Genomic DNA, 54429 nt, shown 5'->3' on the forward strand with positions numbered 1-54429 from the left:
GCCTGCTCGCGACCGGCGCCCTGTTCGCAGCCGCCACATCGGCATGGGCACTGGAGCCATTCAACGCGGAGTACCGCGCCAGCTATATGGGCATGCAGGCCACCGGCAACATGACCCTGGCACGCAACGGTCAGGACCAATGGGAGTACAAGGTGGAAGTTGCCGGCATGGGCGCGCGCCTGACCCAGAGCACCACCTTCGAAGAGCATGGAGACCATTGGCGCCCGCTCAAAAGCGTGGATTCGCAGGCTGGTGAATCCGGCCTCGCCGCGATGCTGGTCAAGAACCGCAGCGTGGAAACCACCTACGACTGGGACGCCAAACAGGCCCGCTGGAGCGGCGACGTGGACAGCGATGAGGCTGGCCCCGTGCAGCTTCGCCCCGGCGATATGGACGGCATGCTGATCAACCTGGCGGTGGCACGTGACGTGGCCGCCGGACAGCCGCTCAACTATCGCCTGGTGGAAGATGGTCGCGTGCGCGGACAGCAGTTCCGTGTCGATGGCACCGAGACCATCAGTGTGGCCGGCAAGCAGCGCGAGGCCACCCGCGTGGTGCGCACCAGCGGTCGCCGCGAAACCATTGCCTGGGTGGTCGAGGACCTGCCGGTACCGGCCCGCATCCTGCAGCGCCGCAACGGCCGCGATCATCTGGACCTGCAGCTGCAGTCGTTCAACTGACGCCGGGGTTGACGGGGTTTGGAGATCTTCAAAAGCAGGTGCCGCTGTTCGTCCACGTCATGGGTCGGCCGGCGCCTGCACACAGGCGGTGACAGGCGTAGCATTGAACCGGGCGCGGCTGCGCCGCCGATCCGGAGCCTCCGATGAACTTTATCAAGACCGCCTTGCTGGGCTTTTCCCTCACACTGGCCACCGCCTGCACCCAGCCTGCCATGGCCGAAGAGAGCCTGCAGCCGGGCGACCGCGCCCCGCTGTTTGAAACGCCTGCGTGGCTGGCGGGCGAAGCATTCCAGTTCGACATGGCCGCTGCGCTGGCGAAGGGACCCGTGGTGCTGTATTTCTTCCCGGCGGCCAACACGCCCGGCTGCAATCTCGAGGCGTCACTGTTCTCGCAGAACATCGACCGCTTTGCAGAGCTGGGCGCCACCGTGATTGGCGTCACCGCCGGCAATACCGACCAGCTGCAGGAGTTTTCCGCGGACAGCTCTACCTGCGCGGGCAAGTTCCCGGTCGCAGCCGACGAGGGTGCGCGCATCGCCGCCGACTACCGGGCCGTGAGCGAAGGCAGCGAATACTCATCGCGTACGTCCTACGCCATCCGCCAGGACGGCACCATTGCCGCGGTGCACTCCGACCGCAATCCCAACCGTCACGTGCAGGCCATGCTGGAGGGCCTGGACGTTGCTGAATGAACAGATACCGCCTGTGGATGTCATCACTTTTTCGTAAGGGATGATCAGCAAAAATAGGCGCATGGTTTCCCCATTCATGGACCTGGAGGTTCAAATGAAAATCCGACTGACTCTGCTTGCCCTGTCGTGCTCGCTGGCCCTGGCCGCCTGTGGCGGCGACGGCACCCCCGCTGACGCCGATCGCACGACGCCGGCGGATACCGCGGCGATGGACACCACCCCGATGGACACCACGCCTGCCGAACCCGTGGGTGAGCCGACCGCAGCCGGTGGCCATGACGACACTGTCGAGGGCGACGCCCTGGATCGGCCCTACACCGAGCAGTCCACCGGCGGTGCCGAGAATGTCGACGAACAGGCTGCCAATTCCGGACCCCAGGTGGCTGATTGCGCCATCACCATCGAAGGCAACGACCGGATGCAGTACAACACCAGCTCGATCGACGTACCGGCCTCGTGCAGCGAGTTCACCATCAACCTCAACCACGTTGGTTCAATGCCGGTCCTGGCGATGGGCCACAACGTGGTGGTGACCAGCGCTGGCGACTTCACCGCCGTTGCCGCCGATGGCCTGGCCGCCGGTGCGGATGCCGACTACGTCAAGCCGGACGACGCGCGCGTGATTGCCGCCACGGAGATGGTTGGCGGTGGCGAGTCCACCTCGGTCACCTTCTCCACGAGCTCGCTCACTGCCGGCTCCGATTACACCTTCTTCTGCTCGTTCCCGGGCCATTCCGCACTGATGCGCGGCACCCTGACGTTCGGCAGCTGATCCCCGTCTGTAGCTGATCGAAACGCCCGGCATCGCCGGGCGTTTTTTTGCTTCCCTGCCGGACCCTGTCGCTTTGGCTCTCCTCAAAATCCTGGGACTGTTCACCCTGACCGCCCTGGCCGAGATCATCGGCTGTTACCTGCCCTGGCTGTGGCTCAAGCAGGGGCGTTCAGCGTGGTTGCTGGTGCCGGCGGCGCTGAGCCTGGCGGCATTCGTCTGGCTGCTGACCCTGCATCCGCAGGCCGCTGGACGCGTCTATGCCGCATATGGCGGGGTGTATATCAGCGTTGCATTGATGTGGCTGTGGGCAGTGGATGCCATCCGGCCCACCGTCACCGATTGGGTCGGCGTGGGTGTGTGCCTGCTCGGCATGTGCATCATCATGCTCGGGGCCAGGCAGGGCTGACGCCTGCCCCGTTATCATTGCCCCATGTCACGTCGCAGGCGCCACCGTTCCTCACCGCGCAGCTGGTTCTGGCTGCTTGCAGGGCTGCTGCTGCTGGGGACGTGGCAGGTGCTGCAGCGCGGAGAAGAGCCTGCACCGGCACTTGCTGGAAGCACGGAGCAGCTGCAACGTCCCGCGCAGGCGCCCCGCGCTCCAGACTTCCTGCCGCTTGAAGCGCATGCCACCCTGGCGTTGATTGATCGCGGCGGACCCTACCCACACCGGCAGGACGGCACTGTGTTCCAGAACCGGGAACGCCTGCTGCCCACCCAACCCCGGGGGCATTACCGCGAATTCACCGTGGAGACGCCCGGCGCCGGCCACCGCGGCGCGCGACGCATCGTCACCGGTGGCGACCCGCCCACCGAGTGGTACTACACGAGCGATCACTACCGCAGCTTCCGCGCGTTCCAGCGCCAGGGGAACCATGAACCCGACTGACCCCGGCAACTGGCTGAAACACAATGCTGCATCTGGCGTGGACTACCCGGCCAGCCACGATGAATGCACGGCGATACAGGATGCCGCTGCCACACTCGGCTACCGCGTGGTGTCTGTGGACCTGGGAACAGTCGATGGCAAGACTGCACTGCTGGAAAAGCTCGCCCGAGCGCTCGATTTTCCGGACTACTTTGGCCACAACTGGGATGCGCTGGACGACGCCCTGGGCGATCTTTCCTGGCAGCAGGCACCCGGCCTGCTGCTGGTGCTGGAAAATGCCGACCGCCTGCAGCGCTGTGCTCCGGGAGACTTCAGCACCCTGCTGGAAATCCTCAAAGAAAGTACCGGCGAACACGCCACAGCCGGCATCCCGTTCCGGGTACTGGTTGTCGGGCAGGAGTTCTAGCTGATCCGCGGCCGTAAGGCCGGTCAGATCCGCGAGATCTGTGCGCCCAGCCCGGACAGCTTGGCTTCGATGTTCTCGTAGCCCCGGTCCAGATGGTAGATGCGGTCGATCACTGTTTCTCCGGAGGCCACCAGGCCCGCCAGGATCAGCGAAGCGGAGGCGCGCAGGTCGGTGGCCATCACCGGAGCGCCACTGAGGGCCCGGACGCCGGTGACCGTAGCCCGGCTGCCTTCGACATGGATGTCGGCACCCAGGCGCATCAACTCGTTGACGTGCATGAAACGGTTTTCGAAGATCCGTTCATCGATGGTGCCGATGCCCTCGGCGATGCAGTTCATGGCCATGAACTGCGCCTGCATGTCGGTGGGGAAGCCCGGATGCGGCTCAGTGACCAGATTGACCGCCTGAGGCTTACGGCCGCGCATGTCGATGGTGATGCGGTCACTCTCGATGACGGGCCGGGCGCCGGCTTCGGCCAGCTTGTCCAGCACGGCAACCATGGTGTCGGCGCGGGTGCCCGTGGCGGTCACGCAGCCAGCGGTCATTGCCGCGGCCACCAGAAAGGTGCCGGCTTCGATCCGGTCCGGCAGCACGGCGTGCCGGCCTCCAGCCAGGCGCTCCACCCCGCGCACCACGATCCGACCGGTTCCGGCGCCTTCGATGTCGGCGCCCAGCGCGATCAGACAATCGGCCAGGTCCACCACCTCCGGCTCGCGCGCGGCGTTGTCGATCACCGTAGTGCCCTTGGCCAGGCTGGCGGCCATCAGGGCGTTCTCGGTGGCGCCCACGCTGACCATGGGAAACTCGATGTGCCCGCCCTTGAGCTGCCTGGCGCGGGCGCGGATGAAGCCGTGTTCGACTTCCACCTCAGCCCCCAGCGCCTGCATGGCGTGGATGTGCAGATCAACCGGACGCGAACCGATCGCGCAGCCGCCGGGCAGGGACACTTCCGCCGCGCCGTGGCGGGCCAGCAATGGACCGAGCACCAGCACCGAGGCGCGCATGGTGCGTACCAGCTCGTACGGGGCCACGTGGCCGGTCGCCGGGCAGGGATCGATCCGGAAACGGGAGTTGGCGACGTCGTGTTCCACGTCCGCACCCAGCTCGCGCAGCAGGCGCGCCGTGGTCAGCACGTCCTGCAGATTGGGAACGTTGTCGATCTGCACCGGCCCATCGGCCAGCAGGCTCGCGCAGAGGATGGGCAAGACGGCGTTCTTGGCACCGGAAATGGCTACTTCGCCGTGAAGCGCAGTGCCACCGAGGATTCGGATTTTTTTCATGGGAGAGTGCAGCCGCGGGCGGACGCTCAGGAGTCGGCGCCCAGGATCAGGAAGCAGCCTGGTCCGGAGTCAGTGTGGTCAGGGCCAGGGCGTGGATTTCACCGGTCTGGATACGGTCGCCCAGCGTGGCGTACACCATGCGATGACGGGCCAGGGGCAATTTGCCACGGAAGGATTCCGACACGACCACCGCTTCGAAATGGACGCCATCGGCGCCCTGTACTTCCACGCGGGCGTCAGGCAAGCCCTTTTCAATCAGTTCACAGATGGTTTGTGCGTCCAACGTGCGCCAGCTCCGGCTCGTGAAGCCCGCCTGAGCAGCAACCCGCGTCGGAGGCGACGGCGGGGTATTCACGGCGGGACATGCGTAAAATGAACAGCTTAGCCTAACGGAAAGCCATCAGCTTGGATATGGTCACCCCTGCAACGCAACCGTCCGCCACCTCCGATTTCGCCGCCAACGGCCGGCGCGTGATTGAAATAGAAATCGATGCGCTGCGGGCAGTCGGTGATCGCCTGGACGGTGCTTTCAGCGATGCCTGCGAACGCATCCTGGCTTGCCAGGGTCGGGTGGTCTGCACCGGCATGGGCAAGTCCGGCCACATCGCGCGCAAGATCGCCGCCACCCTCGCCTCCACCGGCACCCCCGCGTTCTACGTGCATCCGGGCGAAGCCGGACACGGCGATCTCGGCATGATCACCGATGCGGACGTGGTGCTGGCGCTGTCCTATTCCGGCGAATCCGACGAGATCATGATGATGCTGCCGGGCCTGCGCCGCCAGGGCAATGTGCTGATCGCCATGACCGGGCGGCCCGGGTCCTCGCTCGGGCGCGAATCCGACGTGCATCTGGACGTGAGCGTGCCGGCCGAAGCCTGCCCGCTGAGCTTGGCTCCCACTTCCAGCACCACCGCCAGCCTGGCCGTAGGCGACGCGCTGGCCGTGGCCCTGCTGAACGCGCGCGGCTTCACCGCCGACGACTTTGCCCGCTCACACCCCGCCGGCGCGCTGGGCCGGAAGCTGTTGCTGCGCATCGACGACGTGATGCATGGCGGCGATGACGTGCCGCGCGTGGCCGAGGAAGCCACCCTGGCCGAAGCATTGCTCGAAATCAGCCGCAAGCGCCTGGGCCTGACCGCGGTGGTCGACGCCGAAGGTCGCCTGCTCGGCCTGTTCACCGATGGCGACCTGCGCCGCACCCTGGCGGACGAGCGCGTTGATGTGCGCACCACCCGGGTGTCCGAGGTCATGACCCGCACCCCGGTCACCATCGCCAGCGACGCACTGGCCGTCGAGGCCGCCCGGCTGATGGAAACCCACAAGATCAACGGCCTGCTGGTGGTCGACGCCGACGGCCACGTTGTGGGCGCGCTCAACATCCACGACCTGCTGCGTGCGAGAGTGGTGTGATGGACGGACCCCCATCCTTCCCAGCCGAACTGCTGGCCCGCGCCGCGCGCATACGCCTGGCCTGCTTCGATGTGGACGGCACCCTGACCGATGGGCGCCTGTACTTCGACGCCCAGGGCGGCGAGATGAAGGCTTTCCACGTGCACGATGGCCAGGGCCTGGTGCTGCTGCGCAAGGCCGGCATCCGCGTGGCGCTGATCACTGCCCGGGCCAGCGCGGCAGTGGAACGGCGCGCGGCCGAGCTGGGCATCGACGCGTTCTGCGCGGTAGCCGACAAGCTCACCAAGGTAGAGATGCTGTGCAGCGAAGCGGGCATCGGCCTCGACGAAGTGGCTTTCATGGGCGATGACCTGCCTGATCTTGCGCCCATGCGCGCGGTCGGCCTGGCCGCGGCCCCAGCCAACGCCCACGCCTGGACCGCGGCCGAAGCCTGCTGGCGCACCACCGCCCGCGGCGGCGAAGGCGCGGCCCGCGAGCTGTGCGACCTGCTGCTCACCGCACAGGGCGCGGTGGAAGGCCTGCTGCAAGCCCGCGTTGACGGGCGGCGGGCATGAACTGGCGCGGCGTGACGGCGGGGGTGCTGGTGGTGGCGGCGATCCTTTCCGGCTGGTCGGCCTGGCGCCAGCGCGCCGAGCCGGTGGTCCAGACCATTGATCCGCTGCGCTCGGATTACGTGCTGACCGATTTCGAACTCACCGCCCTGAGCAGCGAAGGCAGCGAGGCCTTCACCCTTCGCGCACCGCGGCTGGAACAGCATCCCGAAGACCGCACGATCAGCATCCAGACCCCGCTGTTCCTGGTGCCCGACTCCCACGGCGCACACTGGGAAATCCGCTCGCAGAACGCACTGATCACCGCCGATCACGACGAGATCATGCTGCGCGAGGATGTCCAGGCCGACGGCACCGACAACAACGGCAGCCCGGTCACCATGAACACCGAGCAGCTGAATGTATTCCCCGAGAAGCGCACCGCAAGCAGCCAGGAACTGGTGACCGTGCAACAGCCCGGTTCTACAATCCAGGGCCGCGGGCTGGACGTGGATCTGTCCAGCAAGCGCTATGTGCTCCATTCCGAGGTAGAGACCCGCTATGTCCCGACGCGCCGCTAGTGCCCTGCTGCTTACCGCCGCCCTGCTGGCGGCCGCGTCCGCGCACGGGCGCCAGTCCGATCGCGACCAGCCGATGGATATCCACTCCGGCCACCAGGTAGGCGGGCTGAATGATGGCGAGCCCATCATCATGTCCCGCGGCGTGGTGATCACCCAGGGCACCCTGGAGATCAAGTCCGATCGCGCCGAAGTGACCCTGCGCGGCGGCGAAGTGGATCGGGTGGTGTTGACCGGCAGCCCGGCCACCATGTTCCAGGAAACCGATGAGGGCGAGCCGCTCAACGCCCATGCCGGCCGCATTGTCTACGACATGCGCAACGACACGCTCACCATGACCGACAATGCCCTGGTGGAGCAGCCGCGCGGTGACATGCGGGGCGAGCGCATCGTCTACAACCTGCAGACCGAACGCGTGGAAGCCGGCGGCGAAGGCGCCGGACGCGTGCACATGCGCATCCAGCCGCGCAGCCAGCGCCAGGACAGCAACTGATGCTGGCCGCGGAGGGCTTGCGCAAGCGTTACCGTTCGCGCGAGGTGGTCAGCGACTTCGGCCTGACCCTGGAAGCCGGCGAAGTGGTGGGGCTGCTGGGTCCCAACGGCGCCGGCAAGACCACATGCTTCTACATGATCGTCGGTCTGGTGACTGCTGATGCCGGGCGCATCGTGCTGGACGGGCGCGACATCACCGACGAGCCCATGTACCGCCGCGCCCGCCTTGGCGTGGGCTACCTGCCGCAGGAACCTTCTGTGTTCCGCAAGCTGTCGGTGGCCGACAACATCCGCCTGGTACTGGAGCTGCGCGACAACCTCCGCCGCAAGGAACGCGAAGCCGAGCTGACCAACCTGCTGGAAGAACTCCAGATCACCCACGTGGCCGACCAGGCCGGTGCGAGCCTGTCCGGCGGCGAGCGGCGGCGCGTGGAAATTGCCCGCGCACTGGCCGCCCAGCCGCGCATGATCCTGCTCGATGAACCGTTCGCGGGCGTCGACCCGATCTCGGTCGGCGACATCCAGCGCATCATCCGCCACCTCAAGAACCGCGGCATCGGCGTGCTCATCACCGACCACAACGTGCGCGAGACCTTGGGCATCTGCGACCGTGCGTATATCCTCAATGAAGGCAGCGTACTCGCGCAGGGGGCTCCGGACGCGCTGCTGGCCAATCCTGATGTGCGCAGGGTGTACCTGGGGGACTCGTTCCGCCTGTAACGCTGCGCAGGCGGGATGAACTGATTGTCCGGATCCGGCCAGCCCGGACGTTGCATCATGGGGAACAATGAAGCAGCGCCTGCAGACATCGTTGGGACAACAGCTGGTGCTCACGCCGCAGCTCATGCAGGCATTGCACCTGCTACAGCTGTCGGCGCTGGATCTGGAAGCCGAGGTCAGCGCGGCGGTCGAGAGCAACCCGTTGCTGGAATGGGAGGAGGACGCCTCGCCAACGACGGACCCCACACCGGAAGCCGACGCTCCGCTTGCGACGGATGGCGAATCGGCGGTCGCCGACAGCGAGGACTGGGGCGGTGGGGAAAGCTGGCAGGGCTCCGGCGGTGGCGGCAGCTTCGATGACGACCGGGATCCCGCAGACCGGGCAGCCGATCCGGACACCCTGCGCGAACACCTCGCCTGGCAGCTGAATCTTTCCCAGCTATCCCCGCATGACCGATTGATCGGCGAAGCGATCATCGATGCCATCGAGGACGATGGCTATCTGCGCTGCGGCTTTGACGACATCCTCGCGGCCCTGGCTCCCCAGGTCACCTGCACGCACGAAGAGATCCAGGCAGTGCTATCCCGGATCCAGCACATGGATCCGATCGGCGTGGGCGCCCGCGACCTGCGCGAATGCCTGCTGCTGCAGCTGGCCGTGCTGGACCGTTCGACCCCGGGCCTCGAGCTTGCGGTGCGCATCGTGGAGGAGCTTCTGGAAACGCTGCCGCGACTGGGTGAAGACCGCCTGGCCGAGTCGCTGGGCTGCCCGCGCGATGAGGCGGATGTGGCCCTGCAGCTGCTGCGCTCCCTGAACCCCCATCCGGGCAGCTGCATGGGGGCCCTGCCGCATGAGACCTATGTGGCACCGGACTGCACCATCAGTCGCCACGAGGGCGTGTGGAAGGTCAGCCTGGTGGACGGCCCGGCCAGCCGGGTCACCATTCACCGCGGCTACGAAGGCATGATCGGCCAGACCAGCGAGGCCGACGGAGCTTACCTGCGGGGCCGCCTGCAGGAGGCGCGGTGGTTGCTGCGCAGCCTGCAGCAGCGCGGCGAGACCCTGCTCAAGGTGGCCAATTGCCTGGTGCGCCAGCAGTCGGGTTTCCTTGAGTTCGGCCCGCAGGCGCTGCGGCCCCTGACCCTGCGTGAAGTGGCCGCCGAAATCGGGATGCATGAGTCCACGGTGTCGCGCGCCGTTGCCGGGAAGTACGCGCGCACCCCACGCGGCACGCTGCCGCTGCGCGACTTCTTCGCCTCGGGCGTCAGCACGGACAGTGGCGGCCAGGCCTCCAGCATCGCCATCCAGCAGATGATCCTGCACCTGGTCGAGGCCGAGAACCCCGGCAAGCCACTGTCCGACGCCCGGCTGGCCGAGGCACTGAAGGCCGAAGGCGTCATGGTGGCCCGGCGCACGGTCAGCAAGTATCGCGAAGCGCTGAGCATCCCGTCCTCCCACGATCGAGTCCGCCTGGGCTGAACTGCTGTCCGGTTCCGTGGTCAAACACGGTGCAAGCCCTGCGCTTGCCTGTCCGCAGCGTTGGGTTACTCTGTCAATACGCGCTGCGTACACCCGATCCCTGATGCATAGGAGAGTTGCCGATGCGAATTGATACCCACGGGCACCAGATCGAAGTCACCCCCGCACTGCGCGATTACGTCGAAACCAAGCTCAAGCGTCTGTCGCGCCACTTCGACGACCCGTTCGAGATCCGTACCCAGCTGAGCATCGACAAGCCAAAGCACAAGGCCGAGGCCACCGTGACCCTGCCGGGCCGCACGCTGCACGCGGACGCCACCGGCGTGGACATGTACGCCGCCATCGATGTACTGGCCGACAAGCTCGACCGCCTGCTGGTCAAGCACAAGGGCAAGATGGGCGATCATCATCGCGGTGAGAACCCGATCCGCGACGGCAGCTTCGGCTGAGCCCCGCTGCCGGACGATTGCCGCTCGCGACCCGCAAGGAACAGCCAATGACCGAGGTATCCGGCTCTTCACTGCTGATCGTCAGCGGCATGTCCGGCAGCGGCAAGTCGGTAGTGCTCAAGACCCTCGAGGATCTGGGCTATTACTGCACCGACAATCTGCCCGCCGACCTGCTGCCGGACTTCGTGCGCAGCGTGGGCCAGGACGAGGGGCGGGCCCGCAAGCTGGCGGTCGGGATCGACGTGCGCAACCGCCAAGACGACTTGGCCAACATCCCACGGTGGCTGTCGGCCGTCGCCAGTCTGGGATTCGATCCCCGGCTGGTGTTCCTTGAGACCGGCGACCAGCAGCTGCTCAAGCGTTACGCGGATACCCGGCGCCGCCACCCGCTGAGCCACCTGGGGCTGTCGCTCCACGACGCCATCGCCCTGGAGCGCCAGGTGCTGCGCCCGCTGCGGACGCTGGCCGACGTGGTGATCGACACCACCAAGCTCAATGTCCACCAACTGCGGCGGAGCATCATCGCCGAGCTTGACCTGTCAGTGGAGCGCTCGTTCTCGCTGCTGTTCCAATCCTTCGCGTACCGCCATGGGGTGCCGGCCGATGCGGACTTCGTGTTCGATGCCCGCGGCCTGCCCAATCCCCATTGGGAGCCGGAACTGCGACCCCTATCCGGCCGCGACGAGGCGGTCGCCGACTACTTCGCATCCAGCCCGGACGTGCAGGAGTACTTCCGCCAGGTAGCGACGTTCCTCGACCACTGGCTGCCGAAGATGCGCTCGGATACCCGGGCCTATTGCACCGTTGCCTTCGGCTGCAGCGGGGGCCGGCATCGTTCGGTCTACCTGGCCGAACGCATGGCCACGCATGCACGTGGCCAGGGCTGGGAAGACGTCACCACCTTCCACCGACAACTGGACTAGGGGAGCGGGCGGGTTAGTGCCCGCCCTGCCCGATCCGGTCGAGTTCAAGCTGGTCGGCGAAGCTCAACTCTTCCAGCGCCTGACGCAGGCGCCGGCCGTTCTCCACGCCAAGCTCGTGGGTGCGGGCGTGGATCCACTCGTCCGCCGGCTCCTTGCCATCCTCGCGGATGCGCTGGGCGTATTCCGGGGCCATGGCCTGCATGGCTTCCTGCACGCTCTGCTGCATCCGGTCGTATTCCCGATGCAGGAGCTCCCTGTCCTGCTCGGTAATAGCGTCGCCGTCACGCAGGCCGGTGATCGCTTCGATCCACTGCTGGCGATGCTGCCAGGCGTCACCTGCATCCGTCATGGATCAGGCACCAAGGCCTTGGCGGAAGCCATCCGCGAAGGTGGTGAGCATCTGCTCCCCCAGGTTGCCCGCGTCGGTATCCGGCAGGTCGATGCCGGCGAGTGCGTCTGAAATAACCGGCAGCAGAGTCTCGTGGAACGCGCTTTCAAAAGCGTAGACAGCCGCCTCGACGATCGGGCCGGCAAAGGCCTGAACCAGTGCCCCAGAACCCGGCAGCACCTGGTTGGCTGCAGCCGACAGGGCGGTGGTCAACAGGCTTGGAGCCAGGTCCACCAGGCGATCAAGCAGGTTACCGGCGAAATTGCCGGCAAAGTTGGAAATCGTGTTGCCTATTGAACCCAGCATGGCCATCTCCTTGGTGGCTTGGTTTCAGTGTCTGCACCTCGGGCCTGAAGTTGCGGCCGGCGCCTTCGATGAGACACTTCTTGTTCGATAGCGATCGTGCATCAGCCGTGGCTGCCCGCGTAAGCTGGGGCAGACCCTAGACACCGCCGGTGCCGACCCCTCCGCTGCTCTGGTAATTTGTCCCGATGGCCGTTGGTATCCTGCTTATCACCCAGCCCGGCATCGGTGCCGCCCTGCTCGTCGCCGCCGCTGCCCAGCGCAATCTGCCGCTGGCATGCGCGGCATTTGAAGTGCCTCCAGGCGCCGACCCCGCTACCCTGCTGCCGGCGGCCAGCGCAGCCCTGCGCAAAGTGGACGGTGGCAATGGGGTACTTCTGCTGTCCGACATGCAGGGATCCAGCGCCGCCACCCTGGCAGCGAGGCTGGCGCACCTGGGCACACCGACGCGGAGGGTGTCCGGCCTCAGCCTGCCAATGCTGCTGCGGGTGCTGGACTACGCGGAACAACCGCTCGACGAAATGCCGGCCATCGCCGCGGCCGGCGGCCGTAACGGAGTCATCCTCGACGGCGAAGGCTGAGCTGACGCTCTGTGCGCGTGCAGAATTGCGCCAAGCAGGGATAATGTGCGCACGAATGCATGACCTGTCGCGCCTGCAAGTGGCGATGGAACCACCCCAGAGGTCGCCGTCCACGGCGCGACTGCACCGACTCCTGAACGTCCGGCCCCGCGATCCATGGTCCGGTTTCCGGAATCAGACAGCCGCCCGGGCAGTGCCCGCCAGCCGCGACTTTCCACCCCATGGCCGAAGCCGCCCGCCACGACAAGACCGCGCGCCAGCTGCGCCTGCTCTCCGATGCGCTCGACAGCGGTCGGCTGGGGCCGGTGCGGCGGATGGTCAACACCCTCGCCCCAGCCGAGATCGGCAACCTGCTCGAATCACTGCCGCTGGACAAGCGCATGGTGGTGTGGGGCCTGGTGGACGCGGAAGACGACGGCGAGGTGCTGGTCCACGTAGGTGACGAGGTCCGCGAAAGCCTGATCGCGGACATGGACCCGGACGAAATCGTCGCCGCGGTCGAAGACCTGGACATCGACGACCTGGCCGACCTGGTCGAAGACCTGCCCGAAGCGGTCACCGAGCAGATCCTGCGCTCGATGGACCGCGAGAACCGCGAGCGCCTGGAGCAGGCGCTGTCCTACGACGAAGACACCGCCGGCCGGCTGATGAACCCCGACGTGGTCACCGTGCGCGCCGACACGACGGTGGACGTGGTGCTGCGTTTCCTGCGCCTGCGCGGCGAGCTGCCCGAGCACACCGACCACCTGTACGTGGTCAACCGCCGCCACCAGCTGATGGGCTGGGTAGCACTGCAGGACCTGGTGACCCGCGATCCGGCCACGCCGATCAACGAGTTGATCGACGAGGAACTGGACTCGCTGCACGTGGACGAATCGGCCCAGGAAGTGGCGCGCCAGTTCTCCGATCATGACTGGGTCTCGGCCCCGGTGGTCGATGACGGCAACGTGCTGCGCGGGCGCATCACCATTGACGACGTGGTCGACATCATCCGCGAGCAGGCCGAGCACCAGGCGCTCAGCGCCGCCGGCTTGGACGAGGATGAGGACCTGTTCTCCCCTGTCCCACGCGCCGTGCGCGGCCGCGTGGTGTGGCTGTGTATCAACCTGATGACTGCCTTCATGGCGGCGATCGTCATCGGCCAGTTCGAGGCCACGATCGAGGAGATCGTGGCCCTGGCGGTGCTGATGCCGGTGGTCGCCGGAATTGGCGGCAACGCCGCGGTGCAGGTGCTGACCCTGATGGTGCGTGGCCTTGCCCTGGGCCAGGTGGGCGCAAGCAACGCCAGGATCCTGCTGTGGAAGGAAGTCCGGGTGGCACTGATCAACGGGCTGCTGATCGGCAGCCTGGTAGGCATCATCGCCCTGGTCTGGTTCCACGACTGGCTGCTGTCGCTGGTGATCACCATCGCGCTGGTGATCAACTTCAGCTCCGCGGCGCTGGCCGGGGTGCTTGTGCCACTGCTGTTGCGGCGCATGCGGGTCGATCCCGCCGTGGCCGGCACCGTGGTGGTCACGGCGGTGACCGACGTGATGGGCTTCTTCAGCTTCCTTGGCCTGGCAACGCTGATCCTGTTGAACTGAGGCTGGATCCAGGCAGCCCCAGCCCGGGCGCAAGTCGCGTTCAGCGCAAGTGCCAGCTCCCATCGGGATGAATGCGCAGGCACGCTCCGGCCACGGGACATGTGGCCACGATGTGCACCTCCGCCGGATCCAGGCCCAAACGCCAAGCGATGCCATGCGCACCCATGGCATAGAAGCGCTGCTGGTCACCAACCTCCACGGCGAGAGGCGGCTCGGGCGCCGAACGCTCCAGCTCCCTTAGCATTGCTTCCGCCCAGTGTGCCCTTCCGATCAAGCCGGGATGGTCAAGCTGCAGCGTACCTGCCACGGCCATCAGTGACGAAACGCCAAGCAGGCCAGCCGCCAGAACCACTGCCTTCCGACCCTGCAAGCAGCGCGCCAACACGACCGTGGGCAGAATGGCCGCAACCGCTGCGTAGTAGTCGTAGCTGTTCCAGGCCAACGGAAAGTAAGGGGCATAGGCCAATAGCACATACGCCGGCAGCCACCCCCACTGCGCTCCCGTCAGTCGCCCGCCGCCGGGCGACCGCACCGCCAGAACCCACGCGAATACCATCGGGATGGCGACAGCTGCGGCCCAGATCGCACCGCGGACCAGTTCACCCATGGCCACCATCCGCAATGCCTCGCGCGGCACGTTGAGAAGCCACGCCGTCAGCACGGCCCCGTTGCGCAAAAATCCTGTACCGAATACAAACCCGTATTCGGGGGCCTTGCTCTCAGTCACCTGGTGGCGCAGCACAAGCCACATCAGCACGACGGCCAGGCATACCGCCCACGTGACCACTTCCCCCCGGTGCACGCGCAAGCCCGCAAACAGCGTGGTCACCCCCATCAGCAGCAGCGTCATTACCGCCGATTCCTTGCTGAGCAATGCAACGACGAGCAGCAAAGGGACGACAGCCAGCAGCAGCACCCGCAGCCGGTGCTCGACCACGCTGGCGGCCACCCATGCAGCCAACGCCAGCGCAGTCGATGCCACCAGGATCGGACTGTTGGCTGCAGCCACCCAATGCACCGGCAACAGTCCGATCGCGAGCACTGCATAGACCGAGAATGAGAGCCAGGCGATGGCGATTGGCTGGTCCCATGCACAGGCCCGCGCCAGTGATCGTCCAAACAGGCCCACGCACGCAGCGGCAAACAAGTGCAGGAGAAGATTCACCCCATGGGCAAAAAGAGCATTCGCGCCCAGGTTCCTTTCGACCACACGCCAGAAGGCCTCCTGGGAGAGCGGTCGCCAGAACTGTAATGGCTGTTCCGGCCAAAAAGTCCTGATCCAGGGTTGACCGGTTTCATTGGCCACCCGGGCAGCGTGCAGGTACACGTAGTCATCGCCCCAGAAGGGAGTCCCAAGCGCCGGCAGCCACAGCAAAGCGGCAAACGTGGACAGGAACAAGGCGACCGCCAGATCCCGCCGCGCAGCGTGACTCATGCCAGCAGCGCCTCCAGCACCGCCATGCGGACGGGAACGCCGTTGGCCACCTGACGCAGGATCAGTGACTGGGGGCCGTCAGCGACCTCGTCGTCGATCTCCACGCCTCGGTTCATCGGTCCGGGATGCATCACCACGGCGTCGGGCGCGGCGCGGCGCAGGCGCGCGGCGGTCAGGCCCCAGTCGCGATGGTATTCCTCCAGCGGGCCGACCAGCCCTTCTTCCATACGCTCGCGCTGCAGTCGCAACATCATGACCGCGTCCACGCCTTGGATCGCAGCGTCCAGATTGTCATCCACGATGCAGCCGTCCAGGGTGGCATCGTCCGGCAACAGGGTCGCCGGACCGGACACACGGATCTGGCCGGTTCCCAGGATACGCAGGGCCTGCAGGCCCGAGCGGGCCACGCGGGAGTGCTTCACGTCTCCCACCATCAGCACTTTCAGCCGGGAAAAGTCGCCCCCCTTGGCCTGGCGCAGGCTGAGCATGTCCAGCAGCCCCTGGGTGGGATGCGCGCTGCGGCCGTCGCCGGCATTGATAATGGCGGTATCCGGCCGCGCGGCCTCGGCCAAGGCCGCGGCCGCGCCCTCCTCCCGGTCACGCAGGACGAACCCGCGCACGCCCATCGCCTCGATCGTGCGCAAGGTGTCGATGGCCGACTCGCCCTTGGTGGTCGAGGACGTCGACGCGTCGAAATCGAGTACGTCCGCGCCCAGGCGCTGGGCCGCCCGCTGGAAGCTGAGCCGGGTGCGGGTCGAGGGCTCGAAGAACAGCGTGCACATCGCCTGGCCCGACAAGGCATCCGGCGCCGGACCCTGGCCGTCGATGATGGCCTGGGCGCGGTCCAGCAGGTTCCACAGGACCTCGGCAGGCAGGCCATCGAGGGTCAGCAGATGGCGCAGGCGGCCGGTGGCATCAAGCTGGGAAGTCATAGAAAAACCGTGCGGGGTCGGACGTGAGCTGATTCTACGGGAGCGGCACCGCGTCTTCGGGCGCTTCCATCCAGCGCTGGACGATGATCGCCGCTGCCTCAGCATCCTGCCTGGCACCGTCGCGGCGCCGGCGCCGTCCCTCGGCCCGGTCCGCGGCAAAGCGCCGCGCGGCTTCGCGCGAGCTGGAGCGCTCATCCACCAGCAGCACGGGCACCCGGTAACGTTCGCGCAGCTGGCGGGCAAAGCGCTGCGCGCGCTTGCGGGCCGGCTGGTCGCCATCGTCCAGGGTGATTGGATCACCAACGATCAACGCCTGTGGAAGCCACTCGGCCCGCAGGCGATCGATGTGCACCCAGTCAGGCGCGCCAGAATGGACATCGACCACCGCCAGCGCGCGACCGCCCATTCCGAAGCTGCTGCCCACGGCCACGCCGATGCGGCGGCTGCCGACGTCAAAGCCGAGCACCGTGGCGACGCTGGCCGGGTCCAGGCCGGTCATGCCCGCCCCATGTAGCCGGCCATCTGCAGCATGTCCACGCCAATGCGCCCCGCCGCGGCCTGCCAGCGCGATTCCAGCGGCATCGCAAACAACAGCTCGGCATCGGCCGGGGCCGTCAGCCAGGTGTTCTCGGCCAGCTCCTGCTCAAGCTGCCCCGCTCCCCAGCCGGCGCACCCAAGTGCCACCAGCACGCGCTCCGGGCCTTCGCCGCGGGCGATCGCATCGAGCACATCGCGCGACGTGGTCACGTGCAGGCCCGACTGCACCTGCATGCTCGATTCCCAGCGCCGCTCGCCGTCGTGCAACACGAATCCGCGCTCGGGATGCACGGGCCCGCCTGCCAGCACCGGCTGCCCGCTCACCAGGGGGTTTTCGCACCCGATATCCATCTGCGCGAACACATCGCCCAGGGTGTACTCGGAGACGCGGTTGACGATCACGCCCATCGCCCCATCGGGGTCGTGCTGACAGATCAGGGTGACCGAACGGGCGAAGTTCGGATCGGCCAATACCGGCAGCGCGATCAGCAGCTGGCCGGCGAGCGGTGTGGCTTCAACAGACATGCGCCCATTCTAACGGCATGGCGGAAGAGCCCGGCTTGAGGCCGGGCGCCCGGTATCTGCAGGGTCAATCCAGGCCGAACTGGATCTCGTCCGGGGTGGCTACCCGCACATCCACCACTTCAAGCTCCGCGCGGAAGGCCCGCCCGGCCAGCGGGTGGTTGCCGTCCACGGTCACCGTGTCGCCCTCGACTGCGACCACTTTTACTTCCAGCGGCCCATTGGCAGTCTGCGCGTTGAGCTTGGCGCCCACCTCGGGTGTCACGCCGTCGCTGATGATGCTGAGCGGGTGACTTTGCACCAGCGATTCAAAGCGCGGACCGAAGCCCTTTTCCGGCGGCACCGTCACCTCCAGCCGGTCTCCCGTGCCGCGGCCCTCCAGCGCCTCCTCCAGGCCTTTGGCAATGCTGTCGGTACCGTGCATGTACACCAGCGGATCATGGCCACGGGTGGTGGTGATCTGGCTGCCGTCCTCATCGGTGAGGGTGAAATGCACGGTGGCGATGCGGCGGTAGGCGATTTCCATACGAAGAGCATTCCAGGACTGGCAGGGCTGCCGATCTTCGCGTGCGGGCGCATGGTACGCAACTGCCGGAGCCAGCCAGTCCTCCCGGAAACAGGAAAGCCGGGCAATGCCCGGCTTTCGCTGGTGAAACGCGGGAAGGTAAAACTCAGCCTTCGGCCGCCTTCAGGCGACGCTCCACTTCGGCCCAGTCGATCACCTCGAAGAACGCGGAGATGTAGTCCGGGCGACGGTTCTGGAACTTCAGGTAGTAAGCGTGCTCCCACACGTCCAGGCCCAGGATCGGGGTGTTGCCGGAGCCGATGCCCTTCATCAGCGGGCTGTCCTGGTTGGCGGTGTCCTCGACGGCCAGCTTGCCTTCCGCGTCAACGGTCAGCCACGCCCAGCCGCTGCCGAAACGGCCCTTGGCCGCGTTGGCGAACTTTTCCTTGAACGCGTCGAAACCGCCCAGGTCGCGCTCGATGCGCTCGCCCACGACGCCTTCCGGCTTGCCGCCGCCCTTGGGCGACATCACCGTCCAGAACAGCGAGTGGTTGGCATGGCCGCCACCGTTGTTGCGCACGGCGTTGCGGATCGATTCGGGCAGTGAGCCGACGCCGGCCACCAGCTCTTCGATCGCCTTGCCCTCATGGCCGCTGTCTTTCAGCGCGGCATTGAGGTTGGTGACGTAGGTGTTGTGGTGCTTGCTGTGATGGATTTCCATCGTCTGCGCGTCGATGTGCGGCTCGAGCGCGTCATAGGCGTAGGGAAGATCGGGGAGGGAATAGGTCATGGGATCTCCGTGCAAAGTGGCAGGACCCCCATTGTCGCCTCCGGGGAGTAAAAAAGGGATCAACCGGGCGCAACGCAACATCCTGCCGCGCCGAAAACACCGCAAGCGGCGGGGCGACGGGGCTCAGTTGGCCTCCGCCACCTCCACCCCGTCCAGACCCTGGCTCAGGGTGCGCGCGTCGCCGCCCTGGGCAAGCTTGATCCGCAGCCGCACCTCGTTGGCCGAGTCGGCATGGCGCAGGGCGTCCTCGTAGGAGATCTCGCCGGCCTGGTAGAGCTCGAACAGGCTCTGGTCGAAGGTCTTCATGCCCAGGTTGGTGGATTCCTTCATCACGTCCTTGAGCTTGTGGATCTCGCCGTCACGGATGTAGTCCTGCACCAGCGGCGTGCCGAGCATGATTTCCATCGCCACGCGCCGGCTCTTACCGTCTGGCGTGGGGATCAGCTGCTGGGCCACCACACCCTTGAGGTTGAGCGACAGGTCCATCAACAGCTGGCCGCGGCGGTCCTCGGGGAAGAAGTTGATGATCCGGTCCATCGCTTGGTTGGCGTTGTTGGCGTGCAGGGTGCACAGCACCAGGTGTCCGGTTTCGGCGAAAGCGATGGCATGGTCCATGCCCTCGCGTGTGCGCACCTCGCCGATCATGATCACGTCCGGCGCCTGGCGCAGGGTGTTCTTGAGCGCGTTCTCCCAGCTGTCGGTGTCGATGCCGACTTCGCGCTGGGTGATGATGCAGCCATCGTGCTTGTGCACGAATTCGATCGGATCCTCGATGGTGATGATGTGGCCGGTCGAATTCTGGTTGCGATAACCGATTATCGACGCCATCGACGTGGATTTACCGGTGCCGGTGGCGCCAACGAAGATGATGATCCCGCGCTTGGTCATCGCCAGGGTCTTGACGATCGGCGGCAAGTTCAGCTCCTCGATGGTCGGGATCCGGGTTTCGATCCGGCGCAGCACCATGCCCACCTGGTTGCGCTGGTAGAAGCAGCTCACCCGGAAACGCCCCACCCCGGACACGCCGATGGCGAAGTTGCACTCGTGGGTTTTTTCAAACTCCTCGCGCTGCGCCGGCGTCATCACGTTGAGCACCAGGTCGCGCGACTGCTGTGGCGTGAGCGGGTTCTGGGTGATGGGCGAAATCTTGCCGTGGACCTTGATCGATGGCGGCATGCCGGCGGTGATGAACAGGTCCGACGCCTTCTGGTGCGCCATCAGCTTGAGGAACGAGGTGAAATCGATACTGCTCATGGTGCGCTCCGGTTACTCGAACAGCCGTTTGTCCCTGGCGTAATCACGCGCTTGGGCACGGGTGACCATGCCGCGCTTGACCAGGTCCTGCAGATGCTGATCGAGGGTCATCATGCCCAGCGATTGGCCGGTCTGGATAGCCGAGTACATCTGCGCCACCTTGTCCTCGCGGATCAGGTTGCGGATGGCCGGGGTGCCCACCATGATCTCCCACGCCGCAGTACGCCCACCGCCGACCTTCTTCAGCAGCGCCTGGCTGATCACGGCGCGCAGGGATTCGGACAGCATCGAGCGCACCATCGGCTTCTCGCCGGCGGGGAACACGTCGATGATGCGGTCGATGGTCTTGGCTGCGCTGGAGGTATGCAGGGTGGCGAACACCAGGTGGCCGGTCTCGGCCGCGGTCAGCGCCAGGCGGATGGTTTCCACATCGCGCATTTCGCCGACCAGGATGTAATCCGGGTCTTCGCGCAGCGCCGAACGCAGGGCTTCGTTGAAACCGTGGGTATCGCGGTGCACTTCGCGCTGGTTGATCAGGCACTTCTGCGCGGTGTGCACGAACTCGATCGGGTCCTCGATGGTGAGGAGGTGCCCGTACTCGGTCTTGTTGATGTGATCGACCATTGCCGCCAGCGTGGTCGACTTGCCCGAGCCGGTCGGCCCGGTCACCAGGATCAGGCCCTGCGGCTGGTCGATCAGCTGGCGGAACACCGCCGGCGTGCCCAGGTCTTCCAGGGTCAACACCTCGGAGGGAACCGTACGGAACACCGCTCCCGCGCCGCGGTTCTGGTTGAAGGCGTTGACGCGGAAGCGCGCCAGGCCGGGGATCTCGAACGAGAAGTCGACCTCGAGGAATTCCTCGTAGTCGCGGCGCTGCTTGTCCGACATGATGTCGTAGACCAGCGCGTGCACCTGCTTGTGATCCAGCGCCGGAATGTTGATCCGGCGTACGTCACCATCAACCCGGATCATCGGCGGGAGTCCCGCGGACAGATGAAGGTCGGAGGCCTTGTTCTTGACCGAGAAGGCCAACAGTTCGGCGATATCCATGCGTGTCCCCTGCGCAGCAGCTGTAGTGATGCGGGCCCGGGCTGCCCCAGGCAGGCCCAAGCGTACTCCCCGGCCGCAGTATAGCGTCCTACCCGCGTCACAGATCCAGCCCCGCCCCTGTTTAAACGCCGCCCTCCCGGCGCACCGGCCACCCACCCCCGTAGGAGTGCGCCATGCGCGCGAAGCCGCGTGACACCTGGCAGGACAACGGGGCGTCGGCTGGCTGGCCGCTGCCGAAGCCACCCGGGCCGAAAGGATTCACGCGGCTTCGCGCGCATGGCGCGCTCCTACAATGGGGGGGCCCATGCACTTCGGAAGGACCGATCCATGACTGCCCAATCCCCTGACTTCGCCACGCCCACTACCATCGCCTTCATTGGCGGGGGCAACATGGCCCGCAGCCTGATCGGCGGCCTGATCGCCAGTGGCACCGATCCCGGTTCGATCAGGGTTGCGGCGCCCAGCGAATCCACCCGACGGGGGTTGGAGGCGGACTTCGGCGTGGCCACCTTCCCAAGCGCAATCGATGCGGTACAGGGCGCGCAGGTGTGGATGTTCGCGGTCAAGCCGCAGGTGATGCGCGGAGTCTGCGAAGAGCTGCAGGCCGCTGCCCGGGCCGCCCGGCCGGTGGCGGTGTCGGTGGCCGCCGGCATTACCTCGGCGCAGATCGAGCGCTGGCTTGGCGGCGACGTGGCGGTGGTGCGATCGATGCCCAACACCCCCTCCCTGCTCGGCGCCGGCGTCACCGGTCTGTACGCCAACGCGAACGTGGACGCCGAAGGCCGCCGGCGCGCCGATGCGGTGCTGGCCACCGCCGGGGTCACCGTCTGGATCGACGATGAGGAAAAGATGGACGCCGTCACCGCCGCGTCCGGCAGCGCCCCGGCCTACATCTTCCTGCTGGCCGAGGCGATGGAGGACGCCGCAATCGCCCAGGGCCTGCCCGCCGATGCCGCCCGCACCCTGGTGCTGCAGACCATTCTGGGCGCCGCCCGCATGCTGACCGAAACCGACGAGTCCCCGGCCGAACTCCGTCGCCGCGTCACCTCTCCCGGCGGCACCACCCACGCCGCCATCGAAGCGTTTGAACACGGCGGCCTGCGCGACCTCGTCGCCCACGCGATGAACCGCGCCACCGAGCGCGGCGGCGAACTGTCCGCTGCCAACGACTGATGTCCGTTCACGCCGCGGCTTCCACCCTGTTGCTCTGCCTGCTGCTGGCTGCCTGCGGATCCGACACGGCGACGGGCGCTCAGCCGCAGGTGGAAGCGACGGCGGAAGAACTCCTGGGCCACGACATGCTGATCCAGGCCAGCGTGGCGCATACCGGATCCCTGCCGGAAGCCATCGCTGCCAGATACGGCGTGCGGCGGGAGCGCCACGGTTTCATGCTGGTGGTCAGGCTGACCGCTCCGGACGGGGGCGAACTGGCATTGCCGCCGTCCCGCATCACCGCCAGCGTGCGCGACCTGCGCGGGGTCGAGCAGGCAGTGTCCCTCGAGAGGGCTGCCCCGCCTTCCGCCGCGGAGTACGTTGGCACCTTCCAGATACAGCCGCCGGACACGCTGACACTGCAGGTGGATGTGGTTTCCGCGGAAGGCCAGACCTCCACGCTGCGTTTCAGCAGGGAAATAATGCCGGCCCAGCGCTGATCGGATCAACGGGCCGGGATGGCGGTTCGGGCAGCTGCAGCGCTTCTATCGCTGGACTTCTATCGCTGGTTGACGCCCCAGGCGTGGATGATCCGGGCCAGCTCACGTACACCGTCGGTCAGCGCCGCCGGCCCCGGCTGCAGGATCAGCGGGGATTTGATCTCGTGCAGCTCGCCGTCGCGTACCGCGGGGATCGCGTCCCATCCGGGGCGCGCCGCGACCTTCTCCGGGCGAAATTTCTTGCCGCACCAGGAGCCCAGGATGATATCCGGCGCCCTGCGCACCACTTCCTCCGGATCCGCCAGGATCCGGCCGCGCGCCAGCGGCTCAAGCGCACGCTCGGGAAAGATGTCGTCGCCCCCGGCGATCCCGACCAGCTCGGAGACCCAGCGGATACCGGTGATCAGCGGGTCATCCCATTCTTCGAAATACACCTTCGGCCGGCGCGGCAGCATCGCCGCCTCACGTTCAATGGCCTCGAGGCCCTGCTGCAGCCCGTCGGCATACACATTGGCGCGCTCCGCCACTCCGACCATCGCCCCCAGGCGGCGGATGTAATCGATGATCTCCGCCACGCTGCGGTGGTTCGCGATCCAGACCTCCACCCCGCTGCGTATCAGCTCGGCGGCGATATCGGCCTGGATATCGGAAAAGCCAATCGCGAGATCGGGTTTCAGCTTGAGGATCTCGCCCACCTTGGCGCTGGTGAAGGCGCTGACCTTCGGCTTCTCCTTCCGCGCCCGGGGCGGGCGCACGGTGAAGCCGCTGATGCCGACGATCCGGTCCTGCTCGCCCAGCGCATACAGCGTCTCGGTGGGCTCCTCGGTCAGGCAGACAATGCGCCGGGGCCCGACGGGGCGGCTCATGGAAACAGCATCCGGCGCGTCCAGACGCCATCTGTGCCGCGCTCGTAAAGTTGACGTTCGTGCAGCCGGTATTGCGCGCCGTACCAGAACTCGATCCTGGCCGGATGCACACGGAAGCCGCCCCAGCGTGGCGGGCGCGGCACCGCGCGGCCTTCAAATTCCTGCTCCCGCGCGGCCATCCGCCGCTCAAAGGTCTCTTGGGAGTCCAGCGTTTCCGATTGCTCCGACGCCCAGGCGCCCAACTGGCTGCCACGTGCGCGTGAGGCGAAGTAAGCGTCGGCCTCTGCATCGTCAACGATCGACACCTCGCCTTCGATCCGCACCTGCACGCCCGCGCGCACCCGTGGCCAGTGGAACAACAGCGCAGCGCGCGGGTTGTCCTGCAGCGCGCGGCCCTTGCGGCCATCCAGGTGGGTGTAGAACACGAAGCCGCGCGCGTCGTGCGCCTTCAGCAACACCATGCGCGCGGTCGGCAGGCCATTGGCCTCGGCGCTGGCCACCACCATGGCCGTGCGGTCGGGCTCGCCAGCCGTCTCGGCCTCGCTGAACAACAGGCCGAATGTGGCCAGGGCTTCCAGGTACAGGGCGTTGTCATCCATTCGGCTATTGTGGCGCGATGGCCCCGCCCATGCACCCGAGCCACGTTCACGCCTTCGACCGGGATTTCGTCACGCGCGTCCTGGATGACGCGCTGGCGCACGGAGCCCGGGTCTATGGCATCAGCGGCCTGCAGGGCAGCGGCAAATCCACCCTGGCCGCCCAGCTGGCAGGCGCCGCGGCCGACCGCGGCCTGCGCCTGGCCAGCGTCTCGATCGATGACTTCTATCTTGATCTGGATGAGCGGCAGCACCTGGCCCGGCAGGTACACCCGCTGCTGGCCACGCGCGGGCCACCCGGCACCCACGACATCAGCTTTGCCGCAGGCACTCTGGACGCACTGCGGCGCAGGGGCACCGTCCGCCTGCCACGTTTCGACAAAGCGAGCGATCGACGCCTGCCCTGCGAACAATGGCCGACACTGGGCCAGGCCGATCTGGTGGTGCTGGAAGGCTGGTTCCTGGCCACGCCTCCCGAAGCGGAGGAAGCGCTGGCCACGCCAATCAATACGCTGGAGCGCGACGAGGATCCGGACGGACGCTGGCGCCGCTGGTGCAACCAGGCGCTGGCCTGCGACTATCCGTCGCTGTGGCGCAGAATCGACCGCCTGCTGTTCCTGCAGCCGCCCGGGTTCGAGGTGGTACCGGATTGGCGCTGGCAGCAGGAGCAGACACTGAGCCAAGCCGATCCGCAGCGGCGCGGGATGGATCGCGCAGCACTCGAACGTTTCGTCCACCACTTCGAACGCGTCAGCCGGCAGGCACTGCGCACCCTGCCTGCGATCGCCGACCTGACGGTGCGGCTGGATGCACGCCGCCGCCCCGCCTGGCCGGAATGATCACCCGCGCTTAGCTACTCAACCACAAAGGTGATGCGCAGGTTGACCCGCCATTCGGTGATGTCGCCGCCTTCACCGCAGACTGCCTTCACCTCGTTCACCCATGCACCCTGGATCCCCTTGACCGACTCACTGGCCTTGGCCAGGCCACGCTTGACGGCATCTTCAACGCTGGTGGGCGAAGACGCGCTCAGCTCGATGACTTTCGCAACGGACATGATCGACTCCCTCTGGGTTGCCAACCGGCCGGACGACCGGAATGATCAAGCATGCCCGTCCATCTGTAAGCCCGGCGCGAAAGCTGAGGCGCAGCGAGCTCCGGCGCTGGGCGCTGTTAGCATCGCTGCATGAACCCGGCTTCCAACCTCATCCTGGTCGGCCCGATGGGCGCAGGAAAATCCTCGATCGGCCGCTGCCTGGCGCGCGGTTTCGGCCTGGAGTTCGTGGACCTGGACCGTGAGATCGAGCACCGTACCGGCGCCAGCGTGCGCATGATCTTCGACTGCGAGGGAGAATCTGGCTTCCGGGTGCGCGAGCACGCCGCGCTTGTCGATGTGCTCGCTGGCTCGGGCCGGGTGTTGGCCACCGGCGGCGGGTCGGTCCTCGATGGGCGCAACCGCTCGCTGATGCGCGAGCGCGGCTACGTGGTGTACCTGATGGTCAGCGTGGCGGGCCAGCTGCAGCGCCTGGGGCGGGACCGCAGCCGGCCGCTGCTGGCCAGCGGGGACCGGAAGGCGGTGCTGCAACGGCTGGCCGGCGAACGCGGAGCGCTGTACCGGGAAGTGGCCGATCTGGAATTCGACACCGGCAGCGCAGCCGCCGGCACTGCCGCGGCGCGGCTTGCGGGCCTGCTTGAACAGCACTGGCAGCGCAGGGCCGCAGCTTCTGACGCACCACGGGGATCCAGGTCTGCATGAACGTACCCACCCACACGGTCCAGGTCGCAGGCGCGGCCCCCTATTCCATCCATATCGCCGCGGGCCTGCTGGCCGATGGCCCGGCCTTGGCTGGACATCTGCGCGGGAGGCAGGTGCTGCTGGTCAGCGACGATGTGGTGGCCCCGCTGTACGCGGACCGGGTTGAGGCCGCTCTTGGCGACGCACTGCCGGGACTTTCCGTAGCCCGTCTGATCCTGCCATCGGGCGAAGCTTCCAAGACCCTGGAGTCCTTCAGCCTGGTGATTGATGCCCTGGCCGCGCAGGGCGCGCGCCGCGACGCCTGCGTGTTCGCCCTGGGCGGCGGTGTGATCGGCGACCTGGCGGGCTTCGCGGCTGCATGCTGGATGCGCGGCATCGACTGCGTGCAGCTGCCCACCAGCCTGCTGGCGATGGTCGACTCCTCCGTCGGCGGCAAGACCGCCGTCGACTTGCCGCAGGGCAAGAACCTGGTTGGCGCTTTCCACCCGCCGCGTGCGGTGCTGGCCGATACGTCCACCCTGGCCACCCTGCCCCCGCGCGAACTGCGCGCAGGTCTGGCCGAAGTGGTGAAGTACGGCGCCATTGTCGATGCCCCCTTCCTGAATTGGCTCCAGGGCCACGCCGCCGCGCTGATGGCTGGGGATCAGGCATTGCTTGCCGAGGCCATTGCCCGCAGCTGCGCGCACAAGGCCGCAATCGTTGAGCGCGATCCTTTCGAGCAGGGGGAACGCGCCCTGCTCAACTTCGGCCACACCTTCGCCCACGCCATCGAGACCGCCCAGGGCTACGGCGGCCTCAATCACGGTGAGGCGGTGGCGGTGGGAATGGTCCTGGCTGCGCGGCTGTCGGAACGCCTCGGCCTGGCCCCAGCCGCCGATAGCGAACGCCTGCTCGCGCTGCTGCAACGGTTCGGGCTTCCGACAGCCGTGCCGCCCGACCTGGAGCCGGAGCGACTGCTGGCGCTGATGCGCCTGGACAAGAAGGCGCAGAGCAGCGGGCTGCGCTTCATCGTCTGGGAAGGTGCGGGGCGCGCGCGGATCCAGGGTGACGTGCCCGAGCAGGCCGTGCTCGCCACCCTGCGCGAACCGGACCACTGAGGCTGTCAGAGCGGCCGCGTTGGCGTCTGTAACGGCCGCAAGCCTTACAATTGACAGATGCGCCTGCTCCTGCAACAACGCCCCGAGGGCACCGAATCTCCAAGGTTCGTGCAGCTGATGCTGCAGCCGGACCTGCTTGGAGCCTGGACCCTGGTGCGCGAAACCGGCCAGATCGGCGGTCGCAGCACCGTCCGCCGCCAGCAGTTCCTCAATCAGGGCGAAGCGGTCGCGGCGCTGGAACAGGCCCGCGACCAGCAGCTCAAGCGCGGTTATCAGCTCATGTTCGCGCGCGGCGCGGACACCCCACGCGGCTGAGCATCGCATCATTCCAGAGGCCAGAACCTTGTCCCAGACCCCACAGAACGATCGTTTCCTCCGCGCACTGCGCCGTGAACCCGTGGACCGCACCCCGGTCTGGCTGATGCGCCAGGCGGGCCGCTACCTGCCCGAGTACCGCGCCACCCGCGCCCAGGCCGGCAGCTTCATGGCCCTGGCGACGAACCCGGAGCTGGCCTGCGAAGTCACCCTGCAGCCGCTGCGCCGCTTCCCCCTGGATGCGGCCATCCTGTTTTCCGACATCCTCACCATTCCCGACGCCATGGGCCTGGGCCTGTATTTCGTGGACGGGGAAGGTCCCAAGTTCGAGCGGCCACTGCGCGACGCGGCATCCATCGCCAAGCTCGGCGTGCCCGACATGGAAAGCGACCTGGGCTATGTGATGGAAGCGATCCGGGTGATCCGCCGCGAGCTCGACGGCAAGGTCCCGCTGATCGGCTTCTCCGGCAGCCCCTGGACCCTGGCCTGCTACATGGTCGAAGGCAGCGGCAGCAAGAACTTCGCCATCATCAAGGCCATGGCCCACAACGATCCGAAGGCACTGCACGCGCTGCTGGAGGTCACCACACAGGCTGTGATCCAGTACCTGGCCGCCCAGCGGGCCGCCGGCGCCCAGGCGCTGCAGGTATTCGACACCTGGGGCGGGATCCTGTCACCGCGCATGTACCGCGAATTCTCCCTGCCCTACCTCACCCGCATCGCGCACGAGCTGGATCGGGGCGAAGGAGCCGACCGCACCCCGCTGATCGTGTTCGGCCGGGGCAATGCGGCCTATCTGGGCGAACTGGCCGATACCGGCGCCGAAGGCGTTGGCGTGGACTGGCTGATCGACCTGGGTGACGCGGCGCGGATCACCGGCGGCAAGGTGGCGCTGCAGGGCAACCTCGACCCCGCCACGCTGTACGGATCGCCCGACGCCGTGCGTGCGGAAGTCCGCCGCGCGCTGGACAGCTACCGTGACGGCAACGGCGGCTCGCGCGAAGGCCACGTATTCAACCTCGGTCACGGCATGTCACCGGACATGAATCCGGATCACGTGGCGGTGCTGGTCGACGAAGTACACAGCTACAGCGCCCGCTGAGCGGGTCCGTGCCGGCCTTGGGCCGCTACCAGTGAACAGGGCGGGTCAGCGTTTTGCGCTGGCCCGCCTTTTTTCTGGTCGCTGAAGGAGGGTCCTTCCCGTCAATCGGCGGACGGCTCCACTCCTGCCAGCGCTCCGGCCAGGATCGTGCCGGTCACGGGCTTGCGTACGAACCGGTCAAAACCGGCTTCCATCGCCTGTGCTTCGACTTCGCCGTCCGCGCGGGCGGTCAATGCAATCAGGGTCCCGGCAAACCCCTGGGCACGAAGCTGACGGGCCAGCGCAAAGCCGTCCAGGCCGGGCAGGTCCAGATCCAGCATCGCGGCGTCCGGAGTGTTTGCCGCCAGCGCAGCGAGCGCGGCCAGGCCATGGGCGGCATGGGTGACCGAATGGCCCTGGCCGCGCAGCAGGCCGCCGATGACCTCGGCCACCGTCGGGTCGTCTTCCACCAGCAGCAGCGCAAGCGGTGACGTCTGCGAACTGGGCGTCGTGGCCGTCACCGAGCTGACCGGACGGGTTGCCGGCAGCGGCAACTCCACGTCAAACCGGGTGCCTCGGCCCAACCCGCTGTCCACCATGATCCGGCCGCCCATGCCCGCGGACAGCTCCTGGCAGATCGCCAGGCCCAGTCCGCTGCCGCCATAGCGGGCAGTGTGTTGCGGGCCTTCGGCCTGTTCGAAGCGCCGGAACAGGCGCTCGCGCTGGTCCGCGTTGAGTCCCGGTCCGGTATCGATCACCACGAATCGCACCATGTCATCGTCACCGCGCTCGGCGCGCAGTTCGACGTGACCGCGCTCGGTGAACTTGACCGCGTTGCCCAGCAGGTTAAGCAGGATCTGGCGCACCCGCACCACGTCTCCGAGCACCCATTGCGGAAGGTCATCAGCGATCCGCTGGCGGAATTCGAGCCCGCGCTCCTCCGCGATCGGGGCAGTGAGCCCGGCGGCTTCCTGCAGCAGTTTGCGCAAGTCGAAGGGCTGACGCTCCAGATGCAGCTTCCCGGCCTCGATCCGGGCCAGGTCCAGGGCATCGTCCAGCAGCCGCAGCAGGTGGTCGCCGGCCGTGCGGATGGATTCGGTGTACCGGCGCTGCCGGCTCTCGAGCTCTGTCCCCAGCAGCAGTTCGCTCATGCCGAGCACGCCGGTCATCGGGGTACGCACCTCGTGGCCCAGCGTGGCCAGGAAGCGTGACTTGGCCAGCGACGCCTGCTCGGCGAGATCGCGCTTCTGCTCGGCCAGCTGCCAGGCATGGCGACGCTTGAGGCGCTGGCGGTACGCATGCGCCAGCCACCAGACCAGGGCCAGCGCGCACAGTGCGAACAGCAGCATCGCCCCCGATGTACGCCACCACGGCGGGGTCACCCGGAAGTGCAGGGTGCGCACTTCCGACCACAATCCGTCGGCGTTGCGGGCCGCCACCTCCAGCCGCCAATCGCCGACCGGCAACTGCGAGAACACGCGCTCCCCCACCGCGCCAGCGTCCACCCAGCCATCGTCATAGCCCACCAGGCGGAACCGGTACAGATTGGCCGAGGGATTGCGGAATGACAGCAGTCGCGCCACCACCCGCAGATCCCGGTCACTGTGCCGGAGCTCGAACGGGCCATCCGGTACGAACGCGGGCTGGCCCCGCACCTGGGCCGTGGAAATCACCAGGTTCGGAGTACGCCCGACCCGTTCCAGCAAGGTCGGATCAAATACCACCAGCCCGTCCGGGGTGCCTGCAAGGATCAGCCCGCTGTGCGGGTCCCGCGCCGGCGAGTGCCGCACGTCCTGGCTGGGCAGGCCGTCACCTACCGCCCAGGTCCGCACCGTTCCGGTTTCCGGATTCACCCGGATCAGGCCGCGCGTGCTGCCCAACCACAGCGACCCGTCATCGGCAACAGCCATCCCGTTGAAAGCCACCATCGGCATGCCGTCCTGCGCCGACAGGGAAAGTGCCTGTTGCAACTGGACGCCGTCCCAACGCCACCCGTCCAGCCGCCCCACACCGCTGGCCCACACCGTATCTCCGTCCACGGCCACTGCCTCGGCAATCGTCCCATCTGACCCGGGCACCGGCTCCCAGCCGCTGCCGTCCTCGGTCAGGCGGCGCAGGCCGCGGCTTGTTCCCAACCAGGGACGGGCATCGGGTCCGACCACCAGATAGTAGATACTCTCGCCCTCATCCAGCCCGGACCCGTCACCCGTGGCGAAAGCATCCACCACGCGCCCATCCAGTTCGCGCAGCTGCAGGTGGGAGTGGCCGATGAGCAGCCACAGCCGTTCATCCACCTCGATGAATCCACGTGGCTCCAGCCGGCTCGACATTGAATCCTGCGCCTGCTCGACACCCCAGCGCTGTACCGCCCGGGTGGCCGGATCGATGCGTGCCAGGCCCGCCGGGTAGCCCACCCAGACGTGGCCGCGGCTGTCCTCGAACACCTGGGTGAGAACGACGCCCTGACCGACATCTTCCATCAGCCGCTCCACCCTGCCGGTGGTGGGCTCGAAGCGATCCAGCACGCCGCTGCTGCCCACCAGCCACATGCCCCCACGTCTGGCCGGGGCCATTCCGCGCACCGCGGCGTTGCCCAGCGTCTGCGGATCGCCGATGCGACGCGAATGGATGACGAACCTGCGCCATGCGGCAGGCACGTACCAAAGCGCATGACTGCCGCTGATCAGCCAGACGCCGCCTTCCCGATCCTCATGCGCCCCGGCCCAGTAGGGACGCACTTCGTCGCGCGTCGCATCGCTGTACAGGGCAACAACGCCCACCGGCCCGCCTGCGCCGTCGGCAAACCCGAGGCCGGCGCGGATGTCCAGCCAGAAGTTGCCGCGGCTGTCCTGCAGCAACACCTCGATCACGTTGCGCTCGACGTCCTTTCCCCAGGCCACCTGCTCGACCGTGCCGTCAGGGCGGCGCACGGCCAGGCCCGCGGCGGTTCCGACCCACATCGTTCCGTCGCTGCCGAAGGACAGGCCATTGACCCTCTCATCAGGCAGGGCGGACCTGGGCAAGCGCTCAAAGTCCGTTCCGGTCCAGCGCGCGACCCCGTTGCGCGTGCCCACCCACACCGATCCGTCGGGCGCGATGCGGACCGCATTGACCGCCTCGGAAGGCAGGCTGCGCTCATCACCTTCCACGGGCACGAATCGCTCGACCCGGCCTTCCACATCACGCCGGTACAGTCCACCGCCGGCGGTGCCGAACCACACGCTGTCGTCGGCATCCACGGCGACCGACCACACCTGCTTGCCTTCGATATCGGCAGCCCCGACCCCCGCAGGGACCGAGAAGCTGTCGCTGAGCGGGTCGTAACGGATGAGCCCGGCCAGGGCGCTCCCCAGCCAGATCACTCCGCTGGAATCGATGTCGATCGACCACAGCAAGGCGTCAGGCAGGCCGTCTTCCATCCTCCATACCTGGAACCCGGTGCCGTCGTAGCGGGCCAGTCCGTCGACCGTGCTCAACCACAGATATCCGGCCTTGTCCTCGACCATGCCGGAGACGCGATTGCTGGGCAGCCCATCGGCCACGGACAGCTGCCTGGGCCGCGGCAGCTCGGAGGCACCGTGGGCGGATGGCACCACCAGCATCGCCAGCATCAGCGACGCCAGCAGCCACCTCTTGATCGTCATCATCATCCGGCCCCCCCTGGCCGCCCCCTGTTCATTGCGCGCGCCAAGGGTAGCGCGCCCCCGGTGTGGCAGACATCTTTCACGGGTCAGGCCGACACGCTGTCACCGACACGCCGTCATGCCGATGCGCCTGGTCCAGCACCTTCCCGATCCGTGCGGCCAGCACGGCACCGCTGACCGGCTTGCGCAGGAAAGCATCAAATCCCGCTTCGTGCACGACCTGCTCCACCGCGCCATCGGCGCGGGCGGTGATGGCTACCAGCGGTCCGCGCCAGCCCTGGGCACGCAGCTGGCGTGCAAGCGCGATGCCGTCGATCCCGGGCAGGTCCAGGTCAAGCAGCGCCAGCGCGTAATCCTGGCGCCGCACTTCGGTCAGTGCCGCCAGGCCATGGGCCACATGGGTCGGCACATAGCCGTGGGCTGCCAGCAGAGCGGAAATGACTTCAGCCACGGTGGGATCGTCCTCGACCAGCAGCACCCGGACGCCCGCGGCCGGCGCCTGCAACGGCGGCGCCTGGTCCACGCATGCCGGTGGCGGAGCCTCGGCGGTTGGCAGCGGCAGCGTCACCACGAAGCTCGAGCCCGTCCCCGGCGTGCTGTCCACGGTGATTTCCCCACCCATCTCCGCGGCCAGCTCCTGGCTGATCGCCAGTCCCAGTCCACTGCCGCCATAACGCGATGCGGTGTGCGCGCCCTCGGCCTGTTCAAAGCGCTGGAACAGGCGCTTGCGCTGCTCCTCGTTCAATCCCGGCCCGGTATCGGACACGGTGAAGCGGACACCTCCCGCTTCCGCCGACTGCATCGCCAACTCCACCCGGCCCACCTCGGTGAACTTGATCGCGTTGCCCACCAGGTTCAACAGGATCTGGCGGATCCGCACCTCGTCCCCAAGCAAACCCGGCGGAACGTCCGCGGCCACCAGCGCCCTGTAATCCAGTCCGCGCTGCCGGGCCAGTGGCGCCATCAGCGCGCCCACTTCCTCCACCAGCGCGCGCGGATTGAACGGCTGAAGGTCAAGTTCCAGCCTGCCCGCTTCGATCCGCGCAAGGTCCAGCGCATCGTTGACCAGGCGCATCAGGTGCCCGCCGGCCCGGTGGATCGCCTCGGTGTATCCACGCTGGCGCGTATCCAGCCGGGTCTTGAGCAGCAGCTCGCTCATTCCCAGCACGCCGGTCATGGGCGTTCGCACCTCGTGCCCCAGCGTGGCCAGGAACCGGGTCTTGGCGTCAGACGCCTGCCGGGCCAGCTCGTGCTCATGTTTCGTCCGCTGCCACGCCATCCGTCGTCGCACCCTCAGGCGCACCGTATGCACCGCCCAGCCGCCGAGCAGCAGGGCCGCGATCACGTAGGCGCCCCGGGCCTGTCGCGTCCACCACCAGGGGGCAGCGACCTCCAGCATGAAGCTGGTCGGTTCGGACCAGGGGCTCAACGGGGTCCTGCCCATCACCTCCAGCCGATAGCGGCCCGGATCGAGCGCCGGGAACACGCGCTCGCCGGCGGCCCCGGCCTCCACCCAACCGCTGTCGTAGCCATGCAGGAAAAACCGGTAGCGGTTGTAGCGGGCGGAATTGAATCCGGCCACGCGCGCATGCACCCGCATTTCATGATCGCGGTAGCCCAGCCGCAATGGCTGGTCCAGTTCGAGCTGCCGTACGCCATCGCGTCCGCGCACCTCGATCGCCTTGATGGCCAGGTCCGGCATGGTGTCATCCGGCCGCACCTGATCCGGATCGAAGATCACCAGCCCGGCCCCGGTGGCAAAGTGGATGCGGCCATCAGCGGGGCCCGGCACCGGGGCGGTGGTCATATCCTGTGCCGGCAAACCGTGACTGACGCCGAACACGTGCACCATCCGCCGCTCCGGCTCCACCCGCACCAGCCCGCGGGCACTGCTGAGCCAGACCACGCCCTCCACATCCACCGTCAGGCCGCCAAAGGCGAGGTCCGGCATGCCGTCCTCCGGCCCCAGCCGCGACTCCAGCACCAGCTTGGCGCCGTCCCAACGGTAGGACTCCAGCACGCCGGACCTGGTGAGCCATACCCGGCCCCGCCCTTGCAGGGTAAAGGCTCCCGTGGACCGATCCGGCGCCCCCGGCACGGGCTCGAAACCGCGCGTGCCCGAGTTCCACATCAACAGGCCCTGTTCTCCCGAGACCCACAGCCCTCCATCGGGGGCCCGCTCGGCATGTTCCAGCCGCAGGCCCGGTGCCAATCCACGTCCATCGCCAGGCAAAACCGTTTCCTGCAGCGTGCCGTCGCGGTCCCGCGCCTGCAGGCCGTGGTAGGCGGACACGTTCCACATCAGCCCTCCAGTGGCCTGCACCACGGCCTGGCACTCATCGGAAGGCGCTGGATCCAGCGCGTCATCGGCCTGCCATAAGCGCATCAGGCCGGTCCCGGGCTCGTACCGGGCCAGTCCCCCGTGGAAACAGAGCCACACGTTGCCCGCATCATCTTCAAGCAGGCGGTCGGGCACATAGTCACCTTCCGCGTGGAAAACACGCTCCACCGCACCGGTCGCCGGGTCCAGCCGTTCAAGAACGCCGCTGTTTCCAACCAGCCACATGGATCCGTCCGCTGACGGCGCGACCGCGGTCACGTCCACATTGGCCAGCGATTGCGGAGCATCATCCTCGCCGTGCAGCAGCACTTGGAACTGGCGCCAGGTAGGCGGCAGGTACCACAGCCCGGAATCCACGCTGCCCAGCCACAGCCCACCCTCGTGATCTTCGTACGCCGTCGACCAGTCCGGGGTCACTACACCCTGGTGCAGGTCGCTGTAAGTGCGGACCGGGCTGATCCACGAATCGCCGGCCACGGCCAGGCCGCCGCTGGCGTCGATCCAGTACATCCCGCTGCGGTCGTGCAGCAGCATCTGGTAGAGCCGCCCGGTAGCTACGTGCTCGGACCACGGCGGCGCACCCGAAAGTCCGCCACCCGGCTCCAGCACGCCCAAGCCCTGCGGCAGACCAACCCAGACGCGTCCGTCCGCCGCCGGCGTCACCCCCAGCAGCGTCGCTCCGGGCGGCACTCCGGGCACCGCCTCGAAACCCCGACCGGTCCAGCGCACCAGCCCGTCCCGGGTCCCCACCCAGAGCGTTCCCTCGTCATCGGTGACCAGAATCGGCACGCCGGTTGACGGCAGGCTGCGCGGGTCATCGGCATCGGGCAGGAAGCGGCGCACGCCGCCGCCCGGATCGAGCCGGTACAGCCCTGAAGTCGCGGTGCCGAACCAGATCGCGCCATCCGGGGTACCAGTGACGCTCCAGATGATGTCGCTCTCCAGCTCCGGCACGCTATCGCTGGTGTAATGGCGGAAGTCATTACGGGCCCGGTCCAGTACCGCCAAGCCGCCGCTGGTGGCGACCCAGAGCCGGCTCCGCGCATCCACGTACAGGCCGGATATCTCGTTGTCCGGCAGACCGTCTTCCTTGCGCCAGACCCGGAAGGTGACGCCGTCATAGCGCGCCAGGCCGTCCCCCGTACCGATCCAGAGATGCCCGCTGTGGTCCTCGGCCAGCGCCCGCACCCCGTTGGAAGGCAGGCCGTCCGCCACCGTAAGCTGACGTAATCTCGGATTTCCGGCCGGACTGGCGCTGCCACTCCCCGGGGCGAGCGCCATGACAAGCAGCCCGATGATCGCTACCTTGCGCAACATGCTCCCTGCATCCCCTCACCTTCCGGTGTCCCGGCATCCTCGCAACGTCGCGCGGGCTGTGCAAGCCGGAGGCTGGGCGCAAATACTCCCGACGCTATTGGCGTTCGCACTCTGCACGCTGCTCGGCGCCGCCGGGAATGCAGCCGGACAAGTGCGCACCTACGCACTGGATCCGGTGCACACGCGGGTGATGGTGGCGGTCGATCACGCGGGTTTCTCGCGTGCCCTGGCCACCGTTTCCGGCAGCACCGGCACCCTGCGGTTTGATCCGGACGACTGGGAGAGCGCGCGCCTGGAGGCCCGGGTCCCGCTGCAGCGGCTGGACCTTGGTAATGCGGACTGGAACCGCGCCGCCCTGGCATCGGGGCTGCTGGATGCGGGGACACACCCGGAGGCGGTATTCACCTCCCGCAGCGTGGAACCGCTCAGCGACACCCGGGCACGTATCCACGGCGAGCTGACCCTGCGCGGCGTGACGCGGCCGGTCACCCTTGAGGCCACGTTGAACGCGCTCAAGCGCCACCCGATGCCGCCGTTCCGGCGCACCGCCGGATTCTCCGCAGTGGGCATGCTCAGCCGCGCCGACTTCGGCATCAGCGCCTGGCCGGGCGTGATCGGCGACCTGGTCGAGCTGCGGATCGAAGTGGAAGCGGTGCACGCACCGGACGCCACCTTTACCGAAGAAGAGGCATTGCCATGAGTCTGAAAAACACCCGCGAACGATGGGGCGGCGTGAGTCAGGCACTCCACTGGCTGGTGGCCCTTCTGATCCTGCTTCAGGGTCCGCTGGGCATAGTGATGGCTTCCCTGCCCAACAGTCCCGACAAGATCCGCCTTTACGCGCTGCACAAGTCGATCGGCCTGACCATCCTTGCCCTGGCGACGTTGCGGCTGTGCTGGCGTCTGTATGCCGGCGCCCCGGCAGCGCTGGCAGACGTGCCGGGCTGGCAGCAGGCAGCCGCTCGGCTCTCACACCGGTTGCTGTACGCGCTGCTGTTCGCGATCCCGCTCAGCGGCTGGCTGTTCAATTCGGCCGCCGGTTTTCCGATGCAGTGGTTCGGCCTGTTCAACCTGCCTGCCATTGCCAGCGCGGATCCGGCGCTGCGCGAATTTGCCGGCAACCTGCACCTGTGGCTGTTCTGGCTGCTGGTTGCGGTCACCCTGGTGCACGCGGCTGCGGCCCTCCATCATCACCTCATCGCAGGTCATCCCACGTTGGCGCGCATGCTTCCGCGTGGCTGGCTGCATTCCCCCGACCCGCTCGACGAGAAAAATCCGAATGCGTAGCTCCATGCTGCTGATCGCCCTGGCGCTGTGCGCCCTTCCGGCGGCCGCTACCGACTGGGCCCAAGCCCCAGGATCGAGCCTGGTGTTTGCCGGCACCTACCAGGGCGAAGTTTTCAATGGCCACTTCCCGGGTTTCCAGACCCGGCTGCGCTTTGATCCCGCCGACCCGGCGGCGGGCCGGCTGGAAGTGGACATCCCCATGTCGGGCGTGACCACCGGCAATCCCGATTACGACGGGGAGATGCGCGGCCCCGCCTTCTTCGACATCAAGCGCTATGCGCGGGCCCGCTACATTGCCGAAGGGTTCCGTGCGCTTGAGGACGGACGCTACGCGGCCGATGGCAGGCTTGAACTGCGCGGCACCAGCCAGCCGGTCACCCTCACCTTTACCTGGCAGGACGGCGAGCATCCGACGCTCTCCGGCCGGGCCACGGTGGAGCGCCTGGCTTTCGGCATCGGCGACGGCATGTGGGCGGATACCTCGGTAATCCCTGCGGAAATCGCCATCAGCACCCGCGTGGTATTCCGCCCAGCCCGCTGATCGCCAGCCAGCCCAGGCCGCCGCGCGGGTGAAATCCCGCCGCGCTACCGCCCGGCTGCAATGAATGCCCTGACGGCGTCTGCGTCGAACGGCCAATCAAGTTCCCGCCCGTCAGGGCCGCTGCGCAGCACCGGCACCCGGATCCCGTACCGCGCCTCGAGCGCCGGATCATCATCGATCCACACGGTTTCGAAATCCGGCGCGCGCGCCTGCGCCAGCACATGCAGCGCCTCATCGCACAGGGGACACTCATCACGCTGGTACAGGACCAGGACTGGAACGGACTGCTGCATCGGGCCACCGGAAATAGCCTGCGGGGCCGCGTAGAATAGCCGCATGGCAGTCAGCACATTCGACCTTTACAAGATCGGCGTCGGGCCGAGTTCCTCCCATACCGTCGGGCCGATGCGTGCAGCCGCGCGCTTCGTCGACCGCTGGCTGGTCCAGGCCGGCCGGCTGGATGACGTGGCCCGCGTGCGCGCCGAGGTATTCGGCTCGCTGGCCCTCACCGGCCGCGGCCACGGGACCGACAAGGCGGTCATGATGGGCCTGGAAGGCCACATGCCGAACCTGATCGACCCGGACATCATCACCCCGGCAACCGAGCGGATCCGCAGCGAGTCCCGGATCCAGCTGGCAGGTCGCCACGAGATCGCGTTCGAGGAAAAGCGCGACCTGCTGATGAACAAGCGGCAGAAGCTGCCTTACCACACCAACGGCATGCGCTTTGCTGCCTATGACGCCCAGGGCAACGAGATTGCCAGCCGCGATTACTACTCGGTCGGCGGCGGTTTCGTGGTCAACCAGGACGAAGCGGCCGAAGACCGCATCGTTGCCGACACCACCGCGGTGCCGCACCCGTTCTCCAGCGGTGACGAGCTGCTGGCGCGGGCCCGGGAAACCGGGCTGTCGATTGCACAGATGATGTTCGAGAACGAGCAGTGCTGGCGCACTGAAGACGAGATCCGCGACGGTCTGCGCGAACTGTGGGCTGCCATGCAGTCGTGCGTGCAGCGCGGAATCCAGCAGGGCGGCACCCTGCCCGGCGGCCTCAATGTCACCCGCCGCGCCTCGGCCATGTACGCCGAACTCTCGGCCCGTCCCGAGGCCGCACTGCGCGACCCGCTGACCACGCTGGACTGGGTCAACCTGTACGCGCTGGCGGTCAACGAGGAAAACGCCGCCGGTGGACGCGTGGTGACCGCTCCCACCAACGGCGCGGCCGGGATCATCCCCGCGGTGCTGCACTACTACGACCGCTTCTGCCCCGGCGCGAACGAACAGGGCGTGTTCGACTTCCTGCTCACCGCCGCCGCGGTTGGCATCCTCTACAAGGAAAACGCCTCCATCTCCGGCGCTGAGGTCGGCTGCCAGGGAGAGGTGGGCGTGGCCTGTTCAATGGCTGCCGCCGGGCTGACCGCAGCGCTGGGCGGCACCCCGATCCAGATCGAGAACGCGGCCGAGATCGGCATGGAGCACAACCTCGGCCTGACCTGCGACCCGATCGGCGGCCTGGTGCAGATCCCGTGCATCGAGCGCAACGCCATGGGGTCGGTCAAGGCGATCAACGCCTCGCGCATTGCCTTCCGCGGCGACGGCACGCACAAGGTCAGCCTGGACAAGGTGATCAAGACCATGCGCGAGACCGGGCTGGACATGAAGGACAAGTACAAGGAAACCTCGCGCGGCGGACTGGCGGTCAACGTCATCGAGTGCTGACCGCGCGGATGTTCCGGTGCGGTTCGCCGATCAGGACGGGCGACGCACGATCCGCAACACATCATCCAGCAGCGCGGCCGCGGTGACCGCGCCACCGGCGCCCGGCCCCCGGATCACCAACGGCTGGTCGCGATAGCGGCAGCTGGTGATCGCCACAAGGTTGTCGGTGCCCCCGCCAGCACACAGCGGATGGCTGGCGGGCAGTTCGCGCAATCCCACCGTCGCTCCTTCCGCATCCACCCGACCAATGAAGCGCAGTTTCGCGTCCGCGCTGTGCGCTGCACGCAGCATTGTGGCCAACGACTCGTCCAGGGTGGGCAGCAGGCCATCCACCTCCGGCCCCGTCGCCGCAACCAGCGCATCGGACAACAGGGACTCAACCCGTACCTCGTGCGCCTGCAGCGGCAATCCGGCCGCGCGCGCCAGGATCAACAGCTTGCGGCGCACGTCCTCTCCGGACAGATCCAAGCGCGGATCAGGCTCGGTGTAGCCGCCGTCCCGCGCCTCGCGCACCAGCTGCGAGAACGGGCGCGTACCGTCGTAGCGGTCAAACAGCCAGGCCAACGACCCCGACAGCACGCCTTCCACGGCGTGGATCCGGTCGCCCCCGGCCGCCAGTTCGCGGATGGAACGCAGCACCGGCAGCCCCGCGCCGACTGTTGCGCTGTCCCCGTAGGCGGCCCCATAGCCGCTGCGGGCGGCAGCAATTGCCTGCGCCCGGGCCAGGTCCGCCCCTGCGCCCAGCTTGTTGGCCGTAACCACGTGCACGCCACGCGCCAGCCATTCGGCATGCCAGCCGGCGACGACATCACTGGCGGTGGCATCCACCATCACGTCGCCCGGCCGCAGGCTTTCCGCCTCCACCCACGGCGCCCATCCTCCCGTACCCGCAGGCGCGGCCCGGATGTCTTCCAGCGCCTGCAGCGGATCCTCACCACCTGGAACCAGCGCGCGCGAATTGCACAGCCAGGCGATGTCCGGCAACGGGACGCCCTGGTGTCGCAGCCGGTCCCAGCGGGCAACAAGCGCAGCGCCCACGGTTCCCGTACCAAGCAATGCCAGCCGCGGCGCCGGGGCCGGATGGCGCCTGGCGCGGCCCGTCCGCGCCAGCGGGACCACCGCGCCCCAGCCCGGATCGCAGTCGATCCCCGCCCGTACCGCACAGGTGGCAGGAGCCTGGACGGCGGGCCGGCCGGCAACATCGTGATCAACGCGGCTCATGCGGCGCGCTCCTGTGCGGACAGCGCTGCGCGCAGGATCGCATCAACCCTTGCATGCTCCTTCAGGAACGCGTCGTGGCCGTAGGACGAGCGCAATATGCGCAGCCGTCCAGGCACCGCCAGGCCCTCCACCAGCGCCACCGAATCCTCCAGCGGTGCCAGCCAGTCTCCCTCCACCGCCACCACGGTGGTCGGCACCGTGATGGCCGACGGGTCCACACGGTGCAGATCGATTGATTCGGACAGGCGCAGCCATGCCGTCACCGACGTGCGCGACACGAAGCGGGCGCCGGCGGCATCCAGATAGTCTTCGGCGGCCACCCGCACCCGGCCATTGATGATCTCCGGCGGGGCATCGAAGCGCTTGGCGAATTCTTCCGGGGTGCGGTAGCTCAACATCGCGAACTGGCGCGCCAGCCCCAGCCCCTGCGCATCTGAACACTGCAACTCACCCAGCCCCACCGCACGGCGCTGCAGCGCGCGCCACGCCGCGGCATAGGGGTGGGCGCGATGGGCGCCACTCACCGCCACCAGCTGCTGTAACCGGTCCGCGTGCCGCGCAGCGAACTGCAGCCCCACCAGCGCCCCGTAGGAGTAGCCGACGAAGGCTTGCACACGCCCGATCCCCAGCCCGGCAAGCAGCGCGGCGGCGGCGTCTGCCTGGTCGGCCGTGTCGATCGGCGCGTCCAGCCGGCCGTCGGCGCCAACGAAATCAAACGCGAGGATCCGGCAGCGCGCCGGGTCCAGCGCGCGATCTGCTCCAACCAGGCCGTCCAGCCAGCCGCGTTCGGGGAAGGCGGCGCTGGCGGCCACGTGGCGATGCGCGGAAATGCCGCCAGCCACCAGCACCACCGGCGCATCCACCGCCCCCTGGCTCTCCCAGGCCACGGTCAGCCGGCGGCGGCCCGCGTGCCGCATCTGCAGCTCCACTGTCAGCTCGCCGCGCGCCGCTGGAACGGGCGCACCGGCAGCCGTGCCGGGTGATGTGAATGGAATATTGGGAACAGCAACCGCAGTTTCGAACAGGCTCATGACGCATCCGCCTCGGAGGGAAAGAGGCCATCGATGCATGCGGGAAGCCGGGAAGGATGTCGCCACTGGCGCGGTCACGCGCGGTGCCCTCGACAGCCATCTTCCGGTGGACGCAACAGGTCCCCGCAGGACTTGGCACCTTTCCCCTTGGTGCGCACGGCGCCCCGCAAGGTGGTTGCCCCGGCATCAAAGGGCCTGTCCCTCCGCCGGTCTCGATGGATGCAGGCATCCTGCCGGGCACGAGCCAACCTGTCAATCCCTTCATCGCGATAGAGCGATGAACTACGCCGGATGTCGAAGCCATTCCGAAACCAGCGGGGCTTCGCCATAATCCGGCAATGACGAACCCCCGCATCCTGCTCGCGCTGCTGGCCAGCGCCTTCGCCGCATCCTGCGCCACCCTCCCCGAGCCCTCCAATCGCGCCTCGGCCCACCCGGTCAGCGGCCATGCGGCGGTTAGCGTTGAGGTGACGGAGAGCTTTGTCAGCGCAGCTTCGCCGGATGACGAGCTGGACTCACTGGCTACGTGGACCGCCCCGGACGGGCAGGTGCTGGTGATCGCCACCGCCAAGTCCAGCCATCGCCTGGCGGTGTACGACGGCGCCACTGGCGAACGCCTGCGGGAAGCCGGCGGCAAGGGCAGCGCACCGGGACAGTTCAACCGGCCCAACGGCATCATCGTCTACGCCGACCTGGTGTTTGTCACCGAACGCGATGCGCCGCGGGTGCAGGTGCTGGCATTGCCCGGCCTGGAGCCAGTCGGCAGCTTCGGTGAGGACATTTTGCGCAGCCCATACGGGATCTGGCTGCATGAAACCGCGCCGGGCGAACTGGAGGTCTATGTGACCGACAGCTTCATGTACGGCAAAGACTTCAGCGAGGTGCCGCCGCTGCACGAACTGGACCAGCGAGTGCGCCGCTTCCGCCTGCAACTGGCCGACGGCGGCGGTATCGACGCCTCCTACCTGGGTTCGTTCGGTGACACCAGCCAGGCCGGCGCGCTGCGCATTGTTGAATCACTCTGGGGCGATCCGGCCCATGACCGGTTGCTGGTGGCCGATGAGGACCGGCGCCATGTCTCCACCCTGCGCGAATACACCCTGGACGGCCGCTACACCGGCAGGAGCATGCCGGGCAGCTTCGCCGGCGAAGCCGAAGGGGTGGTGCTGTGGGACTGCAGCCCGGACGAAGGCTACTGGATCGCGGTGGATCAGCTGGTGCCGTACTCCCTGTTCCACGTCCATGACCGCGTCAACCTGGACCATCGCGGCAGTTTCCGCGGCCGGATCACCGCCAATACGGACGGCATCGCCCTGCATCTTGCGCCGACGGCGCGGTTTCCCGCCGGGGTGATGTATGCGGTCCACGATGACCGTTCGGTCAGCGCGTTCGACCTGGGCCACGTGGTCCAGGCCCTGGACCTGGACCACGCCTGCCTGCACTGACCCATGTCCTGCCACGCCATCGTCCGGGCCTGCGCAACCGGCCTTCTGTTACTGCTGGTTGCGGCCGGTGCAACCGCCCAGGAGATACGTGGGCAGGAGCCGTCCCGCATCGCACGCCTGCATCTGGAGTCCGCTGAAGGCGGCCTGCTGGCCTGGGCCGAGAACCTGCTGGCCGGACCGATCGAGGTGATGCTGCATGGCGACGGCCATCCCTCCATGGCACACCCCGCCCTGCCCGCCCGGGCGACGGTGCCGGCGTACGGGCGGGTCCTGGTGTCGCGGATCGGAGCGGCCGGTGCCGCGGGCGCGCGCTTCCGGCTGGAAGCGGTGCCCGGTCATCCAAGCACCCGTCCCCGGGACGTGGAATATGCCTGGCCCCTGGCCAGCGTGCCGCTGCGCATCACCCAGGGCTGGGGCGGCGGATTCAGCCACGCAGACGCCGGCAACCGGCACGCAGTGGATTTCGCCACGCCGGTAGGCATCCCGGTGCTGGCAGCGCGCGACGGCACGGTGATGCAGGTCGAGTCGGGTTTCTCCGCCGCCACCCTGGATCCACACTTGGACGGACTCGCCAACCAGGTACGCATCCTCCACGAGGACGGCACCATGGCCCTGTACGCGCACCTGGATGCCAATGGCGTCTTCGTACGCCCCGGGCAGCGGGTCCGCCGCGGCCAGCGCCTGGGCCTGTCCGGCAATACCGGTTTCAGCGCCGGCCCGCACCTGCACTTCGTGGTCCAGGTCAACCGTGGCATGCGCCTGGAGTCCATCCCGTTCCGCATGTTCGGGCCCGGTGGCGTCCTGCGGTTCCACGATCCCGGCCCCGGCGCGGAATAACCGCGGCCAGTCCCGGCGGGACCGCAGCTAAGCCACGGATCTGGGCGCGTCCTGCTCCAGCATTGCCTGCCATTGCGGCAGTCGATCGCGCACGCCCACGGACTGCAGGTAAGCCTCGTCCACCGACTCATCCGAGACCAGAGCCGCTGCAACGTGCACTGCCCCGGCTACCCAGAACCCCGCCGCGCGCAGGCGCCGCGGCTCCCGATGGAAAGCCACCGCTTCGACGATCGGCATCGGCAGGCCCCACAGGCCCAGCAGATACGCTCCCGCGGCCGGATATTCCGGTGCTGCGGCGCCCTCCTCCGGCGGTGGCAGCAGGCGCCCGATCTCGGCCAGCAACCCGGCCGTGGCGGCCAGCTCTGCACTGGGACCTGCCAGCAGCCGGGCCGCCAGGCGAGAAGTGCGCAATGCGCGCTCTTGCATTGCCTCCCGCTCAACCGCTGACAGGCCCCCGGCACTCCCAAACGCCTCGGTGGCCAGCACCACCTGGTGCACGGTCTGCAGCCCAAGACGGGTCACCGCCGAACGGATGTCGATAATTTCGCGCCCTGCCGAGAAGTAGGCGGAGTTGCACAGTCTGAGCACGCGCGCGGCCAGCGCCGGATCCTGCGACAGCTCGTCGGCGATCCGGGTCAATGCCACGTCCGGATCTCGCATCAACCGTGCCAACTGGAAGTACATGCGCGGGGCCGCAGGCAACGAATCCACGGAACCTACGTACTGTTTGATTTGCTTGTTGTCCAGCAGTTCGCGCAGTTCACTGATGCCTTCCACAGCATCGATCAGCTCGTTGGCGTCCAACGGCTTCCGCAGCACCCGGTGGGCGCCCTCCAACAGGTCCATCCCTCCTGCTTCCTGTCCCTGCTCCAGCAGCAGGACGCGTACTGCCTCCGGATAGCGCTGGCGTAGCGTGGCCAGATCGCGCCTCCAACCCGCATCAGGTGCCAGGCCACTCACCAGCACGTCCACGTCCGGGAAGACGCCAGCCACACCTGGGGCTGCAATGGTGTCCACGCTCCAAGCCAGGCCGAACTCGGCGAGCGACTGCTTCAACCCCGTCGCCGCAGCCGGATCCGAACCAATGATGACTATCCGCACCGTTTGTTTCTCCAAATGTCACGGGGGGTGACGCCCACCACCTGTAAACATTAGCGGCTACGGACCGCCCGTCTTGATAGGCAGGACAATGACCCGGATCACAATTCGCGAACGTCTATAATCGCGCCCTTCCTTTCTGTATCCAGGCGCGGGCGCGCCGACCCCATGTCCGAAGTCTCCAAACAGGCGCAACGCCGCCGCACATTCGCGATCATTTCGCACCCCGACGCCGGCAAGACCACCTTGACCGAAAAGCTGCTGCTGTTCGGCGGCGCGATCCAGATGGCTGGTGCGGTCAAGGGGCGCAAGGCGGCCCGCCACGCCACCAGCGACTGGATGAAGCTGGAGCAGGAGCGTGGCATTTCGGTGACCAGCTCGGTCATGCAGTTTCCTTACCAGGACCACGTGGTCAACCTGCTCGATACCCCCGGGCACGCCGACTTCGGCGAGGACACCTACCGCGTGCTGACCGCGGTGGATTCGGCGCTGATGGTGATCGACGTGGCCCGCGGCGTGGAGGAGCGCACCATCAAGCTGATGGAGGTGTGCCGCATGCGCGACACGCCGATCATGACCTTCATCAACAAGCTCGACCGCGAAGGCCGCGAGCCGATCGAGCTGCTGGACGAAGTGGAAGATGTGCTGGGGATCCAGTGTGCCCCGGTGACCTGGCCGATCGGCATGGGCACGCGCCTGAAGGGCGTGGTGCACCTGCTCAGCGGCGAAGTGCACCTGTACGAAAGCGGGCGCAAGTTCACCCGCCAGGACTCCACCATCCTGCCTTCGATCGATGACCCGGAGCTGGAGAAACGGATCGGCGCCCAGGCGCTGGCCGAGCTGCGCGACGAGCTGGAGCTGGTGCAGGGCGCCAGCCATTCCTTCGATCTGGAGGAATACCGGGCCGCCCGCCAGACGCCGGTGTTTTTCGGTTCGGCGGTGAACAACTTCGGCGTGCAGCCGCTGCTGGACTTCTTCGTCCGCCATGCCCCGTCGCCGCAGCCCCGCCCCACCACCGGCCGCGAAGTGGAGCCGGCGGAAAGCCAGCTCACCGGCTTCGTGTTCAAGATCCAGGCCAACATGGATCCGCAACACCGCGACCGGGTTGCGTTCATGCGCGTGTGTTCAGGCCGCTTCCATGCCGGCATGAAGACGTTCCACGTGCGCAGCGGCAAGGACATGAAGCTGGCCAACGCGCTGACCTTCATGGCCAGCGACCGCGAGATCGCCGCCGAAGCCTATCCGGGCGATGTGATCGGCATCCACAACCACGGCACCATCTCGATCGGCGACACCTTTACCGAAGGCGAGGCGCTGTCGTTCACCGGCATTCCCAGCTTCGCGCCGGAACTGTTCCGCCGCGCCCGACTGCGTGATCCGCTTCGGCTCAAGCAGCTGCAAAAGGGCCTGGCCCAGCTGTCGGAAGAAGGCGCCACCCAGTTCTTCCGCCCGCTGATGGGCAACGACCTGATCCTGGGCGCGGTGGGCGTGCTGCAGTTCGACGTGGCCGCCTACCGGCTCAAGGCCGAGTACGGCGTGGACGCGATCTTTGAACAGGTCGGCGTGGTGACCACCCGCTGGGTGCACTGCGACGACGAGCGCAAGCTGGAGGAGTTCCGCGACAGGAACGCCGTCAACCTGGGCATCGATGCAGCCGGCGAGCTGGTCTACCTGGCACCCTCACGGGTCAACCTGCAGCTGGCCCAGGAGCGCTGGCCGGACATCAGCTTCGACGCCACCCGCGAACACGCCCACGTCCCCGCGGAATGATCGCAGGTCCGACGATGATCACCGCCCCCATGTCCCCACGTCAGCAGCGTGAGGAATTCGCCAGCGCCCTGACCCATGGCATCGCCGCGACTGCGGCCGTGATCGCCGGCACTGTGCTGATCAGCCTCGCCGCAATTCACGGCGATGGCTGGCAACTGGGCGCGGCCATCGTTTTTTCCGCCAGCCTGCTGCTGCTCTACTTGGCCTCCACGCTCTACCACTCGTTCCGGCAGCCGGTACTCAAGCGGCGGCTGAAGGTGTTTGACCACTGCGCGATCTACCTGCTGATCGCCGGCACCTATACCCCCTTCACCCTGATCGGGCTGCGCGGACCGTGGGGCTGGGGGCTGTTTGCAACCATCTGGACGCTGGCCCTGGCCGGAGTGGTGTTCAAGCTGTTTTTCACCGGGCGTTTCAAGCGCCTGTCCACCCTGATCTACGTGGCCATGGGCTGGATGGTGCTGGTGGCGATCAAGCCGGTGATGGAAGCGCTGGACGGCTGGACCCTGGGCTGGATGGTCGCCGGCGGGCTGTTCTACACCCTGGGCACGGTGTTCTACCACCGCGAGTCCATCCCCTACTCCCACGCGATCTGGCACCTGTTCTGCATTGGCGGCAGCCTTTGCCACTACGTGGCCGTGATGGCCCAGGTGGTCACACCGCTATAAACCCGCGCCGTAATGAAGCGGCGCAGTATGATCGGACTTCATCGCACTGCATGAATGTGGACCCCATGAACGCCTTCCGCCTGCTGATCCCCGCCTGCCTGCTGCTGGCCGCCTGCCAGGCACAGACGCCCCCGCCCGCCGCATCAGTGGAGCCCGCCCCCGATCCCGCCCGGGAAGCCGCACTGGCCGCAGATGGCGACATCGTAGCCAGCTACGCCTGCGCGGAAGGCAACCAGGTGGAACTGGTCCGCGAAGGACGCGTAGCCCGCCTCGCGCTCAGCGACGGGCGCATCATCCGGCTGGGTGAGATGGCTGGCAGCCAGCCGCGCACCTGGTCCGACGTGGGACTGCGCTTCATCATCGATGGCGATTTCGTCGAGCTGAGCCAGTCCAACGGCGAGCGCAACCTGGCCTGCGAACCCGCCGGATAACGCCCGGCGGCGCTGAACCGCCGACAACACATTCACTCCGGTTATACCGGCCCGCGCGGATGGTGGTGGCGTTTCCACACCGATCCCGCCATGCCCGCACCCTCCCGCCACCGGCAGCAGGCGGCCCTTGCCGCCATCGCCCGCCATCCTTGGCGCACCGCGCTCGCCGCGGTCGCGATAGCGTTGGTGGTACTGGCGCTGGTGTGGGATTGGAACTGGTTCAAGGGTCCGCTTGAGCGCGCGGTGGAGGCGCGCACCGGCCGCAGCTTCGATATTGGCGGCGATCTGGATGTGGATGTCGGCAGCACGGTCACAATCAGCGCCGGCGCCCTGCGGCTGGGCAATGCGGAATGGTCAGCCGAACCGGAGATGGCCCGCGCCGATCGCGCCCTGATCCGCCTGCACCTGCCCTCGCTGCTGCGGCGGCAGACGCGGATCCCCGCGATCGAACTGGTCAACCCGCGGCTGCGCCTGGAACTCGGCGCGCAAGGCGGCAACTGGAACCTGTTCGAGTCATCGGGGGATGGCACACCGGCCCGCATCGAAAGGCTGTGGATCGAAGGCGGCGAGCTGCTGTTCCTGCACCCGGCCGATGACACCCGCATCGAGGTGTCCCTGGAAAGCCAGGAATCGGCGCGCGCCGAGACCGCCCCGCCGGTGGCAATCGCAGGCAGCGGCCAGTGGCGTGGCAATGACTTCAGCCTTGAAGGGCGCATCGCCTCGTTGCTGGATCTGCAGCAGCAGGAGACACAGCCCGGTTACGGAATCGATCTGGAGGCCGAAGCCGGCCGTACCCGGGCCCATGCCCGCGGCGTGTTGTTCAATCCTTTCCAGCTGCAGCGCTTCGATCTGCAGATGGCACTGTCGGGCGCCAACCTGGCCGATCTGTATCCGCTGCTGGGCGTGGCCCTGCCCGACACCCCGCCGTACACCCTGGATGGCCGCCTTGGCCGCGATGCAAACATGTGGACATATCGCGAATTCAGCGGCGAGGTAGGCGACAGTGACCTGGCCGGCGAAGTCGCCGTCACGGTGGGCGGAGACCGTCCGCATTTCTCGGCGGACCTGGTGTCGGAGATGCTTGATTTCGATGACCTGGCGGGGTTGGTCGGCGCGGCCCCGGACAGCGGTCCGGACGACACCACCAATCCCGAGCTCCAGGCCCGCGCCGAGCAGCGCGCAGCCGCTGGCAAAGTATTGCCGGATACACCCTATGAACTGGACAAGCTGCGGGCAATGGACGCCGACGTGCGTCTGCGCGCCAGCCGCATTGAATCCCCCGTGTTGCCATTGGACGAGATGGACGCGCACCTCGTCCTGGAAGACGGCCTGCTCACCCTGCAGCCGCTCACCTTTGGCATGGCCGGCGGCAGGATCGACTCCGGCATACGCATGGATGCGCGCGGGGAAACCATCCAGACCCGGTTGGATGCGAGCGTCAGCGGCATGGAGCTGGAGCAGCTGTTCCCGACCCCGGAAATTGCCCGTGACGCGCTGGGATCCATCGGCGGGGAGATTTCGCTCACCGGCACCGGCAACTCGGTGGCCCGCATGCTCGGCAGCGCCGACGGCAACGTGGCGCTGGGCATGGGCAGCGGCCAGATCAGCAACCTGATCCTGGAGCTGGCCGGGATCGACATCTTCGAAGCATTGCGCTTCCTCATCACCGGCGATCGCCTGGTGCCGGTACGCTGCGCGTTCGCCGATTTTGCGGTGCAGGATGGCGTCATGCAGGCCCGGGCACTGGCTTTCGACACCACCGATACGCTGATCGTTGGCGAGGGCAGCATCGATCTTGGCGAGGAAACCCTGGATCTGGAGCTGCGTCCGCGGCCCAAGGACCGCAGCCTGCTCAGCCTGCGCTCACCGCTGGTCATCGATGGCACGTTCGCCGACCCGGGCTTCCGTCCCGACATGGGGCGGCTGGGCATACGCGGCGCGATCGCCCTGGCCCTGACCAGCATCGCCCCGCCCGCCGCCCTGCTGGCCACGCTGGAACTGGGCCCGGGCGAAGACGCCGGCTGCGGCGGCGAATACGCGGAATAACCGGCCGTACAGGCCCGGCGATCCGCGATCAGCCGGAGATGTAGCTGTGCAGCTGCTCCAGCTCGATCTGCTGATCCTCGATCACCGCCTTGACCAGATCGCCGATCGACACCAGACCCAGCACCGTACCGCCGGCATCGACCACCGGCAGGTGGCGGATACGCTGGCGGGTCACGATTTCCATGCAGTGCGGCACGTGGTCATCCAGACCCACCGTGGTCACTTCGCGGGTCATGATTTCCCGCACCGGCGTGGTTTTGGATGACAGGCCTTCCAGCACCACCTTTCGTGCGTAGTCACGCTCCGAAAGCATCCCTTCCAGGGCGCCTGCACGCATTACCAGCAAGGAGCCGACCCGCTTCTGCGCCATGAGCCTGATCGCATCGATAACCGCCGCGTCGGGATCGATGGCAAACACTTCATGCCCCTTCACCTCCAGCAGATGCCTGACCGTTCGCATCGTGCACTCCTCCGGTTGACTGGGTTGCGCCCCACTGTACCCGTTCCGCGGGAAGCCATGCATCAACCAGATACAGGGGCCGCTGCTTGGACTCCAGGTACAGCCTGCCCAGGTACTCGCCGATCATCCCCAGGGCGATCAGCTGGGTTCCGCCAAGAAACAGGATCACCGCCATCATCGTCGGCCAGCCGGCCACCGCATCCCCGTGGAGCAGCGCTTTGAAAATGATCCACACCCCGTAGCCGAAGGCCACCAGTGCAGTAACCAGTCCCACATACGTGGCCGCCCGCAGCGGCGCCGTGGAGAAGCTGGTCAACCCCTCCAAGGCGAAGTTCCACAGCCGCCAGATGCTGTATTTGCTGCGCCCTGCCGATCGCGACTGGCGCTCATAGGGAACGGCGATGCTGTTGAAGCCCACCCAGCCAAACAGCCCCTTCATGAAGCGGTGCCGCTCGCGCAGCTGCCGCAGCGCCGCCAAGGCGCGCGGTGACAGCAAGCGGAAATCGCCGGTATCCACCGGGATCGGCGTCTTCGACAGCCGCTGCATCACCCGGTAGAAGCCGTGCGCGGAGGCGCGTTTGAACCAGCCCTCGCCCTCGCGCACGGTGCGGGTGCCGTAGACGTCGTCATAGCCTTCCTGCCAGCGGGCGACGAACTCGGGCGCCATTTCCGGCGGATCCTGGCCATCGGCATCCAGGATCAGCGCCGCGCCCTCCTCCACCAGGTCCAGGCCGGCGGTCAGCGCCGCCTCCTTGCCGAAATTGCGCGACAACCGCAGCAGCGATACGCGCCGGTCACCGGATGCAATGCCCTGCAGCACCCTCCAGGTGCCATCGCTGCTGCCATCGTCCACGTACAGCACCCGACCGTGCACGCCATGCTCGCGCAGCAGCACATCCAGCATCGCGGCAATGCGCGGATGCAGCTGGGGCAGCGCCTCGGCCTCGTTCCAGGCCGCCACTACCATCGTCAACAGGTTCTTCGTCATGCCGCCATCCTAAACCGGCCGCTGCAGGCCCGGCACGATGCGTTGCCGTGGCCTGCTCAGCGCAGCTGTTCGAGATAGGCCTCGCCACCGATCTGACCCATCTGCCGCTGGATCTGGCCGGTACGCCGCTGCACGTAGGGGCCCGGGCTGGCCGCACTGTAACGCCCCGGATTGGGCAGGACGGCAGCCAGACGGGCGGCTTCCGCGCTCGAAAGCGCATCAGCGTCCTTGCCGAAGAACTCACGCGCCGCGGCCTGGGCGCCATAGACGCCGTCGCCGAATTCCGCCACGTTCACGTACATCTCCAGGATCCGCTGCTTGGGCCACAGCAATTCCATCAGCACCGTGTACCAGGCCTCCAGCCCCTTGCGCACCCAGCTGCGCCCACTCCACAGGAAAACGTTCTTTGCGGTCTGCTGGCTGATGGTGCTGGCTCCGCGCAGCCGCCCGCCGCGGGCACGCTCCTCGCGCGCCCGCTCGATCGCGTCCAGATCAAAGCCGCGATGGGCCGCGAAGTTCTGGTCCTCGGCCGCAATCATCGCCAGCGGCAGTGCCGGTGCTATCCATTCGAGATTGCGCCACTCACGGCGCAGGCGGAAATCGCGGTTGCCGTCCACCCAGGCCTGCACCTGATGCTCCACCATCACCATCGATACCGGCGGATCGACGAACCGCAGCACCAGCACCTGCAGCATGCTGAAGAGGGCAAGCGCCAGCGGGGCCAGCACCAGCCACCGCAGCCAGCGGCGTCCACGCCGACGCGCCCTCACTCCCGTCCTCCCGGCTTGTGCATCACCTCACCTGGCCCCATCTTCATCCGTCCGGCATTCATGGCCTCCATTATGGAATGGCCATCGTCACTTGCCAGCCACCTGCCCGCACACACCATATAGATATGAATACAGCCGCCGCCGACAGCGACCGCCTCACCCGATTCCTCCTGCCGCAGGCCGATGTACGCGGCGTGCGCGTCCACCTGCGCGATACCTGGGCCACCATCCGATCCCACGATGAGCACCTGCCTGGTGCCAGTGCCCTGCTGGGCCAGGCGGTGGCGGCCTCGGCGCTGTTCACCGCCCACGCCAAGATCGATGGCCGGCTGTCGGTACAGCTCAGCGGCCGCCAGCAGATCCGCACCCTGTTTGCCGAATGCACCTCTGCGGGCACCCTGCGCGGCATCCTGCGCGTGGCCGACTCCGAACAGCCGCTGCCGGACGATCTGCGCGACGCCGCGAGCGGCGCTACGCTGGCCATCACGATTGAAGGCCCTGGCATCGGCTCGCGCGAGCCCACCCGCTACCAGGGCCTGGTCGAGCTGTCGCAACCCACCCTGTCCGCGGCGTTCGAATCGTATTTCCGCCAGTCCGAGCAGCTCCCTACCCGGATCCTGCTGGCTGCCGATGGTCAGGCGGCCGCAGGTTTGATGCTGCAGCAGCTGCCCGGCTCGGATGGCGATGCCGACGGCTTCAATCGCGCCAGCGCCCTGCTCGAAACCCTGTCCCCGGCGGAACTGCTGGCTTGGGACAATGACACCCTGCTGCACCGCCTGTTCCACGAGGAAGCACCCGAGCTGATGGGCGAGCGAGCGCTGCGCTTCGGCTGCTCCTGCTCATACGAACGAGTGTCCGGCATGCTGCAGTCGCTGGGCGAAGCCGAAGCACAGGCGGCAGTGATCGACGGCCATGCCAGCGTCCGCTGTGAGTTCTGCGCCCAGACATACCGGTTCGAACCGGCGGATATTGACGCTTTGTTCACGGACGCGCGGGCATCAATGGAAGGCCCGGAGCGGCTGCAATGACGTTCCGGGCAGTGCTCGGGGATTGTTAAAGAAACATAAACACGATAAAGTCGGAGGCCCTCGCCAAGGAACTTCCGACTCCGCCGAAGGGTCGACTGTTCACGATGACACTGCGCCCTGCCAAGCTCGTGCTTTCAGCCCTGCTCGCCCTGGGCGCAGCAGCGGGCGCGCACGCCCAGGGCAGGGACGCGGGCGACCAGGCGGTTCTTCCGGTGTGGAACAACAGCGGCCAGATCGAAGCCCTGCTGGTGCTGGAACCCACCGATGAAGGTGCCAGGGCCGGAACCCGCTGGCGCTTTGGCGGCAACAGCCTGGACGCCATGTTCGGACTGGAATCCGGTGATTCGCTGGCCCTGCTGTGCAATCACCAGGGCGGCCTTGCCGCCCAGCTTGGCAACCTGGCCCACAACTGCTCGCTCGCATCGCTTGACGATGACGCGCCTGCCGGCCAGCGCAGCACCGCAACCGCCTCGTTCAACACCAGCTCCAGCCAGGTTGGCATCACCGTGGGTGACACCCAGGGCACCTTGCCCGCATGGCTGGCTCCGGGCGGCCGCGGCGCGGCGGGCCAGGTGGATGGCAACGACCTCACTGTGTTCGCCCAGAAGAACATCAGCGACCAGGGTTTTGTGTCCATTGCCGGCACCGTGGCCAAGGCACGCCTGATCCCCTATGCCCAGGCCCCCGTTGGCCTGACCGACCGCTGGGACAGCAAGAGCCTGAGCGTGGGCGGTGGCTACGGCAACTTCGGCGCCAGCGTCATCGGCCAGGTGATCGACACCCCGGGCCGTGAGCGCTTCGAAGGCGTTGGCCTCGGCCTGACCTGGCGTACTCCGTGGAGCGGCCAGCTCACCGTCGGCGCCGAAAACGTGATCACCCGGGGCAAGAACCCCTTCTCGCCGCGCGGCGAGAACGGCGAGGACGAGGGCACCATTCCCTACGTCCGCTACGAGCAGGACCTCTGAAATCTCCTGCTGTGCCGTGGCGGTTTACCGAAAACCGCACGATTTGTTAACGACACTTTAATTTCTCTCCAATGGGGGCTACTATCGGCCTCGGCCTTGCCGACTTTGGCATCTGTGTTGATGTCATCGGTGGGGTTCCCATGGGATTACCCAAGACACACTTGGAGAGAGAGATGACTTTGAAGACCACCAAGCTGCGCGACGCGATTACTTTCGCGCTCGTTGCCGGCGCAACCGCCGTCACCGGCACGGGCGTTGCATTCGCCCAGGACTCCGGTACG

At 67.3% G+C, this 54429-nt stretch carries 60 protein-coding genes and 1 riboswitch (2 of these 61 running past the window's edge); of the genes, 36 read left to right on the forward strand and 24 right to left on the reverse strand.

Features of this window, described 5'->3' with window-relative positions:
- From ACW7G3_RS12000 to ACW7G3_RS12025, 6 genes are all read left to right on the forward strand, one after another.
- Positions 1 to 680, forward strand: the 3' portion of a protein-coding gene (locus ACW7G3_RS12000) for a DUF3108 domain-containing protein (protein WP_456982987.1). 46 nt of this gene lie to the left of the window's left edge; only the last 680 of its 726 coding nucleotides appear in the window; the start codon falls outside the window, past its left edge; its stop codon occupies positions 678 to 680.
- A gap of 143 nt (positions 681 to 823) precedes the next feature.
- Complete coding sequence (locus ACW7G3_RS12005; protein WP_456982988.1) at positions 824 to 1372, forward strand: peroxiredoxin; 549 nt, start codon at positions 824 to 826, stop codon at positions 1370 to 1372.
- Between the two features lie 94 nt (positions 1373 to 1466).
- A complete protein-coding gene (gene azu, locus ACW7G3_RS12010; RefSeq protein WP_456982989.1) occupies positions 1467 to 2144 on the forward strand; it encodes an azurin in 678 nt (225 codons plus the stop codon).
- A gap of 73 nt (positions 2145 to 2217) precedes the next feature.
- Positions 2218 to 2550 carry a YnfA family protein gene (locus ACW7G3_RS12015; RefSeq protein ID WP_456982991.1) on the forward strand — a complete coding sequence of 111 codons (333 nt, stop codon included), beginning with the start codon at positions 2218 to 2220 and terminating at the stop codon, positions 2548 to 2550.
- A gap of 24 nt (positions 2551 to 2574) precedes the next feature.
- Positions 2575 to 3030 (forward strand): ribonuclease domain-containing protein, encoded by a 456-nt coding sequence (locus tag ACW7G3_RS12020; protein ID WP_456982993.1) that lies wholly within the window; start codon positions 2575 to 2577, stop codon positions 3028 to 3030.
- Positions 3017 to 3436 carry a barstar family protein gene (locus ACW7G3_RS12025; RefSeq protein WP_456982995.1) on the forward strand — a complete coding sequence of 140 codons (420 nt, stop codon included), beginning with the start codon at positions 3017 to 3019 and terminating at the stop codon, positions 3434 to 3436. Before ACW7G3_RS12020 ends, ACW7G3_RS12025 begins: the two co-directional genes overlap by 14 nt.
- Before the next feature lie 23 nt (positions 3437 to 3459).
- Here the strand turns inward: ACW7G3_RS12025 and murA are convergent, their stop codons facing one another.
- Positions 3460 to 4716, reverse strand: coding sequence for a UDP-N-acetylglucosamine 1-carboxyvinyltransferase (gene murA, locus ACW7G3_RS12030; protein ID WP_456982997.1), 1257 nt, complete (start codon positions 4714 to 4716; stop codon positions 3460 to 3462).
- 46 nt (positions 4717 to 4762) lie between these two features.
- Positions 4763 to 4999: a BolA family protein gene (locus ACW7G3_RS12035; RefSeq protein WP_456975001.1), complete on the reverse strand. Its 237-nt coding sequence runs from the start codon at positions 4997 to 4999 to the stop codon at positions 4763 to 4765.
- 128 nt (positions 5000 to 5127) lie between these two features.
- Between ACW7G3_RS12035 and ACW7G3_RS12040 the strand changes: the two genes are divergently transcribed.
- From ACW7G3_RS12040 to rapZ, 8 genes are all read left to right on the forward strand, one after another.
- Positions 5128 to 6126, forward strand: coding sequence for a KpsF/GutQ family sugar-phosphate isomerase (locus tag ACW7G3_RS12040; RefSeq protein WP_456983143.1), 999 nt, complete (start codon positions 5128 to 5130; stop codon positions 6124 to 6126).
- A complete protein-coding gene (locus ACW7G3_RS12045) occupies positions 6126 to 6680 on the forward strand; it encodes a KdsC family phosphatase (RefSeq protein ID WP_456982998.1) in 555 nt (184 codons plus the stop codon). The genes ACW7G3_RS12040 and ACW7G3_RS12045 overlap by 1 nt, the downstream gene beginning before the upstream one ends.
- Positions 6677 to 7237, forward strand: a complete 561-nt coding sequence (lptC, locus tag ACW7G3_RS12050; protein ID WP_456975005.1) for an LPS export ABC transporter periplasmic protein LptC — start codon at positions 6677 to 6679, stop codon at positions 7235 to 7237. Before ACW7G3_RS12045 ends, lptC begins: the two co-directional genes overlap by 4 nt.
- The gene (lptA, locus tag ACW7G3_RS12055) at positions 7218 to 7727 is read left to right on the forward strand and encodes a lipopolysaccharide transport periplasmic protein LptA (protein ID WP_456975007.1); all 510 of its coding nucleotides are present in this window, start codon (positions 7218 to 7220) and stop codon (positions 7725 to 7727) included. Before lptC ends, lptA begins: the two co-directional genes overlap by 20 nt.
- Positions 7727 to 8446, forward strand: a complete 720-nt coding sequence (lptB, locus tag ACW7G3_RS12060; protein WP_456982999.1) for an LPS export ABC transporter ATP-binding protein — start codon at positions 7727 to 7729, stop codon at positions 8444 to 8446. The genes lptA and lptB overlap by 1 nt, the downstream gene beginning before the upstream one ends.
- Before the next feature lie 67 nt (positions 8447 to 8513).
- Positions 8514 to 9926 carry an RNA polymerase factor sigma-54 gene (locus ACW7G3_RS12065; RefSeq protein WP_456983001.1) on the forward strand — a complete coding sequence of 471 codons (1413 nt, stop codon included), beginning with the start codon at positions 8514 to 8516 and terminating at the stop codon, positions 9924 to 9926.
- Positions 9927 to 10048: 122 nt separating this feature from the next.
- Positions 10049 to 10375 (forward strand): ribosome hibernation-promoting factor, HPF/YfiA family, encoded by a 327-nt coding sequence (hpf, locus tag ACW7G3_RS12070; RefSeq protein ID WP_456975013.1) that lies wholly within the window; start codon positions 10049 to 10051, stop codon positions 10373 to 10375.
- Between the two features lie 47 nt (positions 10376 to 10422).
- Entirely contained in the window at positions 10423 to 11298 is an 876-nt protein-coding gene (gene rapZ, locus ACW7G3_RS12075; RefSeq protein WP_456983003.1) for an RNase adapter RapZ, read from the forward strand.
- 13 nt (positions 11299 to 11311) lie between these two features.
- On the opposite strand, the gene ACW7G3_RS12080 is transcribed toward rapZ, so the two are convergent.
- Both ACW7G3_RS12080 and ACW7G3_RS12085 read right to left on the reverse strand, forming a co-directional pair.
- Entirely contained in the window at positions 11312 to 11647 is a 336-nt protein-coding gene (locus ACW7G3_RS12080) for a hypothetical protein (RefSeq protein WP_456975017.1), read from the reverse strand.
- Between the two features lie 3 nt (positions 11648 to 11650).
- On the reverse strand, positions 11651 to 11992 hold the full coding sequence (locus ACW7G3_RS12085) for a hypothetical protein (protein WP_456983004.1): 342 nt from the start codon (positions 11990 to 11992) through the stop codon (positions 11651 to 11653).
- Between the two features lie 185 nt (positions 11993 to 12177).
- On the opposite strand from ACW7G3_RS12085, the gene ACW7G3_RS12090 reads away from it, so the two are divergent.
- Positions 12178 to 12570 (forward strand): PTS sugar transporter subunit IIA, encoded by a 393-nt coding sequence (locus ACW7G3_RS12090; RefSeq protein ID WP_456983005.1) that lies wholly within the window; start codon positions 12178 to 12180, stop codon positions 12568 to 12570.
- A gap of 221 nt (positions 12571 to 12791) precedes the next feature.
- Entirely contained in the window at positions 12792 to 14153 is a 1362-nt protein-coding gene (gene mgtE, locus ACW7G3_RS12095) for a magnesium transporter (RefSeq protein WP_456975023.1), read from the forward strand.
- A gap of 40 nt (positions 14154 to 14193) precedes the next feature.
- On the opposite strand, the gene ACW7G3_RS12100 is transcribed toward mgtE, so the two are convergent.
- The 8 genes from ACW7G3_RS12100 to ACW7G3_RS12135 all read right to left on the reverse strand — a co-directional run bounded on the left by ACW7G3_RS12100 (position 14194) and on the right by ACW7G3_RS12135 (position 21178).
- On the reverse strand, positions 14194 to 15588 hold the full coding sequence (locus ACW7G3_RS12100; RefSeq protein ID WP_456983007.1) for a hypothetical protein: 1395 nt from the start codon (positions 15586 to 15588) through the stop codon (positions 14194 to 14196).
- A complete protein-coding gene (locus ACW7G3_RS12105; protein WP_456983009.1) occupies positions 15585 to 16520 on the reverse strand; it encodes an aspartate carbamoyltransferase catalytic subunit in 936 nt (311 codons plus the stop codon). Before ACW7G3_RS12105 ends, ACW7G3_RS12100 begins: the two co-directional genes overlap by 4 nt.
- A 34-nt stretch (positions 16521 to 16554) precedes the next feature.
- On the reverse strand, positions 16555 to 17019 hold the full coding sequence (gene ruvX, locus ACW7G3_RS12110; protein WP_456983010.1) for a Holliday junction resolvase RuvX: 465 nt from the start codon (positions 17017 to 17019) through the stop codon (positions 16555 to 16557).
- A complete protein-coding gene (locus ACW7G3_RS12115) occupies positions 17016 to 17582 on the reverse strand; it encodes a YqgE/AlgH family protein (RefSeq protein ID WP_456983011.1) in 567 nt (188 codons plus the stop codon). Before ACW7G3_RS12115 ends, ruvX begins: the two co-directional genes overlap by 4 nt.
- Positions 17583 to 17646: 64 nt before the next feature.
- Positions 17647 to 18105 carry an FKBP-type peptidyl-prolyl cis-trans isomerase gene (locus ACW7G3_RS12120; protein ID WP_456975029.1) on the reverse strand — a complete coding sequence of 153 codons (459 nt, stop codon included), beginning with the start codon at positions 18103 to 18105 and terminating at the stop codon, positions 17647 to 17649.
- A gap of 145 nt (positions 18106 to 18250) precedes the next feature.
- Positions 18251 to 18874: a superoxide dismutase gene (locus ACW7G3_RS12125; RefSeq protein ID WP_456983013.1), complete on the reverse strand. Its 624-nt coding sequence runs from the start codon at positions 18872 to 18874 to the stop codon at positions 18251 to 18253.
- Positions 18875 to 18997: 123 nt separating this feature from the next.
- Positions 18998 to 20128, reverse strand: coding sequence for a PilT/PilU family type 4a pilus ATPase (locus ACW7G3_RS12130; RefSeq protein WP_456975033.1), 1131 nt, complete (start codon positions 20126 to 20128; stop codon positions 18998 to 19000).
- A gap of 12 nt (positions 20129 to 20140) precedes the next feature.
- On the reverse strand, positions 20141 to 21178 hold the full coding sequence (locus ACW7G3_RS12135) for a type IV pilus twitching motility protein PilT (protein WP_456975035.1): 1038 nt from the start codon (positions 21176 to 21178) through the stop codon (positions 20141 to 20143).
- Between the two features lie 327 nt (positions 21179 to 21505).
- On the opposite strand from ACW7G3_RS12135, the gene proC reads away from it, so the two are divergent.
- Both proC and ACW7G3_RS12145 read left to right on the forward strand, forming a co-directional pair.
- Positions 21506 to 22351: a pyrroline-5-carboxylate reductase gene (gene proC / locus ACW7G3_RS12140; RefSeq protein WP_456983015.1), complete on the forward strand. Its 846-nt coding sequence runs from the start codon at positions 21506 to 21508 to the stop codon at positions 22349 to 22351.
- Positions 22351 to 22830: a DUF4426 domain-containing protein gene (locus ACW7G3_RS12145; RefSeq protein ID WP_456983016.1), complete on the forward strand. Its 480-nt coding sequence runs from the start codon at positions 22351 to 22353 to the stop codon at positions 22828 to 22830. Before proC ends, ACW7G3_RS12145 begins: the two co-directional genes overlap by 1 nt.
- A gap of 59 nt (positions 22831 to 22889) precedes the next feature.
- Here ACW7G3_RS12145 and ACW7G3_RS12150 read toward each other — a convergent pair whose 3' ends face one another.
- Complete coding sequence (locus ACW7G3_RS12150; protein ID WP_456983017.1) at positions 22890 to 23696, reverse strand: cobalamin-binding protein; 807 nt, start codon at positions 23694 to 23696, stop codon at positions 22890 to 22892.
- The gene (gene pdxH, locus ACW7G3_RS12155; RefSeq protein WP_456983019.1) at positions 23693 to 24295 is read right to left on the reverse strand and encodes a pyridoxamine 5'-phosphate oxidase; all 603 of its coding nucleotides are present in this window, start codon (positions 24293 to 24295) and stop codon (positions 23693 to 23695) included. The genes ACW7G3_RS12150 and pdxH overlap by 4 nt, the downstream gene beginning before the upstream one ends.
- 17 nt (positions 24296 to 24312) lie before the next feature.
- On the opposite strand from pdxH, the gene ACW7G3_RS12160 reads away from it, so the two are divergent.
- Positions 24313 to 25131: a kinase gene (locus ACW7G3_RS12160; protein WP_456983021.1), complete on the forward strand. Its 819-nt coding sequence runs from the start codon at positions 24313 to 24315 to the stop codon at positions 25129 to 25131.
- A 14-nt stretch (positions 25132 to 25145) separates the two neighbouring features.
- Here the strand turns inward: ACW7G3_RS12160 and ACW7G3_RS12165 are convergent, their stop codons facing one another.
- A complete protein-coding gene (locus tag ACW7G3_RS12165) occupies positions 25146 to 25349 on the reverse strand; it encodes a dodecin family protein (protein ID WP_456983022.1) in 204 nt (67 codons plus the stop codon).
- Positions 25350 to 25478: 129 nt separating this feature from the next.
- Here ACW7G3_RS12165 and ACW7G3_RS12170 point away from each other — a divergent pair, with 129 nt between their 5' ends.
- Genes ACW7G3_RS12170 through hemE form a run of 4 tightly spaced genes read left to right on the forward strand, consistent with a single transcriptional unit; the run spans position 25479 to position 28562 of the window.
- Positions 25479 to 26048: a shikimate kinase gene (locus ACW7G3_RS12170; RefSeq protein ID WP_456983024.1), complete on the forward strand. Its 570-nt coding sequence runs from the start codon at positions 25479 to 25481 to the stop codon at positions 26046 to 26048.
- On the forward strand, positions 26045 to 27145 hold the full coding sequence (gene aroB / locus ACW7G3_RS12175) for a 3-dehydroquinate synthase (protein WP_456983026.1): 1101 nt from the start codon (positions 26045 to 26047) through the stop codon (positions 27143 to 27145). Before ACW7G3_RS12170 ends, aroB begins: the two co-directional genes overlap by 4 nt.
- Positions 27146 to 27202: 57 nt before the next feature.
- Entirely contained in the window at positions 27203 to 27460 is a 258-nt protein-coding gene (locus ACW7G3_RS12180) for a WGR domain-containing protein (protein WP_456975053.1), read from the forward strand.
- A gap of 28 nt (positions 27461 to 27488) precedes the next feature.
- A complete protein-coding gene (gene hemE, locus ACW7G3_RS12185) occupies positions 27489 to 28562 on the forward strand; it encodes a uroporphyrinogen decarboxylase (protein WP_456983027.1) in 1074 nt (357 codons plus the stop codon).
- Between the two features lie 101 nt (positions 28563 to 28663).
- On the opposite strand, the gene ACW7G3_RS12190 is transcribed toward hemE, so the two are convergent.
- Both ACW7G3_RS12190 and ACW7G3_RS12195 read right to left on the reverse strand, forming a co-directional pair.
- Positions 28664 to 32185, reverse strand: a complete 3522-nt coding sequence (locus tag ACW7G3_RS12190) for an ATP-binding protein (protein ID WP_456983028.1) — start codon at positions 32183 to 32185, stop codon at positions 28664 to 28666.
- Between the two features lie 79 nt (positions 32186 to 32264).
- Positions 32265 to 35843, reverse strand: a complete 3579-nt coding sequence (locus tag ACW7G3_RS12195; RefSeq protein ID WP_456983030.1) for an ATP-binding protein — start codon at positions 35841 to 35843, stop codon at positions 32265 to 32267.
- A gap of 82 nt (positions 35844 to 35925) precedes the next feature.
- Here ACW7G3_RS12195 and ACW7G3_RS12200 point away from each other — a divergent pair, with 82 nt between their 5' ends.
- Genes ACW7G3_RS12200 through ACW7G3_RS12210 form a run of 3 tightly spaced genes read left to right on the forward strand, consistent with a single transcriptional unit; the run spans position 35926 to position 37671 of the window.
- A complete protein-coding gene (locus ACW7G3_RS12200; protein ID WP_456983145.1) occupies positions 35926 to 36543 on the forward strand; it encodes a YceI family protein in 618 nt (205 codons plus the stop codon).
- Complete coding sequence (locus ACW7G3_RS12205) at positions 36540 to 37130, forward strand: cytochrome b (RefSeq protein WP_456975061.1); 591 nt, start codon at positions 36540 to 36542, stop codon at positions 37128 to 37130. The genes ACW7G3_RS12200 and ACW7G3_RS12205 overlap by 4 nt, the downstream gene beginning before the upstream one ends.
- Positions 37123 to 37671 carry a YceI family protein gene (locus ACW7G3_RS12210; RefSeq protein ID WP_456983031.1) on the forward strand — a complete coding sequence of 183 codons (549 nt, stop codon included), beginning with the start codon at positions 37123 to 37125 and terminating at the stop codon, positions 37669 to 37671. Before ACW7G3_RS12205 ends, ACW7G3_RS12210 begins: the two co-directional genes overlap by 8 nt.
- A gap of 44 nt (positions 37672 to 37715) precedes the next feature.
- On the opposite strand, the gene ACW7G3_RS12215 is transcribed toward ACW7G3_RS12210, so the two are convergent.
- Entirely contained in the window at positions 37716 to 37964 is a 249-nt protein-coding gene (locus ACW7G3_RS12215; protein WP_456983146.1) for a glutaredoxin family protein, read from the reverse strand.
- Between the two features lie 43 nt (positions 37965 to 38007).
- On the opposite strand from ACW7G3_RS12215, the gene ACW7G3_RS12220 reads away from it, so the two are divergent.
- Positions 38008 to 39390 (forward strand): L-serine ammonia-lyase, encoded by a 1383-nt coding sequence (locus ACW7G3_RS12220; RefSeq protein WP_456983032.1) that lies wholly within the window; start codon positions 38008 to 38010, stop codon positions 39388 to 39390.
- A 30-nt stretch (positions 39391 to 39420) separates the two neighbouring features.
- Here ACW7G3_RS12220 and ACW7G3_RS12225 read toward each other — a convergent pair whose 3' ends face one another.
- Together ACW7G3_RS12225 and metX are read right to left on the reverse strand one after the other, a co-directional pair.
- Positions 39421 to 40446 (reverse strand): homoserine dehydrogenase, encoded by a 1026-nt coding sequence (locus tag ACW7G3_RS12225; RefSeq protein WP_456983147.1) that lies wholly within the window; start codon positions 40444 to 40446, stop codon positions 39421 to 39423.
- A gap of 161 nt (positions 40447 to 40607) precedes the next feature.
- Positions 40608 to 41642, reverse strand: coding sequence for a homoserine O-succinyltransferase MetX (gene metX, locus ACW7G3_RS12230; RefSeq protein WP_456983034.1), 1035 nt, complete (start codon positions 41640 to 41642; stop codon positions 40608 to 40610).
- Positions 41643 to 41735: 93 nt separating this feature from the next.
- A riboswitch (SAM riboswitch) is annotated at positions 41736 to 41864 on the reverse strand.
- A gap of 116 nt (positions 41865 to 41980) precedes the next feature.
- On the opposite strand from metX, the gene ACW7G3_RS12235 reads away from it, so the two are divergent.
- Positions 41981 to 43087 (forward strand): phytase, encoded by a 1107-nt coding sequence (locus ACW7G3_RS12235; RefSeq protein ID WP_456983035.1) that lies wholly within the window; start codon positions 41981 to 41983, stop codon positions 43085 to 43087.
- A gap of 3 nt (positions 43088 to 43090) precedes the next feature.
- A complete protein-coding gene (locus ACW7G3_RS12240; protein ID WP_456983037.1) occupies positions 43091 to 43924 on the forward strand; it encodes a M23 family metallopeptidase in 834 nt (277 codons plus the stop codon).
- A 27-nt stretch (positions 43925 to 43951) separates the two neighbouring features.
- Here ACW7G3_RS12240 and ACW7G3_RS12245 read toward each other — a convergent pair whose 3' ends face one another.
- The gene (locus ACW7G3_RS12245) at positions 43952 to 45025 is read right to left on the reverse strand and encodes an HDOD domain-containing protein (protein ID WP_456983039.1); all 1074 of its coding nucleotides are present in this window, start codon (positions 45023 to 45025) and stop codon (positions 43952 to 43954) included.
- A gap of 165 nt (positions 45026 to 45190) precedes the next feature.
- Here ACW7G3_RS12245 and ACW7G3_RS12250 point away from each other — a divergent pair, with 165 nt between their 5' ends.
- The 4 genes from ACW7G3_RS12250 (at position 45191) to ACW7G3_RS12265 (ending at position 49937) form a co-directional block, all read left to right on the forward strand.
- On the forward strand, positions 45191 to 46792 hold the full coding sequence (locus ACW7G3_RS12250; protein WP_456983040.1) for a peptide chain release factor 3: 1602 nt from the start codon (positions 45191 to 45193) through the stop codon (positions 46790 to 46792).
- 17 nt (positions 46793 to 46809) lie between these two features.
- Entirely contained in the window at positions 46810 to 47460 is a 651-nt protein-coding gene (trhA, locus tag ACW7G3_RS12255; protein ID WP_456983148.1) for a PAQR family membrane homeostasis protein TrhA, read from the forward strand.
- A 65-nt stretch (positions 47461 to 47525) separates the two neighbouring features.
- Positions 47526 to 47891, forward strand: a complete 366-nt coding sequence (locus ACW7G3_RS12260; RefSeq protein WP_456983042.1) for a hypothetical protein — start codon at positions 47526 to 47528, stop codon at positions 47889 to 47891.
- A gap of 90 nt (positions 47892 to 47981) precedes the next feature.
- A complete protein-coding gene (locus tag ACW7G3_RS12265; protein ID WP_456983044.1) occupies positions 47982 to 49937 on the forward strand; it encodes an AsmA family protein in 1956 nt (651 codons plus the stop codon).
- Positions 49938 to 49965: 28 nt separating this feature from the next.
- Here ACW7G3_RS12265 and ACW7G3_RS12270 read toward each other — a convergent pair whose 3' ends face one another.
- The 3 genes from ACW7G3_RS12270 to mtgA are packed head-to-tail and all read right to left on the reverse strand — an operon-like array spanning position 49966 to position 52155.
- On the reverse strand, positions 49966 to 50397 hold the full coding sequence (locus tag ACW7G3_RS12270) for a CBS domain-containing protein (protein ID WP_456975081.1): 432 nt from the start codon (positions 50395 to 50397) through the stop codon (positions 49966 to 49968).
- Positions 50357 to 51385 carry a glycosyltransferase family 2 protein gene (locus ACW7G3_RS12275; protein ID WP_456983046.1) on the reverse strand — a complete coding sequence of 343 codons (1029 nt, stop codon included), beginning with the start codon at positions 51383 to 51385 and terminating at the stop codon, positions 50357 to 50359. The genes ACW7G3_RS12270 and ACW7G3_RS12275 overlap by 41 nt, the downstream gene beginning before the upstream one ends.
- A 56-nt stretch (positions 51386 to 51441) precedes the next feature.
- Positions 51442 to 52155, reverse strand: coding sequence for a monofunctional biosynthetic peptidoglycan transglycosylase (gene mtgA, locus ACW7G3_RS12280; protein ID WP_456983048.1), 714 nt, complete (start codon positions 52153 to 52155; stop codon positions 51442 to 51444).
- Between the two features lie 125 nt (positions 52156 to 52280).
- Here mtgA and hslO point away from each other — a divergent pair, with 125 nt between their 5' ends.
- The 3 genes from hslO to ACW7G3_RS12295 form a co-directional block, all read left to right on the forward strand.
- Complete coding sequence (gene hslO / locus ACW7G3_RS12285) at positions 52281 to 53183, forward strand: Hsp33 family molecular chaperone HslO (RefSeq protein ID WP_456983050.1); 903 nt, start codon at positions 52281 to 52283, stop codon at positions 53181 to 53183.
- Positions 53184 to 53323: 140 nt separating this feature from the next.
- The gene (locus ACW7G3_RS12290; RefSeq protein ID WP_456983150.1) at positions 53324 to 54148 is read left to right on the forward strand and encodes an XOO1806 family protein; all 825 of its coding nucleotides are present in this window, start codon (positions 53324 to 53326) and stop codon (positions 54146 to 54148) included.
- Between the two features lie 173 nt (positions 54149 to 54321).
- Positions 54322 to 54429, forward strand: the beginning of a protein-coding gene (locus ACW7G3_RS12295) for a TonB-dependent receptor plug domain-containing protein (RefSeq protein ID WP_456983052.1). The gene runs 2610 nt beyond the window's last position; only the first 108 of its 2718 coding nucleotides appear in the window; its start codon is at positions 54322 to 54324; the stop codon falls past the right edge of the window.

Source organism: Luteimonas sp. A478, assembly GCF_054052025.1.

What these genes read in the sequence shown, in the direction of transcription:
- ACW7G3_RS12135 (WP_456975035.1), bottom strand. Translation starts at nt 21,178, where the DNA reads ATGGATATCGCCGAACTGTTGGCCTTCTCGGTCAAGAACAAGGCCTCC.
- hslO (WP_456983050.1), top strand. Translation starts at nt 52,281, where the DNA reads ATGAATACAGCCGCCGCCGACAGCGACCGCCTCACCCGATTCCTCCTG.
- ACW7G3_RS12240 (WP_456983037.1), top strand. Translation starts at nt 43,091, where the DNA reads ATGTCCTGCCACGCCATCGTCCGGGCCTGCGCAACCGGCCTTCTGTTA.
- ACW7G3_RS12220 (WP_456983032.1), top strand. Translation starts at nt 38,008, where the DNA reads ATGGCAGTCAGCACATTCGACCTTTACAAGATCGGCGTCGGGCCGAGT.
- ACW7G3_RS12150 (WP_456983017.1), bottom strand. Translation starts at nt 23,696, where the DNA reads ATGAGCCGCCCCGTCGGGCCCCGGCGCATTGTCTGCCTGACCGAGGAG.
- rapZ (WP_456983003.1), top strand. Translation starts at nt 10,423, where the DNA reads ATGACCGAGGTATCCGGCTCTTCACTGCTGATCGTCAGCGGCATGTCC.
- ACW7G3_RS12115 (WP_456983011.1), bottom strand. Translation starts at nt 17,582, where the DNA reads ATGTCTGTTGAAGCCACACCGCTCGCCGGCCAGCTGCTGATCGCGCTG.
- ACW7G3_RS12040 (WP_456983143.1), top strand. Translation starts at nt 5,128, where the DNA reads ATGGTCACCCCTGCAACGCAACCGTCCGCCACCTCCGATTTCGCCGCC.
- ACW7G3_RS12270 (WP_456975081.1), bottom strand. Translation starts at nt 50,397, where the DNA reads ATGCGAACGGTCAGGCATCTGCTGGAGGTGAAGGGGCATGAAGTGTTT.
- hpf (WP_456975013.1), top strand. Translation starts at nt 10,049, where the DNA reads ATGCGAATTGATACCCACGGGCACCAGATCGAAGTCACCCCCGCACTG.
- ACW7G3_RS12190 (WP_456983028.1), bottom strand. Translation starts at nt 32,185, where the DNA reads ATGACGATCAAGAGGTGGCTGCTGGCGTCGCTGATGCTGGCGATGCTG.
- ACW7G3_RS12210 (WP_456983031.1), top strand. Translation starts at nt 37,123, where the DNA reads ATGCGTAGCTCCATGCTGCTGATCGCCCTGGCGCTGTGCGCCCTTCCG.
- azu (WP_456982989.1), top strand. Translation starts at nt 1,467, where the DNA reads ATGAAAATCCGACTGACTCTGCTTGCCCTGTCGTGCTCGCTGGCCCTG.
- murA (WP_456982997.1), bottom strand. Translation starts at nt 4,716, where the DNA reads ATGAAAAAAATCCGAATCCTCGGTGGCACTGCGCTTCACGGCGAAGTA.
- lptA (WP_456975007.1), top strand. Translation starts at nt 7,218, where the DNA reads ATGTCCCGACGCGCCGCTAGTGCCCTGCTGCTTACCGCCGCCCTGCTG.
- ACW7G3_RS12145 (WP_456983016.1), top strand. Translation starts at nt 22,351, where the DNA reads ATGTCCGTTCACGCCGCGGCTTCCACCCTGTTGCTCTGCCTGCTGCTG.
- mgtE (WP_456975023.1), top strand. Translation starts at nt 12,792, where the DNA reads ATGGCCGAAGCCGCCCGCCACGACAAGACCGCGCGCCAGCTGCGCCTG.
- metX (WP_456983034.1), bottom strand. Translation starts at nt 41,642, where the DNA reads ATGAGCCTGTTCGAAACTGCGGTTGCTGTTCCCAATATTCCATTCACA.
- ACW7G3_RS12130 (WP_456975033.1), bottom strand. Translation starts at nt 20,128, where the DNA reads ATGAGCAGTATCGATTTCACCTCGTTCCTCAAGCTGATGGCGCACCAG.
- ruvX (WP_456983010.1), bottom strand. Translation starts at nt 17,019, where the DNA reads ATGACCGGCCTGGACCCGGCCAGCGTCGCCACGGTGCTCGGCTTTGAC.
- ACW7G3_RS12235 (WP_456983035.1), top strand. Translation starts at nt 41,981, where the DNA reads ATGACGAACCCCCGCATCCTGCTCGCGCTGCTGGCCAGCGCCTTCGCC.
- ACW7G3_RS12180 (WP_456975053.1), top strand. Translation starts at nt 27,203, where the DNA reads ATGCGCCTGCTCCTGCAACAACGCCCCGAGGGCACCGAATCTCCAAGG.
- aroB (WP_456983026.1), top strand. Translation starts at nt 26,045, where the DNA reads ATGAACGTACCCACCCACACGGTCCAGGTCGCAGGCGCGGCCCCCTAT.
- ACW7G3_RS12080 (WP_456975017.1), bottom strand. Translation starts at nt 11,647, where the DNA reads ATGACGGATGCAGGTGACGCCTGGCAGCATCGCCAGCAGTGGATCGAA.
- ACW7G3_RS12275 (WP_456983046.1), bottom strand. Translation starts at nt 51,385, where the DNA reads ATGACGAAGAACCTGTTGACGATGGTAGTGGCGGCCTGGAACGAGGCC.
- ACW7G3_RS12195 (WP_456983030.1), bottom strand. Translation starts at nt 35,843, where the DNA reads ATGTTGCGCAAGGTAGCGATCATCGGGCTGCTTGTCATGGCGCTCGCC.
- pdxH (WP_456983019.1), bottom strand. Translation starts at nt 24,295, where the DNA reads ATGGATGACAACGCCCTGTACCTGGAAGCCCTGGCCACATTCGGCCTG.
- ACW7G3_RS12045 (WP_456982998.1), top strand. Translation starts at nt 6,126, where the DNA reads ATGGACGGACCCCCATCCTTCCCAGCCGAACTGCTGGCCCGCGCCGCG.
- ACW7G3_RS12100 (WP_456983007.1), bottom strand. Translation starts at nt 15,588, where the DNA reads ATGAGTCACGCTGCGCGGCGGGATCTGGCGGTCGCCTTGTTCCTGTCC.
- lptC (WP_456975005.1), top strand. Translation starts at nt 6,677, where the DNA reads ATGAACTGGCGCGGCGTGACGGCGGGGGTGCTGGTGGTGGCGGCGATC.
- ACW7G3_RS12085 (WP_456983004.1), bottom strand. Translation starts at nt 11,992, where the DNA reads ATGCTGGGTTCAATAGGCAACACGATTTCCAACTTTGCCGGCAATTTC.
- lptB (WP_456982999.1), top strand. Translation starts at nt 7,727, where the DNA reads ATGCTGGCCGCGGAGGGCTTGCGCAAGCGTTACCGTTCGCGCGAGGTG.
- ACW7G3_RS12065 (WP_456983001.1), top strand. Translation starts at nt 8,514, where the DNA reads ATGAAGCAGCGCCTGCAGACATCGTTGGGACAACAGCTGGTGCTCACG.
- ACW7G3_RS12160 (WP_456983021.1), top strand. Translation starts at nt 24,313, where the DNA reads ATGGCCCCGCCCATGCACCCGAGCCACGTTCACGCCTTCGACCGGGAT.
- ACW7G3_RS12265 (WP_456983044.1), top strand. Translation starts at nt 47,982, where the DNA reads ATGCCCGCACCCTCCCGCCACCGGCAGCAGGCGGCCCTTGCCGCCATC.
- ACW7G3_RS12020 (WP_456982993.1), top strand. Translation starts at nt 2,575, where the DNA reads ATGTCACGTCGCAGGCGCCACCGTTCCTCACCGCGCAGCTGGTTCTGG.
- ACW7G3_RS12170 (WP_456983024.1), top strand. Translation starts at nt 25,479, where the DNA reads ATGAACCCGGCTTCCAACCTCATCCTGGTCGGCCCGATGGGCGCAGGA.
- ACW7G3_RS12105 (WP_456983009.1), bottom strand. Translation starts at nt 16,520, where the DNA reads ATGACTTCCCAGCTTGATGCCACCGGCCGCCTGCGCCATCTGCTGACC.
- ACW7G3_RS12165 (WP_456983022.1), bottom strand. Translation starts at nt 25,349, where the DNA reads ATGTCCGTTGCGAAAGTCATCGAGCTGAGCGCGTCTTCGCCCACCAGC.
- ACW7G3_RS12025 (WP_456982995.1), top strand. Translation starts at nt 3,017, where the DNA reads ATGAACCCGACTGACCCCGGCAACTGGCTGAAACACAATGCTGCATCT.
- ACW7G3_RS12250 (WP_456983040.1), top strand. Translation starts at nt 45,191, where the DNA reads ATGTCCGAAGTCTCCAAACAGGCGCAACGCCGCCGCACATTCGCGATC.
- ACW7G3_RS12005 (WP_456982988.1), top strand. Translation starts at nt 824, where the DNA reads ATGAACTTTATCAAGACCGCCTTGCTGGGCTTTTCCCTCACACTGGCC.
- ACW7G3_RS12090 (WP_456983005.1), top strand. Translation starts at nt 12,178, where the DNA reads ATGGCCGTTGGTATCCTGCTTATCACCCAGCCCGGCATCGGTGCCGCC.
- ACW7G3_RS12125 (WP_456983013.1), bottom strand. Translation starts at nt 18,874, where the DNA reads ATGACCTATTCCCTCCCCGATCTTCCCTACGCCTATGACGCGCTCGAG.
- proC (WP_456983015.1), top strand. Translation starts at nt 21,506, where the DNA reads ATGACTGCCCAATCCCCTGACTTCGCCACGCCCACTACCATCGCCTTC.
- ACW7G3_RS12120 (WP_456975029.1), bottom strand. Translation starts at nt 18,105, where the DNA reads ATGGAAATCGCCTACCGCCGCATCGCCACCGTGCATTTCACCCTCACC.
- ACW7G3_RS12215 (WP_456983146.1), bottom strand. Translation starts at nt 37,964, where the DNA reads ATGCAGCAGTCCGTTCCAGTCCTGGTCCTGTACCAGCGTGATGAGTGT.
- ACW7G3_RS12260 (WP_456983042.1), top strand. Translation starts at nt 47,526, where the DNA reads ATGAACGCCTTCCGCCTGCTGATCCCCGCCTGCCTGCTGCTGGCCGCC.
- ACW7G3_RS12205 (WP_456975061.1), top strand. Translation starts at nt 36,540, where the DNA reads ATGAGTCTGAAAAACACCCGCGAACGATGGGGCGGCGTGAGTCAGGCA.